Source organism: Mesorhizobium sp. B264B1B (genome assembly GCF_020165765.1).
Taxonomy (GTDB): Bacteria; Pseudomonadota; Alphaproteobacteria; order Rhizobiales; family Rhizobiaceae; genus Mesorhizobium.
In genome coordinates, this window is the sequence record NZ_JAIUIS010000012.1 from 112935 (window position 1) to 169064 (window position 56130).

Sequence of the window (56130 nt, forward strand, 5' to 3'; positions counted from 1 at the left end):
GGCGGCGATCGACCTTGTGGTGCTCGCTCGCGGCAACGCGGTGACCAAGCGTTCTGGCGTGGGGACGGTATCGACCTTTATCGCTCTCGCAGCCGGGGCGTTCGCGATTGGAACCTGGTTCTATGGGGGAATGGCACTCGATCATGCTGAAGCCGCCGGCTTCAGCAGTGACATAGCGGAGATCCACGAGAGCCTGGGAGGTATCACAGCGTTCGCGTTTCTGATCTGGGGCCTAGTGAGGCTCGGCCTTTGGGTGCGGAATCGTGAACTGCGGCTACTGACCATTGCTATTCCTCTGGTCGAAATTGGCGGAGCAATTCTGGTCACGGCGACGGCCTATTATGGTGGACTGCTTGTCTACGAACTTGGCGTGAACGTCGCTAAGACCGCGATCGCTGGTTGACGGGCACGCGCCTGGTTATTTGCAGCCCCAGCTTGGGTCATTTGTCTCGAGGGCAAAATGATTCAAATCAAGGCCCTTCGCTCATGCGGCATCTAAGAAGCCGGGAATGAAATATCTCCGGGGAGCGAGCATGCAAGCCGAAGCCATCATGAGCAAGCCAGTCATCTGCACGGACCCGTCCGCCTCGATCGCCGAGGTGGCCGGGCTGATGCTGTCCAATAAGATCAGCGGCCTGCCTGTTGTTCGCGGCGACGGCACGCTGGTGGGGATTGTCAGCGAGGGCGATTTCCTGCGACGAGGAGAACTGGACACCGAGCAAAAGCGCTCGCGCTGGCTAGAGTTTCTCGTCAGTCCTGGAAAGGCCGCCGACGAATATGTCCACGCCAATGGTCGACGGATCGAGGAGGTGATGTCCAGCGATGTCGTCACGGCGTCTCCCGCCGCGTCGCTCGCCGAGGTCGTCGAACTCATGACGCAACATCACGTCAAACGCATTCCGGTCATCGATGCCGGGAAAGTCGTCGGCATCATCACCCGTTCTGATCTGCTGCGGGCATTGCTCAGCGTCCTTCCGGATGCAGGCCGTTCGGTCATCGATGACGAGCAGATTCGCCACAACGTCGCTGGCGAGCTTGCAAAGCACAAATGGACCGGCAAAGACCTGATCCACGTGATGGTGAACAAGGGCGTGGTGATATTGAGCGGTGTCATCTTCGACGAACGTGAGCGCCAGGCAGCCTTTGTGGCAGCCGAAAACGTTGCCGGCGTAAAGGCTGTCAGGGATGGTCTCTTCTGCGCCGATCCGTTGTCCGTGGTGCTTGTTTCGTAGCGGCGGGACGATCCCGACGAACTTGCCACTGCAAGCCGCGGGTCCACGATCAATCTCGCTCGACAGCGAATTGTCGAGAATGAGAACATCACCAGCCGATTACCATGCCAAACGGGTTTGGATGCTCGCCTGAAGATGTGGCCACCAGCTGAAGAGGTCCGTGCTATCAAGCCCGCCAGGGCGATCCATGGAGTCCGGAGCCTACGCATCCGGTTGCGCTGGACCTCCAAGACGTACGGTCTTTCCAGAGGTTGAGTGACCCTCCATCCAGCTCGAGGCGTCGACGGTTCTAACGTTGACCGGCGGCGTGTTGCAGCCGTGCGATAAGATCACGGTTGCGGCAATAGTCTGGCGGATTATCGGCTTGCTGGTGTTCGTCGAGCCAGGTCGAGCATTCGTCCTGATGCCCACACGAGCGGCATCGGTCCACTGCCCGGTTGGTGACGGCGGCATGATCCGGCACCGATTTCAATTGTTTGTCGACGCCAAGCTTCTGCATCATGCGGCCCATCAGGGCGGTCCTGGCGTCGACTGAAACCAGATAATCGAGAAATGTCATGCTGATCACTCCTGCCTAGCGACCATCATTGTCATGTCGGCGGCCGCAATCATTGATCTCGATCAACAGCAGGCGTCGTTGCTAATCCCTGAGGCTAAACGGGAGGGCTTGGGCTCTGAGCTGAAGCGACAAGGCGGTCGAGAAAACGCCGTTGGCCGACTACCAACTTGTCCCGGGCCAAGGCTAGATCCAGCCATTCACCGCGGTCGACGTCGACAAACAATTGTCCCCGGCCACTGCGTGGTGGCCACTCCATAGCAGACAGATTGCTGCGCATCATCGCGGTGTCGAAATCACCCTCGAGCGCTGGGTTTGCCTTCTCGCTGGCGCTACTCACCCAAATTCAGCAGTGGGCCCTTGAGCTCCCAGCCTGTCTCTTCGGTGAACTCGCGCCGCGCCGTCCCCGCTAGGATTATACTCGCCCTTGCAATCGACCAGGCCCCAAGATCTCGCTTTTGCCAGAATGGGCCGCCTGGATGAACGAGCAGCACCTGCAGCCCCTTGTCCAATCTGCGATAAGGCAAAATGCCGGCGCTCTTTTCACGATGGTTTCAAGCCTCTCCACCCAGCCTATAATGTCGGGTACGCAGAATGAGACTTGGTGGCTCTGCCAATAGGTTGCCCCGGCCTCTTCGGGTGCGACTGCGGCTCCTCCTGGCCGAAGAACCCGCGCTTTGTCGCCTCTGAGGCCCATAGATAGAGCGCGGTGATAGCGACAAGTCCGGCAAGTATAGGCAGCGGCAAGGGCACGAAACCGAACCAGTCTGCGAACGGCAGATACGGAATCATGATCGCGACAAACCCGACGCCCAGTGTCAGCCAGGCGAGCAAGGGGCTCGGACGGCTCGCCCAAAAAGCGCGGTGCGTACGAACGATGAGCACGATTGCAAGCTCGGTCAGCAACGATTCGACAAACCAGGCTGTCTGGAATGCAGCCTCTGTGGCATGGGCGAAGAGCAGCAGGAACGCGAAGGTTGCGAAATCGAACAGCGAACTGACCAGGCCAAAGCTGATCATGAATCGCCTCACGAAACGGATGTCCCAGTGGCGCGGCCTGTGCAGCTGATCTGCGTCAACGTTGTCACTTGCGATGGCGAGTGAGGGCACGTCGGAAAGGAAATTGTTGAGCAGGATCTGCTTTGCCAGAAGTGGCAGGAAAGGCAGGAATAGCGAGGCGACCGCCATACTTATCATGTTGCCGAAATTGGCGCTGGTGGTGATGGAGATATATTTCATGGTGTTGGCGAAGGTCTTGCGGCCGTCGTCGACGCCCCGCACCAGCACTCCGAGATCCTGCTTGAGAAGGATGATATCGGCAGCCTCACGCGCGACATCGCATGCGGTGTCGACGGAGACCCCAATATCGGCCTCATGGAGCGCGGGCGCATCATTGATGCCGTCACCCAGATAGCCAACGACATGGCCCCTGCTCCGCAAGGCCTGGACAATGCGTTCTTTCTGGTTGGGATCGATCTCGACGAAGAGGTCAGTGTCCTGCACGGCTGCAAAGAGCGCGCTCTTGGTCAACTTCGACAGATCCTCCCCGGTCATGATCCGATCGCTACGCAAGCCGACCGCTTGAGCAAGATGGGCTGCAACGTAGCGGTTGTCGCCCGTAATGACGTTCACGGCGATGCCCCGGTGGGCGAGTTCGGCAAGCGTGCTCTTTACGCCTTCCTTGGGCGGGTCTAGGAAAAGCAGAAAGCCGGCGAAGGCGAGATCGACCTCGTCCTTCCTGCCATAGGTAGCGTGGCTTTCAAATCGACGCGTCGCTAGCCCCAGAACGCGATATCCTTCCGCGCTCCAGCGTCGAAACATCTTGTCGATCGCCGCGCGGTGCGTGTCTTCGAGAGGTTCCAGGCCTTTCGCTGTGCCGACGAAGCTGCAGGTTTCGAGGACGTTCTGTACTGCGCCTTTCGTGATCAGAAGATCTTCGCCATCCTTGGTTCGCACAACAACGGATAGGCGCTTGCGAATGAAATCATAAGGGATCTCGTCGACCTTGGTGAAAGCGGCCAATGATGCACCCTTGCCCGGCGCACCGGCGATGGCTTCGTCCAGCGGGTTCTTCAGTCCAGTGTGCAGGGTTGCGTTGAGACGTGCCCAAAGCAGGATGTCGGTTGACGGGTTGCCGTCGACATCAAGCCATCCGTCAAGGTGGATCACGCCTTCCGTCAGCGTGCCGGTCTTGTCGGTGCAAAGCACGTCCATGCTGCCCAGATTCTCGATGGCGTCGAGACGGCGCACGATGACGCCATTGGCAGCCATGGCGCGGGCGCCACGAGCAAGTGTTACACTGATAATGGCCGGGAGCAGTTCAGGTGTGAGGCCGACCGCGAGTGCCAGGGAAAATAACAGCGATTCTATCAGCGGACGATGCAGCATCAGATTGGCAAAAAACACGATGATGACAATCGCCAGCATGATCTCGGTCATCAGATAGCCAAACGATCTGATCCCGCGGGCAAAATCCGTTTCCGGGATTTGTCGCTCCAGTGCCGCTGCGATGGAGGCGAATTCGGTGCGCCGGCCGGTCGCTGCCGCAAGCACGGTCGCCGTGCCGCTGCGCACGGACGTACCGGTAAACACCGCATTGTTGCGTTGGGCGACGGACGCATCAGGATCTGATCGCCCCGCCGCCTTCAGGACGGGGAAGGTTTCGCCAGTCAGCACCGCCTCGCTGACATTGAAATCCCGCGCTTCGAGGATGACGCAGTCGGCAGGTATGAGGTTTCCGGCCGATAGCCGGATGAGGTCGCCCGGCACGATTTCTTCGGCAGAAACGGAGGATTCGACGCCATCTCGCAGCACGGTAGCCTTGCGCGAGATACGCTGTTTAAGTGCCTCTGTCGCCCGCGACGCCCCATACTCCTGGGTGAAGCTGAGAACGCAACTTGCCAGCACGATCGCCCCGATGATTGCGGCCTCCTGACCTGCACCGACGAAGGCCGAAACGCTAGCCGCGAAGATCAGGATCAGGACAAGCGGGCTACGGAACTGGCGAACGAACACGCTAAGCGCCGACGCGCCTGACTTCGAGGCCGGCGTATTCGCGCCGTATTTGATGAGCCGCGAGGCGGCATCCGACCCAGCCAGGCCCGATGTGGGCGAAGTTGCCAGACCTCGCACGAGATCTTCGCTGGTGATCGACCAATACGGACTTGCGGCCGCCGCAACGGAATGTTGGTCCACGCCAGAAGACACGATATTCGCCATCAGTATGACAGGAAGCGGTTGATGCTGCTCTCTTCGATCAGCGTGCGGGTGACGCCACCAAACGCCCATTCGCGCAGGCGGCTATGGCCATAGGCGCCTGAGACGATCATGTCGGCATTGATCGAGCGTGCGAATGTCAACAACTGCTCGCCATCGACTTCACCGGTGATCAGTTCCGTCTGCGCCATGATGCCATGGTGCTCAAGATAGACAGCGACATCGGCGAGACTGTCACGAACATTGTCGTCGCCTTTGGCGGCGGCGATCGTGGCGACGACAACCTCATTGGCCTTGGCCAGAAAAGGCAAGGCATCCGCCACCGCCCGTCGCGCCTCCCTGGTATCCTTCCAGGCAACCAGGACCGTATTAGCGCGGAGGTGTTCGACGTTGTTTCCGATGACCAGGACTGGCCGGCCGATGCCGAGCGCCAGGCTGCCAACATCGGCGGCGCGAAACACGTCGTCTCCCGACGCACCGGTCACGACAAGATCGGCTGCGCGGGCGAAAACGCTGAGGAAGCGGGTCGGGCTGCAGACGGCCTGTCCCCACTCGCTTGTGATCGAAGCCGGGACCAGGCTTTCGAACTCGGCACGCAGTTCGGCAAGCCTCTTTTCGATTTCAGTCCGCTGAATCTGCATGACCTCCCCTTCGTAGACCATGCCTTCACCCGTCGCGACCAAGGGCGGAACATCCGCCGCCGCCAGACCAATGAGATGGGCGCCGAAACGCTCTGCGAGTTCGATACCCACTTTCACAATCGCAGCAGGGGGCGTATCGACGGCGAGATTCGCGATTATGGACTTGTAGGACATTGGACGCGCCTTTCACTCAAGCGTTTCGAATGTGCTATGAATTGCATTCACGGGCGCTGGCTTCCTTGATGCGCGTCAAAGAACCGGCCAATCGCTTTTGCATCTAGACTTCGGCCTCGATCCGTTTTGTCTCTGATCGGAGAAGTGATAGTTAGGCCTTGTTTATGTGTCTCGAGCCTAAGGAACCGCGGGTGATCCAAGACGAAGCATTCAGTTTGACGCCTGGCGGGACGACGCTCGAATCCCTATTGTCGCAAATGTTCGATCGGGCGCCCGGGTTCATGGCTCTGATACGCGAGCCTGACCATGTGTTCGTACTGACCAATGCCGCCTACCAGCAACTCATTGGCGACCGGCAGGTTATTGGAAAATCGGCGCGCGAGGCCTTTCCCGAACTCGAAAGACACGAATTCCTCGAACGGCTCGACCGCGTGTACGTGACTGGCGAGTCCTACAGCGGCAAAGGCGTGAAGGTCGGATTCCGCAACAGCAGCAATGGGCCAATTGAAGAGCGTATCCTGGATGTTGTCTATCAGCCGATCAGGGCCGATGACGGTCGAATTACCGCCATCTTCATTGAAGGCACGGATGTCAGCGACCTCTCATTTGCGAATGCCGCGCTTCTGTTGCGCGAAGATCATCTGCGTTCAATCCTGGCGACCGTGCCTGATGCGATGGTCGTCATTGACGAGCAAGGCAGTATCCAGTCCTTCAGCACGGCCGCCGAAACGCTGTTCGGTTACCAGTCGGGCGAGGTCATCGGACAGAACGTCAAGATGCTGATGCCGGCGCCCTATCGCGAAGAGCACGATGCTTATCTGCTTCGCTACCTGACGACCGGGGAGCGTCGGATCATCGGGCTCGGCCGCACCGTGACCGGGGCACGCAAGGATGGCACGACTTTCCCGATGGAGCTTTCCGTCGGCGAAATGCACCCGGGAACCGGACGCTTCTTTACCGGCTTTTGCCGCGACCTGACTGAACGTCATCGCGCGGAAGCAAGAATTCAGGAACAGCAGCAGGAGCTTCTGCACATGGCGCGGTTTACCGCCCTTGGCGAGATGGCATCGACGCTCGCTCATGAGATCAACCAACCGCTGACAGCCATCACCAATTACCTGAAGGGCAGCCGACGGCTCCTGGAGAAGAGCACGGAAGCAAACGCGCCGATGCTGCGGGATGCCGTGGAAAAGGCCGCCGAGCAGGCCCTGCGGGCAGGCGACGTCATTCGTCATCTGCGCGATTTTGTTGCCAGGGGCGAAAGCGAGCGCCAGGTCGAGCGATTGCCGGCGCTCATCGAGGAAGCCTCGTCGCTCGCCCTGGTTGGTGCGAGGGAGATCAATGTCCAGATCGGCTACAAGCTCGACCCTGCCGCGGAACTGGTCTTGACCGATCGCATCCAAATTCAGCAGGTTCTGCTCAATCTGATGCGCAACGCAGTGGAGGCCATGCAGGAAACGCAGCGCCGTGAATTGAAAATCACAACCGTTGCCCGGGACGATGGCATGGCTGAAGTGAGCGTGATCGATACCGGTCCGGGGCTCGCGCCAGAGGTTTCGGCGCAACTGTTCCAGCCATTTGTGACCACCAAGAAGCAGGGTATGGGTGTCGGTCTCTCCATCTGCCGCACCATCGTTGAATCGCACGGCGGCCACATCTGGGCCGAGGCAATGCCGACGGGCGGCACCGCCTTTCGGTTCACCTTACGCATCGTTGAGAAGGATGAGGTCACAAATGGCCGACAGTGATCTGGTCCACGTCGTCGACGACGATGTTGATGTTCGCAAGTCTCTCGGTTTTCTGCTGGCGACAGCCGACTTTGCCGTACGCCTGTACGAGTCGGCCACTGCTTTTCTCTCAGCGGCGGATGGCCATCTCGACGGCTGCATCGTTACGGACGTGCGCATGCCGGGAATAGACGGCATCGAATTGCTACGGCAACTCAGAACAGGCGGCCACAAGATTCCGGTCATCATCATGACAGGTCACGCCGACGTGGCGCTCGCCGTTCAGGCCATGAAGGAAGGCGCTTCCGATTTCGTCGAAAAGCCGTTTGACGACGAGATGCTGATCCAGGCGATACGCTCTGCACTGGCCAACCGGAACGAGGCGAACGCGGCGCATCCCCAGTCCGCGGATATCCGCGCGCGTCTATCGACCTTGTCTGACCGCGAGCGCCAAGTGCTGGACGGACTCGTTGCCGGTTTACCCAACAAGACGATTGCCTACGATCTGGGGATCAGCCCGCGCACGGTCGAAATCCACCGGGCCAATGTCATGAGCAAAATGGAGGCGAGTAGTCTGTCACACCTGGTGCGTATGGCGTTGATCGTGGAGTCCCGACCCTAGGGAGAGTCCTCGAGAGGATTGCGATTTCTGACCTCGGTCCTTTCCCAATCCCAATCGCGCCAATGGGTCGGCCGGATGTCGAGACGGGCACCACTAGCAGCATTCTTCCAGCCCTCCTTTATCCTTCTGCAGGCAAACACAAGCGCGTGCTCGCCGTCTTCGTCGAAAACGGCCAGTTCTAGATCGCGACCAAAAGGAGCGCTTAGGATTGGTTTCCACATCGCATCAAAATCTTCGCAAACGGTGTGGCGCGCCTTGATCTGCATCACTTTTTGAAATTACCGGCAAAGCGGGCGCGATTGCCTGTGTCGAACCGATGTCGACCACAATTCCTGCGGCAGACGCCATACCGGCCGCAATCACATGCGCGCCGCGGGCAGCCCAATCGATCGCGATTGCAGCATTGATATCTGATCCGACGTCCATGGCGATGGGCACCATTTCCCTGAACTGCTCCATGACCTCGCTCCGGCGATGATCGGCCATCTTAGGCCGGCTGCCGAACCAGAATTTGATCCGCGTCAATCACCGCACAATCGCGGCATCTGCGCCATACGCCGATTGATCGTGATCAAGGACTGCGCCGCCTAGGAGCCTATCGTTCGACGGCAAAACGAGATTTGCCATGCGGTATACCTAGGTCGACGAAGGCGCAGTGGCGGCCAGCATGTTGCCAGAGGGCATCCTGGAGCACTGGTTCATTGCCAGCGGCGACCCGATCAGGGCCGGAGAGCGCATAGCCGAGGTTCGCGTCGAAAGCGCGCTGCACGAGATTGTCGCGCCGGCAGCTGGGCGTGCGACCATTGTCGCATCGGCGAATACCGTCATTAAACCTGGATCGATCCTGGCAATCCTGGTGTCGCAGCCTGCTTAAGCCCTCAGCGCCTCAGATTGCCGTTCAGCAATACACGCAAGGATTTCCAGCAATGGCGACCCGACACGCCGCGCCTGCGACCATTGTGAAGCCAAGGTGTTCTTTTTCAACCGCGAGAACCTCCGACAGTGTGAGACTTGCGACGACGCTTGCGCATCATCCGAGCCACAACAAGGCTGGCTCGGTCGACGGCAAGCGTGCATTGGGAAATCAGGCCTTCTACCACGACATCCTCAGCGCCCTTCGGTCCGCGACCAGGGTCGGCGAAGCACGAGCTGGCCACGCACATCCGCGAGTACAACACCGGCTTAAACAATCGCATTGTCGGCATCGAACCGGCGGATCCTCCTACCGAGGCCCAGATCCTGGCGCATGCGCAGTCGTTTCTTCGTGCCCCTGGCCGGATGTTGCCCTGGCCCTCTCCGGTAGCAGTTTGCTGGCCGGCAATTGGCCGCGAATAGCCGGAGCCGTTCAGACCCGATCGCCTGCCGCATTCGAGACTGGGTCACGGCTGCTGCAGCGTGCTGATATACGTGATGATTGCTTCGATCTGATCGGGGCTCGCAGTCCACTCTGGCATATCCGGATGGCCAGTCGAAATGCCCTCCGCAAGAGCTTCCTCCAGATCGGAGATCGGATAGCGCTTTGACAAGGTGCGAAATGGCGGAGCGTCGGGATGGTTGCTCCTGTCAGTTTTTCCGACGGCGTGACAGCGGGCGCAGTTGACCTCCACCAACGCCTTGCCATGCTCCGTTACGCTATCGGCCAAGGCTGGCTGCACACATCCGAGTAACATCAACGCAAATACGGAAGCCCTGAGACGACTATGTCTGTAAACGGCGTTCATGTTGTCTGACGACCTCCGCATTGCCGTCTACACGACAGTCTTAGCCGCGGCATCCTCGATCGCTATCCTGGCGCCCTTACGCATGTTTCTGGCCGTTTCGGAAGCGAGCCTGGAGGTCAATGCGGCGACCTTGCCGGCTTCGATCACGTATTGCGACGTCGCATTCTGCACGAAAGCAGCGAAGATGTCGAAGGCATCATTGAACTGCGGACCACTGATCAAGTCATCGGCCAGCCTCACGTCCTGCTCACAACGATGCTTCAGAAACGCCAGCGTTTCAACATTGAAGCGCATCATGGCCTTGAAGGCGTGCACCTGAAGGGACGCGGCGGCGAGGAAGAGCTTCTGGCCATTCTCCGCCACCGGCAACAATTGTGTGCCTAATGAGGATGGCTCGGGCTGAGTGTGCATTATCGACTACTCCGTTCTGAATCTCCACAGCACGACGTTGACGCCATTCGTCGTCATGTCCTTGATCAGGATCAACCCTATGGTCTTGCGGGCTGTACGAGCGTGCCGGCACCAGCCGTTTTCCTTGCTTTTACGCCTCCCTCTATTTGATGGCCAAGTCGGTTCAACCGCAGATGGAATGAGCGATGGCTTTTAAGATGATTATGGTGCAACTGGACGTAGACGCGACGCCGCGCCGCGCATCTCGATGGCATGGGATTTGGCTCAACGGCTCGAGGCCGACCTCTGGCTTCTAGCGCCGCCGAGCCGCATTTTGTCCTTCCGACCGGCACTGACGACCAGGCCGCGCCCAAGGCGTTGTGGTGCCAGGTGGAGGAGATAGAAGGTCGCCTCGACTGCCTGAGAGAGGAATTCCTGAGCACCGTCAACGGCAGCAATCTGGCATCTTGGCGCGCAAAGATAGGCAATCCCACGCGCGAACTTGCACTCAATGCGCGTGCTGCCGATTTGATCTTGACCGGCTCGCCGTCGACCGATCTGGTGGTCGACCATAATCGTATGCTGGATGCGGCGAGTCTCATCCTGGCGTCCCGTGGCGACGATGTCGCGGACGTTAGCTCTTTCTGGCACGGCACGGAGTGACAGCGCGATCTGTGGTCTTGGATGCGCGCCTCTCCGAACCGGCGGACATCCTCCTGCAGATCGGACAGGATATTGCGGCCGATCTCATAGTTCTCGGCGGCTACGGTCACAGTCGGCTACTGGAGAGGACCTTTGGCGGCGTGACGCGTTCTGTGCTGCGCAGCGGATCATTGCATCGGTTCATATCGACCTGAGCAGGCGGAGCCTCGGAGTCGTGATTTTGACATGAATCAAGGTCGTCCGTTGCCGCAAAGGGTTACGTCCAACCCTTGCCAAATTCGGTGTAGCCGATGCCCGCAGCGCGACAGCGAGTAAATAAGGAGATTCGGACATGAATTATCAGCGGTTCTTCGAGGACGCGATCGACCAGCTCCATGCGGAACGACGCTACCGCGTCTTTGCCGACCTCGAGCGCATAGCGGGCAAATTTCCGCGTGCCATCTGGCGCGCCAACGGCCGCGCAGAGGAAATCACCGTCTGGTGCTCCAACGACTATCTCGGCATGGGCCAGCACCCGGATGTCATCGCAGCGTTCCAGAACGCGGCGGGCCGGATGGGTTCGGGCGCCGGCGGCACCCGCAACATCTCCGGCACCAGCAATCCGCTGGTCGAACTCGAGCATGAGCTCGCCGACCTGCACGACAAGGAAGCCGCGCTGGTCTTCACCTCCGGTTTTGTCTCCAACGAAGCCTCGATCTCGACCATCGCGCGGCTTTTGCCCAACTGCCTGATCATTTCGGACGAGCTCAACCATGCCTCGATGATCGAAGGCGTGCGGCGCTCGGGCGCGGAAAAGAAGATTTTTCGCCACAACGATGTCGCGCACCTGGAAAGCCTGCTGCAGGCGGCGGGCCGCGAACGCGCCAAGCTGATCGTGTTCGAGAGCGTCTATTCGATGGATGGCGATATCGCGCCGATCCGGGAGATCGTCGACCTCGCCGAGCGCTATAACGCCATGACCTATATCGACGAGGTCCACGCCGTGGGCATGTATGGTCCGCGCGGCGGTGGCATCACCGAGCGGGAAGGCCTCGCCGACCGCATCAACATCATCGAGGGCACGCTGGCCAAGGCTTTCGGCACGCTGGGCGGCTACATCACCGGCACGAGTGCTGTCATCGACGCCGTGCGCTCCTATGCGCCGGGCTTCATCTTCACCACCGCGCTGCCGCCGGCCATCGCCGCCGCTGCCACCACCTCGATCCGTCATCTCAAGCGCTCGCAGGCCGAGCGTGACGCCCAGCAGCAGCAGGCGACGCGGACCAAGCAGATCCTCTCCGCCGCCGGCCTGCCGGTGATGGAATCGGCGACCCATATCGTGCCAGTGCTGGTTGGCGACCCCGAGCTTTGCAAGATGGCAAGCGACCGGCTGCTCGGCGTGCACGGCATCTACATCCAGCCGATCAACTATCCGACCGTGCCGCGCGGCACGGAGCGGCTGCGCATCACGCCGACGCCGTTCCATTCGGATGCGCTGATCGCCGAGCTGCAGGACGCCCTGGTCGAGACCTGGGACGCGCTCGGCATTTCCTATGGTTCAGCAGGACGACCTTCCGTGGCCAAGACCGACCGGATCATTCCCCTGCTGGTGCAGCAGGCTTTTGGCTGAACTGGCGCCCAGCACCTCCGGTTCGTTTGACGCAGAGCCCGAACGATTTGATCCCGCTCAATGCTCAGAGCCTTATTATGCCCCAGAATGGCGCCAAATCTCAGGAGCATCGCCATGGGTCCTTGTCCTCACACGTCCTTCGCTGACTTCACGCATGCCGGCCAGCAGGCGCAACAATGGGTCAAGGAGCTCGCCAAAGACCTCTGCTGGAGCGAACCGAGCGCGTGCCGGCTGCTGAGGGCTGTCCTGCACACGGTGCGGGACTGGCTGTCGCCGGCGGAAATGGCCGATCTCTCGGCGCAACTGCCTGTTTTGGTCCGCGGCATCTATTTCGAAGGTTGGAAGCCGTCGGTGCCTGCGCATGAGCGCACGAAGCGCGACTTCATTATCAGTGTCAGAAACAGTTTCGGCTACGATGAGGAGATCGATTTCGATGTCGCGATCAGTGCCGTGTTCAAGCTTCTCGACCGTCACATTTCGCATGGCGAGATCGTACAGGTCAGAAACTCGATGAAAAAGTCGCTGCGAAACCTGTGGCCGGTGGATTGACCGATGTTCCGTGACCGGGAAGACGCTGGAGCGAAGCTTGGCCTGGAGCTGAGCAGACTTCAACTGCATCGGCCCATCGTACTGGCATTGCCGCGTGGCGGCGTGCCCGTCGCAGTGGAAGTGGCCAAAGCCCTCAACGCTCCTCTTGACCTGCTGATCGTCCGCAAGATCGGCGCCCCGGGCAATCCCGAATTGGCTGTTGCCGCAATCATCGATGGCGACCCTGGGGAGGTCGTGCTGAACCGTGAAATTGTCGAGCCTATGGGCTCGACGACGACGCCTTACGTGTCTTGATTGCAAATGAACGTCCTGAACTCGAACGCCGGCGCGTTGCCTATCGTGGCAAGACCAAACCGATGTCGATCGCAGGAAAGACGGCTATCATCGTCGATGACGGTGTCGCGACCGGTACGACCATGAAAATCGCGATCCGCGCCCTCAAGCGCCGGTCACCGAGGGAAATCGTCGTGGCGGTTCCCGTTTCACCGCAAGTGACGGTCGCCGCGCTGGAGCAGGAAGCGGACCGTGTAGTCTGCCTCAGTAGGCCAGGACAGTTCCAGGCCTTGAGCCATCATTATCGCCAGTTCCCGCAACTCTCTGACAACGACGTTGTCTCCGCTATGGACGAGGCTGCCCAGCTGTACAAAACTGGCCAGTGGCACGTTTCCGGCCTGGTTCAAAGGCCATGAAGAACAGGAGATCGAACTGATGCAGATCCGCACGCTTTCTGCTTTGGAATGTACCAAATTGCTGACGGCCAATCGCGTGGGCCGCCTGGCATGCGCAAAGGATGGACAGCCCTATGTCGTGCCGTTCCACTACGCCTATTCGGACGCCCATCTTTACGCGTTTTCCATGCCGGGCAAAAAGATCGAATGGATGCGGGCCAATCCGCTGGTGTGCGTCCAGGTGGATGAGCATGGACAGGGGCGGGGATGGAGAAGCGTCGTTGTTGACGGCCGATACGAAGAACTGCCTGACCGGATCGGCCACAAGCTTGAGCGGGATCATGCCTGGACGGTCTTGAGCAAGCACTCCGACTGGTGGGAACCCGGCGCACTCAAGCCGCTGGTTCCTCCCACAGCCGACAGTGCGCCGCATGTCTTCTTTCGGATCCTGATCGAACGGGTATCGGGACGGGAAGCGAGCGAGTAGTCATTCCATCAATTTGCGCGAGATGCGAAGGGCTGGCGCAATCTGCACCGGCCCTTTTGGATTGTTATCGCGCCATTAAGACCGGTAGTGACGAGCCCTCAAGCATTGACTTAGTGACCCCGCCGAAGATTCGCTCCCGCAGGCGGGAATGACCATAGGCGCCCATGACCAAGAGCTCGGCCGCGACGTCGCCGGCATGCTGGCGAAGCACGTCGGCAACCGAATGATTCGAACTCGGTAGCCGCTCGACGGTAACCTTCACGCCGTGCCGGGCAAGATAAGCCGCGGCATCTGCACCTGGCTCGTCGCCGTGATGGAACTCATTTTCGATGGGATCGATGATGACAAGGCGCACATCTTCGGCGCCTTTCAGCATATCGAGCGACTCGCGGACGGCGCGCGATGACTCCAGGCGGGCGTCCCATGCAACGAGGATGCGTTTCGGCTTCAGCGTCGGGCGCGAGCCCTCGGGAACAAGCAGGATGGGCTTTCCCGATGAAAACAGCGTGCCCTCGATGACTTTCTCCTTCAGCGCATGGCTTGCCAGCAGATCTGGTCCGAGAAGGGTCAGATCGGCGTAGCGGGCACGCCTTCCGATGACGTCGTCGGCCCATCCCATGTCGGGATAGTCGTCGCTCAGATCGGCCGATACGGCAGTCTGGGAGAGAAAGCCGGCGACGTCTGATTTTCGTTTCTCAAGCCTTCTCAACTCGGCCTGCCGCTCCGCAAGCCAGGCAGGCGAGACGACAGCGGCATACTCGCCCCCAGAGGGCGGCGCGGCCAGCTCGAGAACGAGCACGGAGAGATGGGCACCGACCTGTTCGCACAGTGAGGCGGCCAGCTTTAGATCGGCTTCGCCCTGGTTCGGCCCAGTAACCGTAAGCAGCGTCCTGAAAGTCACGGCGGCAACTCCTGATTTCGATTGAAAGGTCAATCTGGCTTCAGTCATTAGCGCGGGTGCCCGGCGCGCTCATTGCGCTGAATCAAATACCGTGACCGCGGGGCATTTGATCCGCATCAACGTACTGCCAAACCAGGGCTGTAGGTTTTCAGCTAATCAATCGGAAAACGCAGATGAAATTCCTGATCGCGGCGGCTCTGGCAGGATTGGCCTTCAACGCGGCTCGCGCCCAGGAACTTGGCGACGGCAAGGCCGAATACATGAACTCGTGCGCGGTCTGCCATGGTCCGGAAGGCAAGGGGGACGGCCCGTTGGCGACGAGTTGTTGAAGCGGCCGAGCGACCTGACGCGCCTCTCCAGGCGCAATGGCGGCGAATTCCCTTACTGGCGTGTTTATGCCGTGATCGACGGCCGCGCCATGGTGCCGGCGCATGGCGAGCGCGACATGCCGGTGTGGGGCAGCCAATTCCTGCCTGCCGACGTGAAGAAATATGGCCCGAACGCAGGCGAAATCGTCACCAGGGAACGGATCCATGAGTTGGCAGGCTATGTCCAGACATTGCAGCAATGAACGCAGCTCGCGCAAACGAAATACGCAAAACACACGTGGAAGGCCGGCCATGATCGTCGATGAGCAGCAAGCCGCTGCCTCTTTTCTGCTTGATCCTGCTACCCATGGCGCGGTCGGGGCCGTCGAGGCGATCGAGACTCACATTTCCCGTATTTTCCTCGTTGGCCAACGCGCCTACAAGATGAAGCGGGGGGTCAAGCTGCCCTATGTCGATTTCTCGGCGCCGGCCCTCAGGCTTGCCGCTTGCGAGAAAGAGGTGGAACTCAACTCGAAGACCGCGCCCGGCCTCTATTTGGTCGTGCGTCGAATCACCCGCGAAGCCGACGGCAAACTGGCTTTCAATGGCACCGGCCAAATGGTCGATGCTGCGATCGAGATGGTCCGCTTCGACCAGTCGAAGCTCCTCGATCGGATGGCAACCGCCGGAGAATTGACGCCGGCGCTGATGACCGCGGTTGCGCGCATGATCGTCAGCTACCACCGTGCCGCGCCGACGATCCACAATGGCGGCGGCTCATCAAATCTGGCTGGCGTGCTCGACATCAACGAGGCTGGCTTTGCCACCAGCCACGTTTTCGCAAAAGCTGAGGTCACGAGCTTTGCCGAGGCCTTCCGCAACGCCCTCGCCCGGCATTCCGGATTGCTCGACCGCCGGGAAGCCGCAGGCAAGATCCGCGGCTGCCATGGCGACCTGCATTTGCACAACATCTGCCTTTTAGACAGCGAGCCTCGCCTCTTCGACTGTATCGAATTCAACGACCAGATCGCCAGCATCGACGTTTTATACGACCTTGCTTTCCTGTTGATGGATCTTTGGCATCGCGGTTTTCCGCAGCTCGCCAACCTTGTGATGAACCGCTATCTCGATGAAGCCGACGACGAGGATGGGTTCGTGCTGCTGCCCTTTTTCATGGCTGTGCGGGCTGCCGTGCGCGCCCACGTCATCGCAACGCAGGTCGAGGAACGCAGCGCCGACAGCGACAGGCTGGTTGCCGAGGCGAGATCCTATTTCGACCTTGCCCGAACATTTCTCCAGGAAAAACCGGCGCGACTCGTTGCCGTTGGCGGTCTGAGTGGCTCGGGAAAGACGACCGTTGCCGAGGCGCTGGCCGCCCATTTCGGTGCAGCGCCAGGCGCCCGCATTGTCGAAAGCGACCGCGTCCGCAAGGCCATGCATGGTGTACCGCCGGAGACCAGGCTGCCGGACAAAGCCTATCGGCCCGAAGTTTCCGATCGCGTCTACCGCGAAATGGCATGGCGCGCCGGCCTGATCCTTTCGCAGGGCGGCTCGGTCGTGGCCGATGCCGTTTTCGACAGACCCGCCGATCGTGAGCGGATCGAGAAAGCGGCGCGCAGCCGGGCTATCAGATTCTCCGGATTTTGGTTGGAGGCGGCCCCGCTTGTCCTGTGGCAGCGGGTCAGCGAGCGCAAGGGCGGCCCTTCAGATGCCACGATCGAGATACTCTCGCGGCAATTGGAGCGAAATGCCACCCAGTCTGGCTGGCGAAAAATCGACGCTGATCGGATGCTCGCCGACATTGTCTTGGAATTGAGAAGGCACTCAGAGAGCGATGCGTCCGAAACCCTGTGCACAGCGTCCTGATCGGTGCAGCGGGCGATCGGCCTCAACTGAGTTCGAGCGTTACCTCGACAAGGCCGGGTTCGCTAGGATGACGCCTTATCGAGAAGCCAAACTCGCGGCACATGGCCAACATCCTCGTGTTCTCGGCGAGCATTATCCCTTCGATTCGTCCGATCCCATCGGCCCTCGCATAATCGACGATCTGGCTGAGCAATTCCCAGCCAAGACCATTACCCTGGAGATCTGTACGCACCAGCAAGGCGTATTCGGCGACGGTGTGGTCGGGATCGCAAGATATCCGGCTGATACCGGCCAGCGCGCCGGAGCTCGTATTCAGCGCAACGAAAGCCATGTTGCGACCGTAGTCTAGCTGGGTGAGCCGCTTCAGCATCTGGTCGGAGAAGCTTTTGCGGGGCGACAGAAAACGCAGGCGCAGATCATCGGGCGAAATCCTGGCAAGGAATTCGGGATAGAGCGAGATGTCGGCCGGCTTGATCGGACGGATATTGTAGTCGATGTCGCCCGCCGAAAACACCTTTTCCCAACCCGACGGATAGGGCCTTATGGCAAGTGCCGGGTTCGGCCCCGCCTCTTCCACCCGTTCCGGCTCGATCTCGATGCGGGCGTCGAGTGCAATCACACCCTCGGCGTCGGCCAGCAGCGGATTGATATCCACCGCAACGAGGCACGGAAAGTCGACGATCATCTGCGATAGGCCGTTGAGTGAAGCAATGATCGATTGCCGATCGGCCGGCTTGCGATCACGAAACCCGGCAAGAACGCGGCCGATCCGGGTTTGGTCGATTAGGTCACCGGCAAGAATGTCGTCGAGCGGCGGCAACGCGATCGCCGTGTCGTTCATCACTTCGACCGCGACGCCCCCGGCTCCAAAGAGGATGACTGGCCCGAAGATCGGGTCGCGGCTTATCCCGAGGATGAGTTCCTGCGCCTGTTTTCGCGCCACCATTGGCTGAACGGCATAGCCTTCAATGTCGGCTTGCGGTGCGTGCTTGCGCACGCGCGCCTCGATTGCGCGTGCCGCCTCCCCGGCGGCAACGGGGTCGGCGATGCCAAGCACCACCCCACCAATGTCCGACTTGTGCGTGATCGCCTTGGACAGGAGTTTGACGACGGCCTGCTCGGATGTCTTGAGGAACCGGCTGGCTGCCAGTTGCGCTTCGGCAGGAGATCTGGCGACGATCGTCTCGGGGACAGGGATGCCGTAGGCCGAGATTGCCGCCTTGGCTTCGGACTCGGTCAGCATACGCCGCCCTTCCCTGGCGACGGCCCTGAATATTGCAAGCGCGGCTTCCCGGTCGCTCGCGATGTCGCTGCGGCTCGACGGCGTGCGCATCAATGCCCGCTGGGCACGCGACCATTCGCTGAGATAAGAAACCGCCGTTGCGGCGTCCGCCGGCGTCTCGAAGCTGGCAAGACCAGCATCCTGAAGAACACGTCGCCCCTCGCGCGCCGTGTGTTCGCCGAGCCAGCAGGTCAGGACAGGTTTGCCGCTGATCTTGCCGCCCTGCGCGAGCACCGCCACGGCGCTTGCCGCGGCAAGCGGCGAGCCGAGCCCAGTCGGGCAGTTCATGACCAGGACGACGTCGGTGCCGGCATCGGCCATGATCGCCTCGATCGCGGCGGCATAGCGTTCTGGCGGGGCGTCCCCGATAATGTCGACCGGATTGGCGTGGGACCATGTACTCGGCAGGACGGCATCCAGACGAGTGATCGTTTCCGGCGATAGCTCGGCCAGGTGCCCGTTGCCTTCGACGAGTTGATCGACGGCAAGCACGCCGGCGCCGCCACCATTGGTGACTATGCCGACGCGGGCTCGTTCCAGCGGAACGAAACGGGCGGTCGTTTCAACCGCATCGAACAACTCGGTGAGACCTTTGACGCGCAGTATGCCAGCACGCAGCAATGCCGCATCGACGACGCGATCGGCGCCCGATAGCGCGCCGGTATGGGTCGCGGCTGCTTTGGCTGATTGCTCGTGCCGGCCCGACTTTATCGCAATCACCGGCTTTATGCGTGCCGCCGCACGCGCGGCCGAGATGAACTTGCGCGGATTGGGGATGGTTTCGAGATACATTACGATGGCGCGCGTGTGCATGTCGCCCGCCAGCATGTCGAGACAATCTCCCACGTCGACATCCGCCATGTCGCCCAGAGAGACGATCTGGGCGAAGCCGACATTGTTGTCCGCCGCCCAGTCTATCAGCGACGTCGCGATGGCGCCGGATTGCGACAGCAGCGCGATGCTGCCGGGTTTGGCGGCCATGTGCGCAAATCCAGCATTGAGCTTCAATGGCGGGATCATCAGCCCGACCGTGTTCGGCCCAATGATGCGGAAAACGGTGGGCTTGGCCGCATCGAGCATCGCCTGACGCAGGCCGTTTTCGTGCGTGAGCCCGGCGGTGATGACGATCGCCGCCCGCGTGCCCTTCTCTGCAAGGTCGCGCACTATGGCCGGAACTGTTCGGGGCGGCGTGACGATGACACCAAGGTCTGGAACGCCTGGAAGATCGGCCGCCTTGGCATAGGATTGCCGACCAGCCACTTGCGAATATTTCGGGTTGACCGGCCAGATCTCGCCCTCGAAGCCGCCGCTGACCATATTGTCGAAGACGACGCGGCCGACGGAGCCTTCGCGCACCGATGCGCCGAATACGGCGACCGACCTCGGGGCGAACGCATGTTCAAGATTTCGGATCGTCACCGGTGGGTCTCCCGTTCGCGGCGATAGTCGCCAATCGATCCTGCCCCTTCATTGCGCTGGATCAAAGCCTCGTCCGGTTCTCGCGATTAGCTGTTGCAAGAGGGTTCGAAGCGGTCGCTTGCGACGTAGCAGCCACTGCTGCGGTCAAGGATTGGAGAGTTAAGATGAGTTACTATTTCAGCAAGATCGTCGCCATGCCGTTCACAGCGGCAATCGACCACGTGAGCGACAAGCTCGCAAGCAAGGGGTTTGGCGTTCTGACCTCGATCAATGTTCAGCAGACCATGAAGGCCAAGCTTGGTGAAGATTTCAGGCCCTATGTGATCCTGGGCGCGTGCAATCCGCATTTCGCCTGGCGAGCCCTTCAGGCCGAAGACAAGATCGGAACCATGCTGCCCTGCAATGTCATCGTCACCGAGGTCGAACCAGGAAAGGTAGAAGTCGCGGCGGTGGATCCGGTCGCTTCAATGGGGGCCATCGCCAATCGCGAGCTTGCGCAGGTCGCGAACGTTGTGCGTCGCGTGCTCGAGGAGATGGTCCGCGAGCTCTAGCGCCAAAGGGGCCATCAAGGTTGAGGGACATCGGATGAGCGAGTCTGCTCTACGACGCGCATTGCTGGTCATCGCTATCCTGGGTCTCGCCGTCGGAGCCGGAGCCTGGCGAACGGGGCTCGGTCCCATCGAAGCCCACACGATCTGGACGGTGTCGACCTTGCCCGTGGTGGCGGCTCTCGCAATCTCCATTCTGCGCGATTTCTGGATCGGCCGCTTCGGCGTTGATGCGATTGCGCTGGTCTCGATGTCCGCCGCGCTGCTGCTCGGACAACCGCTTGCGGCAGTGGTGGTCGCTATCATGTATGCCGGTGGTACAGTCCTTGAGGATTTCGCTCGTGGCCGCGCGGAACGGAACCTCAAGGCGTTGACCGACCGATCGCCGCGTGTGGCCCATCGGACGACAACCCGAGGGACAGAGACAGTCCCCGTCGAAGATGTTGCTGTCGGGGACGAGCTTCTGGTCCGGGCCGGCGAATTGCTTCCCGTCGATGGTATATTGCTTGATCCTTCGGCCTCCCTCAACGAGTCCGCGGTGACCGGCGAGCCGCTGCCCGAGCGGCGGATAGCGGGCGACACGCTGCGCAGCGGCACCATCAATGCCGGCGAGACATTCAGCATGCAGGCTTCCGCCTTGGCAGACCAGAGCACCTATGCCGCGATCGTACGCATGGTCGCTGCAGCGCAGACGGCGAAATCCCCCTTCATTCGCATGGCCGACCGTTTCGCCCTGTTCCTGCTGCCTGCCACTCTGGTGGTTTCCGGCGCCGCCTGGTACATCTCCGGTGATCCAATCCGGGCGCTGGCCGTGCTGGTAGTCGCCACACCTTGCCCGCTCATCCTGGCTGCCCCTGTTGCCTTCATCGGCGGCGTCTCGCGTGCCGCGCGTGCAGGCATCCTGATGAAAGGCAGCGCGGCTCTGGAAGCGCTTGCGCAAGTCCGAACCGCGATCTTCGACAAGACGGGGACCTTGACCATCGGCGGCGCCGAGCTCATCGACATCGAAGCCGCACCCGGCTGTGAAGCGAACCAATCGCTGCAGCTGCTGGCATCCCTGGAACAGGCATCGCACCATGTGCTCGCCGACTCGATCATCCGGGCGGCGCGCGGCAGGCAGCTGATGCTTTCGCATCCGCATGATGTCAGCGAGCATCGCGGTGCAGGCCTCAACGGCCGGGTCGACACCATGTCGGTCGCGGCTGGATCGCGGGCTTTCGTGCTCGCCGACGAGCCGCTGCCCGGCTGGGCGAAAAGCGGCGAAGAAAAATACCGGGACGAGCCGGTGCTTAGGGTTTTTGTCGCCGTCGCTGGAGAGCTTGCTGGGATTTTCACCTTGGGCGATGCGTTGCGTCCTGATGCACGCGACGCGCTCGCCAATCTGCGCTCGGCTGGCATCACGCGCATGGTCATGCTTACAGGTGATGACAGTGCGGCAGCAAAGCGTGTTTCCTCCAGGCTTGATCTGGATGTCATCATCGCCGATGCCGTCCCTGCGGACAAGGTCACCACCGTCGAGGCCGAGAAAGCAACAGCGCCCACAATGATGGTTGGCGATGGCATCAACGATGCACCTGCCCTTGCCGCCGCAACGGTCGGTATCGCCATGGGCGCCCGTGGTGCGACCGCCTCCTCCGAGGCGGCCGACGTCATCGTGCTGACCGACAGGCTGCAGCCGGTTGCGGACGCGGTTCGGATTGCACGGCGAACGCGATCGATCGCCTTGCAGAGCATCATCGCCGGGCTGGCGTTGTCCGGGCTGGCAATGATCGCGGCGGCCATGGGGCAGATCACGCCGGTTGCCGGAGCGCTGCTTCAGGAGGGGATTGACGTCGCGGTTATCCTGAACGCCTTGCGCACGCTTGGCGATGGGCATCTGTGGCGCGCATAGTGGTTGAGAACAAAATCGGTGAATGGCGATGGCACAGCAAAATCTGGTGGTTTGCAGCAAATGCGGTGGGGTCAACCGCCTGCCGCCAGCCCGCAATGCCAGTGAGGCGAAATGCGGAAAGTGCGGGACCGCGCTGTTTTCGGGTCACCCGGAAGATGTCGACGCCGCGCGTTTCGATCATCAGATCGCGCGCAGCAGTCTGCCCGTTGTCGTCGACGTCTGGGCACCCTGGTGCGGCCCCTGCAAGATGATGGCGCCAGCCTATGAAGCGGCGGCAAGTGAACTGGAGCCGCATGTTCGTCTGATCAAACTCAACTCCGACAATGAGCAGGCTGTCGCGGCCAGGCTCGGCATCCGTGGCATTCCGACCATGATCCTGTTCCATGGCGGGCGCGAGATCGCGCGCACATCCGGCGCAATGACGGCAGGCCAAATCGTCAGGTGGGTTCGTGACCGCCTGCCGCCAACGGTCACCGCCTGAAGTCGTCGCGCCAATGGATCCGATCATCGCCCGGCTTGGGCTGGCGCTCGCAATAGGTCTTCTTGTCGGCTTGGAGCGTGGTTGGCAGGAGCGGGACGCGCCCGATCGCAGTCGCACAGCTGGCATCCGGACATTCGGCATATCTGGCCTGCTGGGTGGCGTGCTCGCTGCACTCGCCAACGCACTCGGCGCTGTATCCGTGCTGGTCGGCGGGTTCATCGCCTTTGCGACAATCTTTGCCTGGTACAAGGCACGCGAGGCTGCCCATGACGAGGACTTCAGCGTCACCAGCGTGATCGCGGGCCTGGGGGTGTTTGCCCTTGGCGCGCTTTCCGTCGCCGGCGATTATCGTGCTGCAGCCGCCGGTGGCGCGGCATTGGCGGTAATCCTGGCCAGCCGCGAGGTCCTGCACGGTCTTTTGAAGCGACTGACCTGGGTCGAACTGCGTTCGGCGCTGGTCCTTGCGGTGATGACGGCGATCGTCTTGCCCTTGCTGCCAAACCGCACGATCGACCCGTGGGCCGGTTTCAATCCCTGGGAAGTCTGGTTCCTGACGGTGCTGATGGCCTCGATTTCGTTCGCCGGATACGTGGCTGTTCGCATTCTGGGAAATACACGCGGTCTGCTGGTCAGTTCGCTCACCGGTGCAATCGTCTCTTCCACAGCAGTGACCTTGGCGCTTGCCCGCAATGCCGCGTCGGCAAGCAATCCGCTGCCGCTCGCCGGGGCGGCGTCCCTGGCAGCAATGGTTTCGGTGCTCCGCGTCTGCGCCGTGGTTCTGATCGTCGAGCCAAGTGTGCTCGCATCGGTCGTGATTCCGGCGATTACCGCAGCGCTTGCCTTCGCTGTCTGCGGCGCATTGCTGCTGGCTCGTGACAGCGGGAACGGTAAAGGCAGCGCGATCGCGCGCAATCCATTCGAACTGGGCCCCTTGCTGCTCTTCGCCTTGCTCTTTGCCATCGTCGCGACCGCAAGTGCCGGGCTGGCCGTTCAATTCGGTGGGCGCGGTCTGCTGGCGAGTTCGGCGCTGGCCGGCGCATTCGATGTCGATGTCTCGGTGCTTGGCGCGCTGCGCCTGGTCAAGCATTCCGTGTCCGTCGAGACCGTGGGCCAGGCCGTGCTCGCGGCGCTCGCAGCAAACGCGATCGGTCGCCTGTCGCTCGCAGTATTTGCTGGTCCGATCACGTTCTGGTTGCCACTGGCCGTCACAACACTGATAGCCGCGGCCATGGGTATCTGCGCCCTGTTGTTGCTCGGTCCTGGATAGAAGTGCTGTGCTCGCGCTTTTTTTGATACGGATCAAGAGCTAGGTCCCGCCACCGCTCTATGAAACTCCGTAGAAGGAGTTCGCCATGACCAGTGTGAAGGACCTCACCCCGAAATTCCGCAACGTCCGGCTGCTGCTCGCCCGTGAGAAAGGTCATCCGGAAGGCGACCGCGAAGAGGGCTATGACGTGCTCGCTCCGTTGACCGGCGAAGGCCGGATCGATGCGCAAGAGTGGAAATCGCACAAGGCCTCGTGCCGCGTTCGCCGATTTCGCACTGGCGAGGAGGATCTGGTCGGTCGGCTGAGGCGCAAGCCCGGCGGACATTGGTTCTTCGACTATGCCGACGGCGACCGCGACGACGAGATCGGCTTTCGTCTCGGCGACGAACGGTTCGTGACCGGCGAGTATGTGTCGATCGAGCGCAACGGCGCCATGCACACGTACCAGGTGGCGAGGGTCGAGCGGCCCTGACGCGGCGACGCAAGGCTCCCCTGGAGTAGACCATGTCGCGACGCATCTTGATTGTGGTCGGCCATCCCGATCCGTCCCCGGACCGGCTCTGCCGCGGTCTCGCCAGGGCCTATGGCGAGGGCGCGGAGAAGGCGGGGCACGCCGTCCGCCGGGTCGACCTGGCGGCGATCGATTTCCCGATGCTGCGGACAATGCAGGAGTTCGAGCACGGTTCAATTCCCGATGAACTGAAGGACGCAGCCGAAGCGATCGTCTGGGCGGAGCACATTGTCTTTGTTTTTCCGCTGTGGCTTGGGACCATGCCGGCCATGCTCAAGGCATTTCTGGAACAGGTCATGCGGCCGGGGACGGCCTTTGCCTATCCGGACAAGGGCGGCAGCTTTACCAAGACACTGCTTCGCGGCCGCTCCGCGCGCGTTGTGGTGACGATGGGTATGCCTTCCGTTCTTTACCGGCTATGGTTCCTGGGACACGGCATCGCCGGCATGAAGCGAAGCATCCTGCATTTTGTCGGTATCAGTCCGGTGCGCGAGACGTTGTTCGGCATGGTCGCCGGCGCCAGCGATGCGACCCGCGCGAAGTGGATCAGCCAGATCCGAAATCTTGGCGAGCGGGCCAGATAATCCTCAACCGCCAATCACGGTACCAGGACGGCGGCGCCGCTCAATCTGCCTTGCCTCAGATCGTCCAGTGCCTGATTGGCCTGTTCCAGTGAGTAGACCTTGGTGTGGGTGCGTGCCTGCGCACGCTTGGCAATGGGGAAAAACTCTTCGGCATCGCGGCGCGTCAGGTTTGCCACCGACACCAGTTCGCGCTCTTCCCAGAGCAACTCGTAGGCCATCGCCTGAATGTCACTCATAGGGATGCCGCCGCAAACCACCCGGCCGCCCTTGCGGACGGCACCAAGCGCGATCGGCACCAAGTCACCCACAGGAGCAAAGATGATCGCGGCATCGAGTTGCCCGGGCGGAAGTTGATCCGAACCGCCCGCCCAGGTCGCTCCAAGCGAGCGCGCGAAATCCTGTGCTTGCTCGTCACCGGGCCGGGTGACAGCGAAAATCTCACGGCCTTGCCAGATCGCGATCTGAGCGACGATGTGCGCGGCGGCGCCGAAGCCGTAAATCCCGAGCCGCTTGCCGTCGCCGGCCTTCTTCAGGCATCGCCAGCCGATCAGGCCGGCGCAAAGCAAGGGTGCCAGCGATACGGGGTCGGCATCCCGGTCCAGATCGAAGGCGAATTGCGCGTCGGCAATGACATGGCTGGCAAAGCCGCCATCGCGCGTGTAGCCCGTGAAATCTGGCTGATCGCAAAGATTTTCATGTCCTGTGGCGCAGTAGGGACAACGCCCGCAAGTATGCCCAAGCCATGGCACACCGACTCTCTGCCCGATCCTGGAAGGCGCCACCCCCTTGCCCACGGCATCGACGATGCCGACGATTTCGTGACCGGGAACGAGCGGCAATTTTGGGTGATGCAGATCGCCATCTATGACGTGAGATCGGTCCGACAGATAGCGCATGCCTCGACCTTCAACCTGATCTCACCCATCCCCGGTAAGGGGTCGAATCTTCGACCAGTTTCAAGGGAGTGCCTATGCTTTCGAGCACCATTGCTCTTATGACGCGCTCCATGTTGCCCCGCAAACAAACGAAGCCGATTACGATCAACTCCTCCGCTATTCCCGGCACCAGGCGATGGGATGCGATCCGGGCAACCTTTCGAAAACGGCGACAAGTCGCAGGCTCCTAGCGCTGCTCTGTTTTGGGGGTTCATGGACCGACGGTGAACTCGGTCCACATGCCGGCGCCAAAATGACCTGGCACGTTGCAGATAAGCAGGTATTTTCCAGCCTTCAGGTCGACGGTCAATGTGCCCGATTTGCCGGGATCGAGCTCCGAAACCTCGCCCTTGTCGCCCGCCTTGTCTTCGTCGACCCGGTTCTCGGCCTCAACATAGGGAAGCGGCTTGCCGGGATCGGCAAGGTACATCACGATCATTTCGTGAACGGTGTCCTTGGAGTCATTCTTCACTTTGAATGTGACCTCCCCGGCCTTCACGGCTCCGGGGGACGCCTTGATGCCCATGGTGGCCTTCGAGAGATCGCGTCCTGGCGTTGCATAAGCAAGAGCCATCGGCATCTCCGTACTCGCGCCCTTGTCCGAAAGCGAGACCTGAACAAGCTCGGCAGTCCGCGCAACGCCCGCACTGCTTGCCATCAGCATTGCGGCCGCAAGCCCGAGCGCCACTCTCCTCGATATGGTTTCCACGGTATTCCTCTTTCAGGACGGCAGCAGAAGCGCTCTACATCCTGGCGGTCATCATGCTCGCAGCACACCCGCGGTCGTTGCGCCAGATCAAACCGACCGATGCGAGCCCGATCTGCGGCCCGACCAAACTGTCAGCCAGTTGTCAGGTTGAAGTGGTTATTTCGGAACCAATGACGGCGAAAAGGCCGTCTGACAGACCGATCGAAATCCACCCGCAGGCGCAAAATCGGCGCCCAACTCCCGAATGGAGCCATCATGTATCGCACACTCGTCCTCGCCGCTCTCGCTGGCATGATTGCAGGACCGGCGCTCGCCGCCGGCGACAGCTGCAGCACCGCCCCGAAATCACAGTTCAAGCCCAAGGCAACGCTCGAGGCGCAATTGACCGGCCAAGGCCTCACCGTGCGCCAGATCAAGGTCGAGAAGGGTTGCTACGAAGTCTACGCGGTCGACAAGGCCGGCAAGAAAGTCAACCTGGCCTACAATGCCGAAACCCTTGAAAAGCTCGACAATGCCGAAGCCGGCGAAAACTGATCTGCGTGTTTCAGCCACTGCGGACGTGCAGCCATCTTCGCAGATGGTGCGCGTCTGGGACCTGGTCGTACGGAGTTTCCACTGGGCGCTGGTGCTCAGCTTCGTAACGGCCTGGTTCACCTCCCATTCCTCCGAGGTCTTGCACCATTTGGCAGGTTACGCCGCCGCCGCCCTGGTCGTGATGCGGCTCCTGTGGGGCGTTGTGGGCACGCCCTATGCGCGGTTCACTCAATTCGTGCGAGACCCGGCGACGGTGCTGCGCTATCTCTCTGCAATACCGAGCGGTCGCGAAGCCCGCTACATCGGCCACAACCCGGCCGGCGGCGCAATGGTGGTCGCGCTGATGGCTGCGATGGGGTCAACCGCACTGACCGGCTGGCTGATGACTACGGACGCCTATTTCGGCGTGTCGCGGGTTGAAACGGCGCACAGCCTGAGCGCGCACGGCTTACTTGTGCTGGTCCTCTTCCATATAGGCGGCGTCGCGCTGGCAAGCTTTCGCCATCGCGAAAACCTGGTACGGGCCATGATCACCGGGCGAAAACGCAAAGCCGAGTCGGCGGACATCGCCTGACGACCTGCCAATGGGCCAAATTCGATTTGCGCCCCGGCCGATATCGGGGGCGCGTGTCGGTCGCTCCTTGTTCAACATGGCCCTGGAAGCGCGCGATGCGACATGGGCGGAGCGGATAATATAAGAGCAGGCATTGGTGCGGCGACCCAGAAACCGGAACACCAACGCCACTCTTTTTATTCAGCAACCGCTTATTGACCCGCATCAAAGCTGCCGGTCCTGCCTTCCTGTTTATTGCCTCCCATCAGAGCTTTCAAAAGTGGGGAGAGCATCATGACTACGGCTGATTTCAACATCCCGGTTCCGCAAGTCGGTACCTTGGCGCCTGCGAAACTTCGATTGGGGTCGTTGACCGCCTTGGTCATCGGCTCGATGGTCGGGTCCGGCGTCTTCAGCCTGCCGCAGAACATGGCGGCAGGCGCTGGTCCCCTCGCAATTCTGATTGGCTGGGGTATCACCGCGTTCGGCATGCTGGCGCTGGTCTTCGTCTATCAATCGCTTGCGACCCGCAAGCCCGAGCTCGACGCCGGTCCCTATGCTTACGCCAAGGCCGGCTTTGGTCCCTTCATCGGCTTTAACAGCGCCTGGGGCTACTGGATCAGTGCCTGGGTCGGCAACGTCTCCTATGCTGTGATCGTGTTCAGCGCCCTGTCCTATTTCTTTCCGGCCTTCGGTGACGGAAACACCTGGCAGGCGGTGCTCGGCGCATCGGTCCTGCTGTGGCTGATCCACATCCTGGTTCTCGCCGGCATCCGGCAGGCCGCGGTCGTCAACCTCATAGTCACCGCGGCAAAGATCGCTCCGATCGTCCTGTTCGTTGGCGTTGTTGCCGTTGCCTTCAAGCTTCAGGTCTGGTCCCTCGACTTTACCGGTCTCGGCAACGCCAGTCTCGGCTCGATCACCGCACAGGTGAAGAGCACGATGCTGGTGACGTTGTGGGTGTTTATCGGCATCGAGGGCGCCAGCGTCTTTTCTGGCCGTGCGGAGCGCCGCAAGGACATCGCCACCGCGACGGTTCTTGGCTTCTTCACATGCCTCGCGCTCTACGCCCTGGTGTCGCTGCTGTCACTCGGCGTCCTCAGTCAACCCGAACTCGCCGGCCTGAAGAACCCCTCCATGGCCGGTGTGCTAGAAGCCGTTGTCGGCCCGTGGGGCGCTAGCCTCATCAACATCGCGCTCGTGGTGTCGGTGGTCGGCGCCTTCCTGAGCTGGACGCTGCTTGCGGCTGAAATTCCGCATGTCGCCGCCAAGGACGGCACAATGCCGAAGTTCTTCGGCTGGGAGAGCGAACGCGGTGTGCCATCGACCTCGCTGCTGATCACCAACCTGCTCGTCCAGGCATTCCTGGTGATCACGCTCTTCGCCCAAAGCACCTATCAAGCGCTGTTCTACATCGCGTCGGCCGCGATCCTGGTTCCCTACATTTTTTCCGGAGCTTACGCAGCCAAGCTCGCGCTGACCGACGAGAGTTACGGGAATGGCGAGCAGCGCGTCGGGGCTCTTTTTGCCGGATTGCTGGCCACGGTCTACGGACTGTGGCTCGTCTATGCGGCGGGACCCGCCTACCTGTTCATGTGCGCGATCCTCTATGCGCCCGGCATCATCTTCTACATCTGGGCGCGCCGCGAAACCAACCAGCGTGTGTTCCACCCTGCCGAAGCAGCGCTCGCCGCAGCTCTCGTCGCCGTCGCCATCCTCGCCGTTTACGAGATGTGGACCGGCGCCGTCAGCCCGCTTTGAAGGGATCGGTTCGATGACAAGCCTGGGTGTTCACTCCGAAGTCGGCCGTCTGCGCGAGGTTATGGTCCATCGTCCGGACCTCAGCCTGCGCAGGCTGACGCCGGAGAACTGCAAGGCGCTGCTTTTCGATGACGTGCTATGGGTCAAGCGCGCCCGCCAGGAGCACGATGTCTTCGTCGATGCATTGCGTGAACGCGGCGTCGTGGTCCATTCCTTCGGAGAGCTCCTGGCTGAGACGATGAGCCTGGCCAAGGCCCGCGAGTGGCTTCTCGACCGCAGGGTCCACCCCGGGGTCGTCGGTCTCGACATGGTCAATGAGCTGCGCGGATGGCTCGATGATATGCCGTCGGCGCAGCTTTCGTCCTTCCTCGTCGGCGGGGTTGCCAGGGCGGAGCTTCCTTTCGAACCCAAAGGTCTGACCGGGAGGACGCTCGCCCCCCAAGATTTCGTGCTGCCGCCGCTTCCGAACCAGCTGTTCACCCGCGACAGTTCCTGCTGGATCTACGGCTCAGTCTCGGTCAATTCCATGTACTGGGCTGCGAGGCGCCCTGAAGCCGCCAACGTCGAGGCCGTCTACCGCTTCCATCCTCGCTTTCGCGACAGCGGCATACCTTTCGTGTCGCCGGACCTAGGCACAGGCACGAGCCTCGAAGGCGGCGACGTTATGCCGATCGGTGGCGGGACTGTTCTCGTCGGCATGGGGGAGCGCACCACGCCGCAAGCCGTTGGCGACCTGGCCCGCAAGCTGTTCGCAGCCGGTGAGGCAACACGCGTGATTGCCGCCTTGATGCCACGCGACCGCAGTTTCATGCATCTCGACACCGTCTTCACCTTCTGCGATCGCGATCTTGTGACCTTGTATCCACCGGTGGTCGACCGCTTGCGCTCCTTCTCGCTGCGGCCGGGCGATGGCGAGGCGGCGGTCGAGGTCACGGATGAGGCAAAACCATTCACGGCTGTCATTGCCGAAGCGCTTGGGCTGAAAACGCTCCGAATCATCGCCACCGGTGGCGACCGCTACGAGGCCGAACGCGAACAATGGGATGATGGCAACAATGTCGTTGCGGTCGAACCCGGCGTGGTGGTCGGTTATGACCGCAACGTCTACACCAACACGCTTCTGCGCCGCGCGGGCATCGAAGTGATCACCGTCGAGGGGGCTGAACTCAGCCGCGGCCGCGGCGGTGGCCATTGCATGACCTGTCCGGTGGTCCGCGACGCAATCTGACGTGAAAGGAATTCTGGATGTCGACCAATCTTCACGGCCGCTCCGTCCTGACGCTGGACGATCTCACCGCCGATGAAATCCGCTTTCTTCTTAAGCTTGCCGCGGACCTCAAGGCGGCCAAACTCGCCGGGCATGAGATCCCGCGTCTGGTCAGGAAAAACATCGCACTGATCTTCGAGAAGGACTCGACTCGCACGCGCACAGGGTTCGAAGTCGCGGCCTACGACCAGGGCGCACACGTGACTTACTTTGGTCCCAGCGGCAGCCATATTGGCCACAAGGAATCGATGAAGGACACGGCGCGCGTGCTCGGTCGCATGTACGATGCGATCGAATATCGCGGCTTTGGCCAGCACCAGGCGGAATTGCTTGCCGCGCATGCCGGCGTGCCCGTCTACAACGGCCTCACCAACGAGGCGCATCCAACACAGATCCTCGCCGACCTCATGACCATGCGCGAATACACGCACAAGCATCTTTCGGACATGACCGTCACCTTCGTCGGCGAAGGGCGCGACAACGTCGCGCTGTCGCTGGCACTAGGCGCAGCCAAGGTCGGTATCGACATGCGCATCGCCTCGCCAAGGGAGCTCTGGCCGGATGAGGTATTTTGCGGCCATGTCGGAGAGCTCGCAGCACAAAGCGGCGGCCGCTTCCGGCTCGACGAGAATGTGACGGGTTGCGTCCAGGATGCCGATTTCATTTACACCGACGTGTGGATGTCAATGGGCGAGGACAAATCCGGCTGGGCCGAGCGTATTCGTCTTTTGACACCCTACCGCGTGACCGGCGAGGTAATGGCTGCCGCCGGCAACCCCCACGTCAAATTCATGCATTGCCTGCCGGCGTTCCATGACACGGATACCGAGATCGGTGCCTTCGTTGCGAAGGAATATGGCATCGATTGCATGGAGGTCACCCACCAGGTGTTCGAGTCTGCTGCCTCCATCGTTTTTGATCAGGCCGAAAATCGCATGCATACAATCAAGGCGCTCCTCGTCGCCACGATCGGTAACTGAGATGCTGATCGTCGTTGCACTTGGCGGAAACGCGCTACTGCGACGCGGCGAACCGATGACGGCCGAAAACCAGCGCGCCAACATCGTGCGCGCTGCCGCTGTGTTGGCGAAGCTGGTCAACACAGGGCACTCGATTGTCGTCACGCACGGCAACGGTCCGCAGGTGGGACTGTTGGCCCTGCAGGCAGCGACAACTGCGGACGGTCGCACATTTCCACTCGACGTGCTTGGCGCCGAGAGCGCGGGGATGATCGGCTACGTCATTGAGCAGGAGCTCTGCAACCTCCTTAAGGAGAGGCTTTTTGCGACGCTGCTGACGCAGGTGAGGGTCGATCCGCAGGATCCGGCCTTCGCTCATCCAACGAAGCCTATCGGCCCTGTCTACGATGAGACAACCGCACGCAGGCTTGCCAGCGAGCGCGATTGGCAGATCGCGCCAGATGGCGACAAGTGGCGCCGCGTCGTGCCTTCGCCCAGGCCCCTGGCAATCCTGGAAGCATCGGTAATCGCGTTCCTGGTCGAGCGCGGCGTGATCGTCATCTGCACCGGTGGCGGCGGTGTTCCTGTGATAGCAAGGGAGGACGGCAGTCTTTGCGGTGTGGAGGCAGTCATCGATAAGGACCTGGCAAGCGCACTTCTCGCCCGACAGCTGAGAGCCGACATGCTGCTCATGCTGACCGATGTCGACGCCGTTTATGAAGGCTACGGCACGCCGGGCGCTCGCGCGCTTCGTCAAGTGCGGTCAACGGAAATATCAGGGCGGAATTTTGCAGTGGGATCGATGGGGCCAAAGATCGAAGCTGCGGTCGAATTCGCGCAAGCGACTGGCAATCCTTCAGCGATAGGCCAACTCAAGGACGCCGTTGAAATCGTCAAAGGCGAGCGAGGCACCCTGTTCGCCCCCTGAGCCGTCCGGCCTTCAAGGCCTTCGAGCATTTTTCCAGCCGGGTTGCTCGCTGAGATCCCAGTACCTCTAAAATTCATCGTCATGCGCATCGCTTGATCGCCGTCAAGGCAAGCCGCGTCGCACGTTAGGTTGCTCCTGGAAACGCGAACGGGGCGCCGGCGGATGAGCTACAAATCCATTCGCTTGAACGTGGACATTGACGGTCCGATCGAGCCCATTGCCAGGGTAGGTATCGACCTCGCCCGGTTGATAGGCTTTTTGCGCGGCCGAAGCTCCGCTGCCGGTGACAATGGCTCCGGAAGGCGCCGAGCTGGCCGCGCAGTTTGTGGGAGCAGTCGATGGCGAGCGCAGTGCCGAGCACCGCGCCCGCATCTGCGCCGGCAAGATCATAGGCGAGAAGCCCGAGCGCGACAGTGGCGAGGCCGGTGCCGATGAGCGCGATGACCTGCGCCATGAACAGATGCCGATAGGTGCGATCGGCGAGAACTTCCAGCATGATTATCTTCTCGGGATGCTTGGGCGGCGTAAGGTGCCACGCCAGTAGTAGGATCAGTGTTTGTGGCCTTCCGGCTCAACCATCTTGAACGGCAGGACCTGTTGCTTGCCCTTTGAGGTCAGGATCAGCCTCGCCTCGAACTCGTGCGGCTCGGCGGGGGCGACGCTGCTTTCACGACGGTGGTGATTGCCGGCGACAGGCCCGAGCGAAAGCGTCTCGGGATCTTCGGACCGGTCGATGATCACGGTCGCCCCTAGATCGTCGGCATGGCTGTCGATGGTGAGACGGAAGCGCTCGCCAGCGGGCGTATCGACGATTTCGAGCGTTCCCGTTGCCAGGTCGCTGACGACCTTGAAAGGCTCCGGCGCATGATCGGCGTGGGCCGAACCGCCCGCCACGGATCCGACTTCGCCTTCCAGACGGATGTTCGCCTCCGAGAGCGCCGGCAGGTGGTCGAACAGCTCCCCTCTCAAAGCCTCCGCGATGCCGACCACATCCTTTGCGCTCGCTGTCTCGGCCACCTTGATGGCGATATCGGCGTGCAGCCTGTGGCCTATCCAGCGCGCCCGCACCTGGGCGACCCGTTGGATGCCCCCCACATGTTCAGCCGCATGATGGATTTCCTCGACGATGCCCGGCTCGACGCCATCCAGCATGCGTGTCAGCACCGCCTTTGAGGACTGCCAGACGATGGCGAGGATAGCCACAGTGATCAAAAGGCCGATGATCGGGTCCGCGAGCGGGAAGCCTAGCCAGACGCCGGCCGCGCCAAGCACCACCGCAAGGCTGGTGAAGCCATCGGTGCGGGCGTGATAGCCGTCGGCGATCAGGGCCGCGCTGTTTATCTCGCGGCCGACGCGGATGCGGAATACCGCGACAGCCTCATTGCCCAGGAAACCGACGAGGCCGGCGGCGGCAACCCAGCCGAGGAAGCTGATGGCTTGGGGATGGATCAACCTGTCGATCGCCTCATAGCCGGCGACGATGGCACTGAAGAGGATAATCAGGACGATGATGATGCCGGCCAGGTCCTCGACCCGGCCAAGGCCGTAGGTGAAGGTCCGTCGAAACCCCTCTCCCAACAAATGTCGTCCACTGTTGTCCACCCGCCATTTCGCCAGTTGCTGCCATTCGTGTCGACCGCAGCCTTGCCGTTCCGACATAAGGCTATCGAGCATATCGGAGATCACGCTCCGCTAAGCGGCGATCAGCAGGAAAGCGATCGTGACCAGACCGGCCTTCGAAGTCCAAAATCCGCCTGCCTCGGCCTTCGGTTCTGGTTCGGACCCGGTCGGGGGATCGAACATGCGGTGCACGTTGTTGGTGTTCATGGGGTGGGTTCCTTATTTGTCAGCGATTGTCGTTGCGGGAGCTTTCGAGCCCATAGACGATGAGGCTGACGGCCCAGACCAGTCGCGGGCGAAGAGTGGCCACCTAAAGTCGGAGCCGATTGTGAAGTTGACCGCCGACATCAAGCCGATGGACGACGCTCCTCCGATCAGAACGCCGGCCACCGCGATCGCATGGCGCGCGCGTAACGCGGTGATTGCCAGCGCAACCAGGAGAACGCCGGGGGCGAGGGCGTAGCCGCCGAGCATCCGGAAACCTGGGTGAGCCACACGGAGGTCGAACGGATCCTGCAAACGCTCTACGGCATCTTGCGAACCCGAGGCCAGAACGGCCAAGACAAGGTGACGGCGGCGGCGTCAAAACGCCTCCTAAACCGGCGGATTTGTACCCAACCATCTCGTAGGCAAGGTTAGCGCGGCTTGGTGAAACCCGCAGGGTCAGCACCAATGGCGCGGTCAGGCTTTTAACCACCCTCTCCAGAAATGCTTCAGGAACTCAAGGCAGACCAGCACTGCGGCTCCTGCCGCCAGCGTCATCGAGAGGTCGTCAAGGTGCAGCGGTCCGAACTGGAAGAGACCACTGGCGAATGGCCAGAGAAGTGTCCCGCCCAGCGCTGCAGCAACCACCACGACGACAAGAGCAAGCGATCGATTGGGCCGGAACAACGCAATCAGCAGCGAGTCGCCGAACGTACGGTTGACGAAGATCAGGCCGACGATCGAGAGGACCAGCGAAAAAAACGTCAAGGCGCGAATTTCGTTCTCCGGCATTCCCCAGTGGAAGGCAAAAAGGAAGATGCTTGCGACAAGTGCGAACGCCAGCAGGCCCTGCACAACGCTCCAGGCTATGAGCGAGCGCGAAAAGAGCGATGCTTGCGGATCTCGTGGAGGGCGATTCATGACGTCATCTTCCTCGGTCTCGGCTTCAAAGACCAAGGAACACACCGGATCGATCACCATTTCCAGAAAGGCTATGTGCATCGGTCCGAACAGAATGGGCAGGCCAAACAGCAGAGGAAGAAGGGCCAGCCCAGCGATCGGCACATGCACGGCAAGAATGAAGCCCATGGCCTTGCGCAAATTGTCGTAGATGCGGCGGCCCAGCCGTATGGCTTTGACGATCGACCCGAAGTCGTCGTCGAGAAGGACAATGGATGAAGCCTCGCGCGCGACGTCGGTGCCGCGACCTCCCATGGCAATGCCGATGTTGGCCGCTTTCAGCGAGGGGGCGTCGTTGACGCCGTCTCCTGTCATGCCGACGATCTCGCCATTGGCCTTCAACGCTCTGACGATCGCCAGTTTCTGCTCGGGCGTGATCCGCGCGAACACTGTGGCGGTCTTGACGCGCGCGCAAAGTGCCGCATCGTCCATTGTCTTGAGCGTTTCACCGGTCACGACGTCGTTGAAATCGAGCCCAGCCTGACTGGCTATTGCTCTGGCGGTCGCCGGATAATCCCCCGTGATCATGACCACTCTGATTCCAGCGGACCGGCAGTTGTTCACGGCATCCGGAACCTCCGGGCGGAGGGGGTCAGCCAGCCCGACGAGGCCCATGAACTCGAAATCGAAGCCTGTCTGCCTTTCTGGCAGTTCACCAGCACAATGACTGGCTCGGGCCACCCCGAGGACGCGCAGTCCTTCGGTCGCCATGGCGTCCACGGAAGCCTTGATCGAAGCGAAGCGCTCCGCGCTCAGACGACAGAGTGCCGCTATGGCCTCCGGCGAGCCCTTGGCGGCGACCAGACAGTCGCTGCCGTCAGCCGGTGATCGCCAAGCATTCGACATGGCCAGCAGCTCGGGACGCAACCCATAGGCGCGGACAAGTTTCCGATCAACACTGTCCAGATCCTTGCGACTGGGTGATCGCTCCTGCGAAAGGGTGTGAAATGCCTTTTCCATCGGATCAAAAGGAATTTCGGCGCTGGCGAGCACACCAAGCTCGACCAGCTCGCCAAAGGCCGCCGGCATCCCGGCATTCATGTTGTCCGGTAACCGGAACCGTTTGCCGTCAGGCGTTCTCAGCTCCGCGATTGTCATGCGGTTTTCGGTCAACGTTCCGGTCTTGTCGGTGCAGAGAACTGTCGCCGAGCCAAGCGTTTCGATCGCCGCCGCACGACGGGTGAGCACGCGCGCCTGCGAGATGCGCCAGGCGCCCATGGCCATGAAGATGGTCAACACCATCGGGAATTCCTCGGGCAGCATCGACATGCCCAGCGCGATGCCAGCAAGGACCGCGTCGAGCCACCCACCCCGCAAAACGCCATAAAGCACGACCGCCAGAACGCTGACCGCACCACCGACCAGTGCGAAGATGCCGACAAGACGTTTCGTCTGTCGCTGCAAGCGGGGTGCTTCGGTCTCCATAATGCTGAGCGATTGGCCGATCGCACCGATTTGGCTCAGCGGCCCGGTTGCCAGAACTTCGCCAATGCCCGAACCGCGCACCACGAGTGATCCGGAAAATGCGAAAGGCAGGTCGTCGCCGCCTGGGCGGCGTTCGGCTGGCGGGTCGCCATCCTTGGCTGCAAACTTGCGCACCGGAACCGACTCACCGGTCAGCAGCGATTCATCGGTCTGGAGATCCAGGCTTTGGATCAGCAAGACGTCGGCCGGCACCCGATCGCCCTCGCCCAGCACCACCAGATCGCCGCGCACGACCTCGCGCCCTGCAATGCGCCTACGTTCACCGTCGCGTATCACCAGGGCACGCGGGCTTGTCAGGTCGCGCAACGCCTCCAGAACGCGTTCTGTCCGCGCTTCCTGTACGATGGTTATCCCCACCGACAAGGTGGCAAAAGCAGCCAGGATCAACGCCTCATGCAGATCCCCAAGCAGCAGGTAAACGGCACCTCCGCCCAACAGAAGGGCCAGCATCGGTTCGCGCACGACTTCGAAGGCAATCCGCAGCGGCGTCCGCCGGTTCGATCTGGGCAGTTCGTTGAAACCATCGAGGGCGAGCCTGGCTTGTGCCTCGACCTCGCTGAGACCAGACAAAGCGATAGTGGGTCGGGTGGATTGGGACATTTGGGTGTTTCCCTCGTTCCCAACATCTTTAATCAGGTGAATAGAGCGGGCCTTGACCTACCGCAAAGGCTATCGTTCAAATGCCGAACGGACACCCGGTTCTGGATGGCCATTCGCCGATGCAACGGGCCAGCCTGAACGGATTAGGTGGTTTCCCTTAGGGACATAACCGAATTTCGCGATCTGCGGATTCGCGCGATTGCTGTGTTACGGATCAACCGGGAACACAGCCATGTACGCTCAACAGATCGCCAAGATTGAACTGCCAACGCAGCCGAGCCCTTTCGCTCTCCTCGATGGGGCTATGGCGCAACCGGTCAGCTTCTTCCCGGCTGGCACGGAGATCTACGCCCAAGGCGAAAAGGCAGGACCCCTTTACCAGGTCGAATTCGGCGCGGTGCGTGTCTACCGGCTGCTCGCCGACGGCCGCCGGCAGATCAGCGCCTTCCACATGGCCGGAGAGACTTTCGGCTTCGAGGCCGAGGCCACCCATCATTTCTTCGCCGAGGCCATCAACGCGACCGGTATCCGCGTTGTCCGGATCGCTGCGGCCGCGGACATGTCCCGCCAGTTGCTGCCGCTTGCGCTCAAGGGCTTGATCAGAGCTCAGGAACATCTGCTGGTCCTTGGCCGCCAGAACGCCATCGAACGGGTCGCAGCGTTCCTAGTCGACATGACGGAACGGCAGGGCGGCTTGCGCCAGGTCGACTTGCCGATGTCGCGACTGGATATTGGCGACTATCTCGGCCTCACCATCGAGACGGTGTCGCGGGTCTTCACCCGACTGAAGGACAAAGGCGTCATTCGCCTGCTCGGTTTGCGCAGCATCGAAATCCTCAAGCAGGACGTGCTTTTGGACATGGGTGAATAACCCACCCTCGCCGCTGCGACGACGCCAGACAACACCCAAGGATTTGAGACGATGAACAAGACGCTCACCACCCACACGGGATTCTGTTTCCAAGTGCGCGGCGCGCGCCCCGAGGACGAGCCGGCACTGGCTGAGTTTTTCACCCATGTGACCCCTGAAGATCTGCGCTTCCGCTTTCTCGGCGCCGTGCGGGAAGTTTCGCACGAACGGCTGGTGGCAATGACGCGGTCCGATGATGCGCACATCCATAATTTTCTTGCATTCGCACCAGACGGAATGCTGATCGCGGTGGCGACACTGGCCAGCGATCCGGCCGACCGGCGTGGCGAGGTCGCTGTCTGCATTCGCGATGACCGCAAGCAACTGGGCGTCAGCTGGGAATTGCTCGCCCACATTGCGCGCTACGCGGATGAGCTCGGTCTCGAAACCATCGAGTCGATCGAACACCGGGAAAACCGTGCGGCAATCGAGCTTGAGCGCGAGATGGGCTTCACCGTCACGACGGATCCGGATGACGCAACCCTCGTGCTGGTGCAACGCAAGCGAGGGGCCAAGTTGCCGAAGTAGCTGGGCACGCGGTTCCAGCGGCAGACAGACCGCTCAGAATGCCAGCGTCTCGCGGGCAACGGCCTGTTCCTCACCGGCCGGAATGACGAGAATGTCGACGCGCGAATTTGGCGCGCTGACACTCTCCGCACCTTTCTGGTTCAAATGCTCATCGAGCTCGACGCCAAGCCACGCAGCTGCTTCGCAGATCCTGTGCCGGATCAGTGGCGCGTGTTCGCCGATGCCAGCGGTGAACACCAGCGTGTCGAGCCCGCCAAGCGCGGCGGCAAGCGAGCCGATTTCACGTCCGACACGATAAACAAATAGGTCGACGGCTTGAACGGCCGAAGGCTCTTTTGCGCCCAGCAGAACCTGCATGTCTCCAGAAATGCCGGAGACGCCCAGCAGGCCCGAACGTTCGTAGAGAAGGCTGGCCAGGTCTTCGCTCGACAGCCTCCTCTCCTGCAGCAAATACAGGATGACGCCCGGGTCCAGCACGCCGCAGCGGGTGCTCATGACGAGGCCGTCAAGCGTCGAGAACCCCATCGTCGTGGCGACACTGCGTCCAGCCTTCATCGCGCAGAGGCTGGCGCCGCTGCCGAGATGGGCGACGATCACCCGACCGCCGGCGGCCGCACCGTAGCGCTCGCGCAGCTTCGCAGCGATATGGCTGTAGGACAGGCCGTGAAAACCATAGGAAACGATGCCCGCCTCGGTCATCGCGCGCGGCAGCCCGTAGATCTTGACAAGTGCTGGCCGGCTCGCATGAAACGCAGTGTCGAAGCATCCGACCTGACGCGCCCGCGGGAGGAGCTCTGCAGCCCGGGCAACGATCTCGAGATTGATCCTTTGATGGATGGGCGCCAGCGGCTCCAGCAGCTGTAGTGCCTCGAGCGCGTCCGTGTCGAGCAGCGTCGCTTGGGTGAAGTCGCGCCCGCCATGGACGATCCTATGCCCGACCCTGTTGATGCGGCCAAGAAGGTTGCGATCGGCGAGCAGCGCAGCGACCGTTGAGAAGGCTTTGGCAACATCGATCGATTTTTCGCCCAGGCTGATGTCGATCTCGGGGGATCCGGCCGCGGCCGCGACGTGCAGGCGCGGATGCCGTGCGAGCGACGAAATACTGCCGCGCAGCAGCTCGGAAAGCTCGGCGCTTGCCTCGAACACCGCGAATTTCAAGCTCGATGACCCGCTGTTCAGGACAAGGAACGCATCACTCATGAAGCCGTCCGCATTCTCGGCCCGGTGGTGCGCCGAAACCCGCTCGTCGGCTTATTGGGCAAGTCTGGCGCCGCATCCATGCCCTGCTCCCATTTCCAGCCAAGGATCTCCGGCATATCCTGACCATGAGCACGGATATAGGCCCGATGCTCAATCAGTTTGCCTTCCATCTCCTGCACCTGCCCGATATTGGCGCCCTTGCCCTTTGGCAGCCGCTCAAGGACGCTCTGGACGAGATGGTATCGATCCAGGCCATTGAGCACCGTCATGTCGAATGGCGTTGTCGTCGTGCCTTCCTCATTGTAGCCGCGCACATGGATGTTGTCGTGATTGGTGCGCCGGTAAGTCAGGCGATGGATGGTCCAGGGATAGCCGTGATAGGCGAAGATCACCGGCTTTTCCGAGGTAAACAGGGCGTCGAATTCACGGTCCGACAACCCATGGGGGTGATGCTCCTTGGGTTGCAGGGTCATCAGGTCGACGACATTCACCACCCTGATCTTGAGTTCGGGAATGGCATACCTGAGGATCTGCACGGCCGCCAGCGTTTCGAGCGTCGGGACGTCGCCGGCGCAAGCCATCACGACGTCAGGATCCTCGCCATTGTCGGTCGAAGCCCAGTCCCAGATGCCGATACCCGTCCCGCAATGAACGATGGCCTTGTCCATTGAAAGCCACTGCCACGATGGCGGCTTGCCGGCGACGATCACGTTGATGCGGTTCCATGTCTGCAGCACGTGATCGGTCACGCACAGCAAGGTGTTGGCATCCGGCGGCAGGTAGACCCGCACAATATCGGCTTTCTTGTTGAGAGCGACATCGATGAAGCCTGGATCCTGATGGCTGAAGCCATTGTGCTCCTGGTGCCAGACATGGCTCGACAGCAGATAGTTCAGCGACGCCACCGGCCGACGCCACGGAATGTCGCGGCAGGCATCCAGCCATTTGGCATGCTGATTGAACATGGAATCGACAATGTGAATGAACGCCTCGTAGCAGGAAAACAAGCCGTGCCGCCCGGTGAGCAGGTAGCCTTCGAGCCAACCCTGGCATGTGTGTTCCGAGAGAATCTCCAGGACCCTGCCGTCGCGGCCAAGATGAACGTCTTCGGGCAGGATCGTTTCCATCCAGGCGCGCTCGGTGACCTCGAACACGTCCTGAAGCCGGTTCGAGGCCGTCTCATCGGGACCGACGATGCGGAAGTTCTGCGCCGCCTCGTTCAGCTCCATGACGGCGCGCAGGAACTTGCCCATCGCCCGTGTCGATTCGGTCTTCACCGCGCCCGGTCGTTCGATCGCAACCGCGTGGTCGTGCACTAGGGGCAGGACGAGGGACTTGCGCAGCAGGCCGCCATTGGCATGCGGGTTGGCACCCATGCGCCATGTGCCCTCAGGGGCGGAAGCGCGGATCGCTTCAATAGGGGCGCCGGCTGCATCGAACAGTTCTTCGGGCCGGTAGCTTCTCAGCCAGTCCTCGAGCAGCTTGAGATGCGCCGGGTTTTCCGCAAGGCCCGACAAGGGAACCTGGTGCGAGCGCCAGAAGCTCTCGGTCTTCAGTCCATCGACCTCCTTCGGTCCGGTCCAGCCTTTGGGGCTGCGCAGCACGATCATCGGCCATCTTGGTCGCGAAGTCCCTGTTGCGGAACCGCTCCGCGCGGTCTGCTGGATCGCACGGATCCGGTCGAACGCATCGTCGAGCACGCTCGCCATGCGCTCATGCATCAGCGCCGGCTCGTGCCCCTCGACGAACAGCGGTTCATAGCCATAGCCGACGAACAGCGAGCGCAATTCGTCTTCTGGGATACGGGCCAGAATGGTCGGATTGGCGATTTTGTAGCCGTTCAGATGCAGGATCGGCAGAACCGCTCCATCGCGCTCAGGATTCAGAAACTTGTTGGAATGCCATGCGGTGGCCATCGGCCCGGTCTCGGCCTCTCCGTCGCCGACGACGCAGGCGACCACGAGATCGGGATTGTCGAAGGCCGCGCCATAGGCATGAGAAAGCGCGTAGCCCAGTTCGCCGCCCTCATGGATCGAGCCCGGCACGTCGGGCGCCGCGTGGCTCGGTATGCCGCCCGGAAAGGAGAACTGGCGGAAAAGTTTGCGCATCCCCTGCTCATCCATCGATATGTCGGGATTGAGCTCACTGTAGCTGCCCTCAAGATAGCTGTTCGCCACCATTGCCGGTCCGCCGTGACCAGGTCCGCAGACATAGATCACATTCGCGTCACTGAGCCTGATCATGCGATTGAGGTGGGCGTAGATGAAACTCAGCCCCGGCGACGTTCCCCAATGGCCGAGCAGGCGTGGCTTGACGTGCTCCAGCCGCAACGGTTCGCGCAGCAGTGGATTGTCGAGCAGGTAGATCTGGCCGATCGTGAGATAGTTGGCGGCACGCCAATAGGCATGGATGTCGTACGCCTCGCGGTTGGACAGGACACCACTGGAGGCTGGATTTGTCGTGTGCTCGGTCATGTCTGGCTCCGTTGTTGGCGACAGTCTTGAGTCTTGCGATTTCGACTTGCGCCTGTGTTTCGTCGAGCTGCAGCGAAGGAACACAAACGCGTCGGCGTTTCAGTGCATCTCTTCGCAGGATTTAAGCATCATTGCCGTCGAGCGCGCGGCGCATGCGCCTGATGACCGCCGCACGTCCCCGCTCGTCGGCCGCAGCGCCGACCGCTTCGTTGATGTCGAGGAGAAGTCTGGAAAGGTCGTTGTGCCAGTCGAGGCGGGCAACGCTTTCTGGTCTCAGACGGCGGGGCTGGTTGAGTTCGACCGGCAGACTGCCACTGAACGTCAATTGGAAGGCATCATCCAGCCGCGGCGTGATGATCCTGCCGTCAGGCATAATCGATTGCAGCCGCTCGCTGAAGCCACGCAGCCCTTCCTCCTCGCCATGGGTGAGGAACACCGCCTGCCTTACCGGACCTCTGGACGCGACCCACGCAACCAGTTCGGCTGCGTCGGCATGACCGGAATAGAGGTCGAACAGGCTGACATGCGCCTTGACCTCGACCTCCTCGCCCTGGATGCGCACGCGCCGAGCGCCGTCGAGCAGGATCCTGCCTAGAGAGCCCTGGGCCTGGTAGCCGGCGATCATCACCGTGGCATTCCGGCGCCAGAGATTGGCCTTGAGGTGATGGCGGATCCGGCCCGCGTCGCACATGCCGCTGGCAGCGATCACCACGAAGAAGCCGGTCAGGCGATTGATCGCCTTGCTCTGTTCCACCGTCTCGGTAAAGCGTAACTCCTTCGAGTTGAGGGCCTGCCGTAGCGCGTCACCCTGTTCGATCTCGTCGGCATGCCGCTCAAAAATCGCGCTGGCGCGTGTCGCCAGCGGCGAGTCGACAAAGACCGGCGCGGAGGGCACGGCACCGGTCCGCATGAGCAGATGGAGATCGACCAGCAGTTCCTGCGTTCGCTCCACGGCGAAGGACGGAATGATGAGAGGTCCGCCGGTCTCGGCGGCGCCACGCACGATGTCACCCAGCTGCGATCGCCGCTGCTCGGGCGATACATCCGGGCGCTCGCGGTCGCCATAGGTCGATTCGCAGATCAGGTAGTCGACCCCAGCCGGACCTTCCGGGCCGGTCTGCAGCAACTTGTGTCCAGGCCCGATATCGCCTGAAAACAGAATGCGCATGGGTCTCTTCTGGTGATCCAGATCGATCTCAAGTTCGACCGAGGCAGAGCCGAGCAGGTGACCAGCGTTCCAGAAGCGGGCCCGAAGGCCTTCGGCGACGGTTGTCCATTCGCCATATTCCAGGGCCCGGAACAAGGTCATGCAGGCGGCCGCATCTGAAAGAGTGTAGATCGGCTCGACCAGCGGCCGACCGCGCCGCGCGTTGCGTCTGTTCAGCTGTTCGACTTCCATTTCCTGGATATGCGCCGCGTCGGGCAGCATCACTGAGCAGAGATCGATGGTGGCGCGGGTCGAATGGATGGGACCGGAAAAGCCCTGCTTGACCAGCTTCGCCAACAGCCCACTATGGTCGATATGCGCATGCGTCAGGATGACAGCGTCGATCGTCTCCGGCGGGAACGGAAACTGGCCATAATTAAGTTCCCGTTCCGACTTCGATCCCTGGAAAAGGCCGCAATCGACGAGAACCCGCCAGCGGGAGGTTTCGATCTCGTAGCATGAGCCGGTGACGCCGTGGGCCGCGCCGTGAAAGCGCAGGATAGGATCCGTGCCGCGAGCGCCTTGCATGTCGCCACGCCCTAGTGGGAGAGCAGGACAGGCAGGCGCAGATCGGCAAGCACCCCGTCCGTAGCGCCACCGAGCACGAAATCCCTGACACGAGAATGGCCATATCCGCCCATGACCAGAAGCTTGCCGCCGATTTTGAGGGCATGCTCCTGCAGTGCAGTCGCGACCGAACGGTCCTGTGCCTGGATCGAGACCGCCTCGGCCATCAGACCACGCGCCCTCAAGCCCGAAGCAAGGCGCTCGCCAATGCCTTGCCCCGGAAGCGGCTTCTCGTCGGTGACGGTCACAACCGTAACCATTGAGGCACGTTCGAGAAACGCCCGCGCGTCTGCAACAGCCCTTGCGGCCACTCGGCTGCCATCCCAGGCGATAACGACATGTTCAAAGGGTTCCACCTTCGTGGAATCGGGAAGAAGAACGGTCGGCCTACCGGAGCCGAAGACTGTCGCCTCGGCCAGCGTCCGTGCCGTCTGGTTGGCGGGCGCCCAGCCGACAAGGCAGGTGTCGAAATAGCGGGAGTGCTCTGCGGCAACATCTCCCATCAGGGCCAGTGGCGCTGCGATCTCCTGGGCGGACAGGATCACCGCACCTGATGAGGCCTCATTGGCAACCGCCTCAAGCAGAGCTTTGCCGTGCTTGCGGCTTGTCGCCTCAGCTTCCGCTATCTTGTAGGGGAGGTCGAGGAGGTAGGTTGAGAGCGCATTTGAAACGTCGGGAATATCGACATTGATGGCGACGGCATGAAGCGCCGCTCCGATCTGCTTGGCGACGGCAACAGCGTTTACGGCCACTGCCCCAGCATTTGCGTCCGGATACGTCGCCAGACAAAGAACTGCCATTAGCTTCATCGGTTTTCGCCTCCATTGATGCCGGCCCGGATGGCCAACTTGCGTGGTATTGGTAGTCGCGGTGGGCGAGCCCGGCTTTGATCCACCGCAAATGCGTGACCACTGGACGAGATCCGCGTCGGCGCCCACGCCGACATCGTGTCGCCCGCCGTCGCTGCGCTGGCTCAATTGCATGGGCGAAAACCTGTCGCTATTTTGGAGCGAATGTTGTCTCTTGTCAGACGTCAATGCCCAAGCGGAAGACGACGCAACGATGGCACCGGCGGTCACCGCGATCCATGTCATTTCGGGGCTTCCGGACCTTTGACCGACTGACGTCGAGGACGCCTCCCGACGGGCTCGCCTCGCGACCCTCCCGTTCACGGTCCAGCATCAGCGCCACATCGTGGATTGTCTTGAACTGAAACGGCGCACGAAGCTGCGGCACCACCAGTAGACGGTCTGCCAGGGCGGGAAATCCTTCGGCAGCATGCGCCAGCCGCCACCCGGTCGGGCCATGTAGCGGATCGCGTTCAAGACTCGCGCAGGTCCCTCGCCACGCGCCGCCCGGTCATGGACGCGCCCGGCAGGAACGGTTGTATCCGCGACCATTCCTCATCCGTCAGATCGGACGGATAACGCTTGGTCTTCTTCTCGACGTCGGCCATCCGGCCACGCGTCGCTCGGGTCCACATCCCAAGCTTGAATTACGTGCGATCGCACCGTTCAAGGCGTTTTCAATCGGTCTCTGAGCGCGCTCGAACAAGCCCCGCCAATCCGCCGACCGCACTGCAGCATCGGGCGGCAATCAATCTGGTTCGGCTGTGATTCTTGGCGAGAACACGATGTCAATCGGAGATGACCAATCTGGATTAATCACTGAGTGGCTGACATTGCCATAAAATACGACAAAAAGGCGTGTGCCCGTTCCGAACCTTCGGGCCGGCCGCCACCTATGGTTCTGCACAAAACGGGAGGGCGGCTACTCCTAGCACAAGGGCTGCGTCTCTGCGTGGATACTCGTTGCCTCGACCCGAACAAGATCCGGCCTTCGCACCCTTGTCGCCGAAGACATACGGCCACTTTCGGAAACCCGAAACTTCATGGAGTGTTTCAATGACGCGAATACTGTTTGCCGGCCAGAAACCTGAAACCGTCGACTTCTCGGACCCGTCCTTGCCGCCCGGCTTCAATGCCGAAAAAATCAACGCTGGGATCGCTTTGGGCGTGGCGAAAATCGAGGAACGGGGCTGGCAGGGTGACACCTGCATGATTACGCCCGATGCCGCACTCAAAGGAGCGCTGAGCAATGCGACGTACGATTGCGTGGTGATCGGTGGCGGCCTAGGCTGCCGCCCAAGGGGCTACCCTTGTTCGAAACCGTTGTGAACATCATCCACAAGGCGGCGCCTAACGCCGCCTCAACACCAGACCCGAGGACACTGCGGAAGCCGCTGCCCGTCAGCTCCCCACGAGTTGACACCTCCCACGCAGTTTTGCAGTCGTGCTACAGCATTACAAAGTTTTAACCTTGGCGGCAGAGGTGGCCCTCAACCTTTCCGCTCCCGCTTGGCTCTAGCAAAGCCCCGATCGGTCGCGATAAATCGCTCAAGCATGGGCACAATCAGGCGAAGAGGATCAGTGGAAGGCTGACCCCCGTCGCGGCCAAGGATCTCAGCATATCTGGACAGATCGCGGTGCAGCGGCGCTGGCAGTTCCACTGTGACCTTAACCGGCTTGTCGTCTGCAATCGGACCGAGTTTCAGATTGGCCATTTTCAGCCTCCGTAGGGTTCGAGCACGAGATCGCGCGTAACGACGACACGCACATTGACGCCAGGCCGTATCGTCAGTGTGGGTGCGATGTTGAGTTGGCGCTGGACGATCTGCTGGCCCATCTGGCTGAGGCTGTCGGAGGCGCCGCTGCGCAAGGCGCGCACGATGTCACCTTCCTGGCCGGACGAGCCGGCCTCCGCGCCAACGCTGAGAATGGTGGTGAGTGCGGCCGCCTTGAACAGCTCGGCCCAATGGTAGTCGACGCCGTCCTCAAGGCCGGCATAGCCTTGGGCGTCAGTGCCAGGCTGGCGTTCAAGAACAATGGAGCGTCCGTTGGGAAAGACCAGCCTGTTCCAGACAAGCAGCACGCGCCGCTGGCCGAAGCCGACGCCATTGTCGTACTGGCCAATGACACGCGTGCCTTGCGGGATCAGCAGCGAGCGACCCGTCGGACTGTCATAGACATTTTCGATCACCTGGGCGGTGATCTGACCGGGCAGATCGGAACGGATACCGGTGATGAGGGCCGCCGGGATGACGGCCCCTGCTTGGAGCACATAGGGCGACGCCGGCGGCGTGACGCGATCCGGCGCCACGGTGCGCCGATCAGCGGCCGCATTCAGAAAGCCGAGCTGGCGGTCTTGCGTGGTCGACTGGCCGATCTGACCGGCAAGGTCGGGGCCGCCAAGGTTCGGCGGGGAAGTTCCTGCGGGCGGGGTTTCGGCCAATGCCGCGATTGACTGCCCCGTCTGGAAGAAAACACGCGACGTTCGGGCCGCCTCCTCTTCGGCCCGCCGGCGCTGTTCGGCTTCATCAACCATCGGCGTTGCGATCGTAGGCGGCACGACGGGCTGTCCCTTGTTCTGGGCATCAAGCATCGGCCGGCCAAGATCGCCAGGCAGCGGCGGTCCAAGAACAGGGCCAGTATAGTCGCGCGGCAGGCTGGCCAGTCCCTCGGCGGGCTGCCTGTTGGACGTCGAGTAGAGCTCGTCGCCATGCCTGCCGGTTTCACTCGTCCGAAGCGCGTAGATCAGCGCGCCGCCGACGCCAAGCGATGCACATAAGCCGATGCCGGCAAGCACCTTGCGCGACAAGCGCGTGACGCGCGGCGGATCGGCGCGAAGCTGCATGGGGGCAGCCGGGATTTCGTTCTCGCTCATGATTGTTCCCCTCCCCTTTGACGAAATGCGTTCTTTGCACTCGGCGCCGCATTGGTGCCTGACATCCACAGACCTCTCCTCGTGGCATCGGTGCGGACGATCCTGACGGTCTGTTGCCGCTTGCCACTGCCAAGCCGCAATTCCGCGGCGCCAAAGAGACGGTCGACGATCAGGGTGTTCTGGTAGACGCGGCTGTTGGCAATCTCGGCCTCGCCGTCCGGGCCTATGACGAAGATGGGCGGCATCTCGCCTTGCACGATCCCGCGTGGAAACTCGACCATAACAGCGCGGTAGAACCAATCCGGCAAAATCAATTCGACGCCGAGCGGGTGGCCGTTTCGATCGAAGCGCTCCTGCCACTCGTTGATCCACGAGAAGCGATGGCGCCGGCCTTCGGCGCGTTGGCGAATGGAGGTGACGACGCTTGTCGACTGCAGGCGATCGAGCGCCGCCTTGAGGCGCAGATAGTCTCGCTTCGAGACACCGCGGCCGACGAAGGTGAGCATTTCGTATGGCGTCGCGGCCATCAGGCGCGAAGTGCGCAATCCGGCGTCCCGCGCATTGACGATCTGGCTTGCGGCCCAGATCAGGATATCGGCATCCCAGATCGTCGCCATGCCGTGGTCGGGCATCGCTTCGACACGGATAGCCACATCGCCGGCGCGAAAGTCGATGGGCGCGATGCGCCTGGATTTGGCGAGGGAAAAGAAGGGATAGGCCATGAGGTCCTGCGCATCGCGTGGCGCGACAACACCGGGCAGCGCGTGGAACAGATCAAGCTGTCCGCGTTCCGATGGTTGGCGTGGTCGTGCCGACATAGGGGAGATCAGCCGTGTCAGCGCCTTTCGCGCCCGGCATAGGCGATCAGGCGGGCGGCTTGAGGCTTGGCGGGCAGCACCGAGCCTTGCGGATCGGATGTCGACGTCATCGCGCCGCGCTGCACCCAGGCCTGGAGGTCGTCGACGGCGTAGACGACGCGGCCGCCGAGTTTTCGATAGGCAGGCCCGGTGCCGTAGGTGCGGTGTTTCTCCAGCGTACGCGCCGAAAGACTGAGGAAATGCGCAGCTTCCGAAGTGCGCAGGTAGCGCGGCGGCAATGGCGCGGCGTCGGCATTCATCGGGTGTCTCCTTGCGGCCGTCGAGATTGAACGGCGATCGATGGCCAGGATGGAAGAGTGTGGAGACGGTGATCAGGTGCGCAATTGAGGGGCGCTATTTCGCACCGCCAAGAGGCCTTCAGGCAGTGGCGCCGGCGCGCAGCCATTGAGAACAGCCGCGCTCGACCATCTCCACGGCGTCGCGCATCAGACGACAGGAAGCCGGTAATGGCAGCCGGCGGCGCGGAAAGCTTCCGCGGCACCGGCAGAAGGCGCCTCGCCCGACACCGGGCGAGGCGTCTGCCAGTTCACTCGCCGTTGCGGCGGTTGGGGCGGGACCAGATGAGGCTATGGCCCTCGCCTTCCTCGTCGGCGAAGAGGTTGGCGTAGATCGGGGCGGTGAAGCTCGGATCGTCGAGCTTGAGCCCGAGATAGTCGCGGCCCTCGTTGGAGCGCTTGGACCAGGCGGCGCCGATTTCGGCCTTGCCGACCACCACGCGGTGGCTTGCAGCGTTCTCGCCGCTGGCCCGGGTGTCGGGGACGATGCGCACGCCCTTGGCCTGGACGCTGAGGGTGATGATCTCGCCGGTGAACTCGTTCGCATTGGTCTTCTTGAAAGTGCCGATGGTAGCCATTTTCAGTCTCCGTTTCTTCGTTTCCGAGCCCGCACCATGCGGCCTCGATAGCGATCACAGGGCCGGAGGCGACCGCCGCCGCATCGCTTGCGACCGCAGCAAAAGCGGAGGATGGCGGAGGCGCGCGTTTCTTGGTTCCGCGAGGAATGGGCTTTGCCCAGGGGAAGAAACGCGCAACGCGCCCTTGCGGCATAGGCGGTCGAGGCTTCAGCCGTCCTTCGGCCAGATCAGCCGGCTCGAGAGGTCGTTGGTGCGCTCTGCGAAATGAAGGAGGGAGGCAATCGCGGCATCGGTAGCTCGGCGACGAAGCGGATTGGTTGGCCAGGAGGTCCGCCCACAATGTTGACCCGCATCAAAGGCTTGCCCCGTTGTGCCAAGCGCACGCGACGGCACACTGCGAATGTCCTGTTTGGGCCGAAGAACGAACCCGCTGCGCGGGATGGGCGCGCTGGGATGAGGTAGAGATCACGAACCGGACGTCGCGCTCGCATTTGAGGGTGGTTCGGCAGCGGCAGAGCATCACAGGCTTCTTCAACAAGGAGCCTGACCATGCCCTGTCCTGTTCTTGATGCACCTATCAGTCCAGTTCGTCAGCGGCTGATCGACGACATGAATATGCGGCGTTTCTCACAGGAGACGCAGCGCAACTATCTCCGCGACATCGGACGCCTGGCGACGTTCCTCGGCCGGTCGCCGGATACAGCGACCACTGACGACCTGCGCCGATTCCAGATCGAGCAGCAGGACGACGGCGTTCCCGTGCCGACGATGAACAGCATCGTGTCGGCGCTGCGCTTCTTCTTCACACATACGGTCGATCGCCCCGATCTGGCGCGCAAGCTCGTTCGTCTGGCGCACCCGCGCAAGCTGCCGGTGGTGCTGAGCCGCGACGAGGTCGCCCGGCTACTCAACGCCACCACCTGCCTCAAGCACCAGGCCGCGCTGTCGGTCGCTTATGGCGCGGGCCTGCGCGTGGCGGCGGTGGCGACGCTGAAGGTTGCTGACATCGACAGCCAGCGCATGCTGTTGCGCGTCGAGCGCGGCAAGGACGGGCGATACCGCAACGCCATGCTGTCGCAAGACCTGCTCTTGTTGCTGCGCCAGTGGTGGAAGGGCGGACGCCAGCAGGGGGGTGATGCATCGCGACGGCTGGCTGTTTCCTGGGCAGCATGCGATGAAGCCCATCAGCACGCGGCAGCTCTATCGCGTGGTCGTCGAGGCAGCGCAGGCGGCCGACATCGCCAAGCGGGTCGGGCCGCACATGCTGCGTCACAGCTTCGCCACCCACCTGCTGGAGGACGGCACCGACATTCCGGATCATCCAGGTCTTGCTCGGGCGCGCCAAGCTAAATAGCACCGCCTTCTACACCAAGGTTGCAACCCTCACGGTGCGCACCGTCACGAGCCCGCTCGACAAGCTTGGCCTCTTCAAGCTGGAAGAGATCTCGCCCGACGGCTGAGCGTGCGCGCCTCGATTGAGGTTGCCGACATCTTCCGCACTGCCGGGCCCGCCTACCGGGCCGTCCATGCAGGGCATCTGACACTGCAGCAACTCAAGGTCATGTCGGCGATCGAGCACTGCCGCACCGCCGCCCTTGGCGGTCACGTGGAGGCCTGCGAGGACTGCGGCCAGTGGCGCATCGCCTACAACTCCTGCCGCAACCGGCACTGTCCGAAGTGCCAGGGTGCCGCGGCGCGGACATGGCTTGCCGAGCGCGAGGCCGACCTGCTGCCGGTCGGCTACTTCCACGTCGTGTTCACGCTGCCGGCCGAGGTCGCCGACATCGCCTTCCACAACAAGGCGGCGGTCGACGACCTGCTGTTCAAGGCGGCATCGGAGACGATGCTGACGATCGCTGCGGATCCGAAGCATCTCGGCGCGCGCATCGGCATCACCGCCGTCCTTCAAACTTGGGGCTCGGAAATGTCGCACCATCCGCATGTGCACATGATCGTGCCGGGCGGCGGCATCGCGCCAGACGGAAGCCGGTGGATATCGTCGCGCCCGGCCTTCCTGCTGCCGGTGCGCGTGCTCGGCAAGCTGTTCCGCCGCCTGTTCCTCTCTCGGTTGGTTGCGCTGCACGATGCCGGCCGGCTCACCTTCTTCGGATCGATGGCGCACTTCACCGACCGGCGAGCATTCCTGCGGCACCTGGCGCCGGTCCGGAAGAAGCGCTGGGTGGTTTATGCCAAGGCGCCCTTCGCCGGGCCTCAAGCCGTACTTGCCTATCTGTCCCGCTACACCCACCGCTTTGCGATCTCGAACCGCCGCCTCATCCGATTCGATGAGGCCGAGGTCACGTTCCGCTACAAGGACTATCGTCGCGACGGCACAGACCGGCAGCAGATCATGACGCTCGCCACCGACGAGTTCATCCGCCGATTCCTGCTCCACATCCTGCCGCGTGGCTTCCACCGCATCCGGCACTACGACCTGCTCGCCGGCGGCTCCCACAAAGCCAGCCTCGCACTCGCGCGCAAACTGTTGAGCGTCGCGCCGCTGCCCGAAGACGGCACTCCGGAAGAACCGACTGACTTCCGCCCGCCATGCCCGTGCTGCGGCGGACGGATGATCATCATCGACGTGTTCGAACGTGGAGGCAGCCGCGCGGGCCGCCGGACGCGTCGGCGACGAACCGGGAGAGCGTCCCATGACGCGGCATGGCGAAGTCCAGCCTTCAGCCACAGGCGCTCAGCCTCCGGCGACGAACCCACGCGCGTCCATGGAGATCATCGGCCTCGACAGGGCTAAGTCCGACCGCACGCCGAGCCGAGGAGGCCGCACGGCCGGAAGACAAGGCGGTCCGTGCATCAATCCCGCCGCTTCTCGCCGGCGGTCGCGCTATCCCCGACACCAGCCAAAAATCGAAATCCCCATAACCCCTCGCCTGTGGCTCGAGGGTTCCTTCTTCGGAGACTTTCGTACGCCTGCCGGCGCCCGAAACTCTTCACGGAATCGGACGGCTGGCTTCTAGGCTCAGATCATCAGAAGCGGACTTAACAGGAGGTCTGTGCGCCTCAGCTGAACTGATCCGAACGCGAACAGCGAAATCGAGAAATTGAAGAGAATAGGTCCGCTCGCCGGGAGCAGCCTTTACGTCTAGGGCTGTCGAAATCCCACGCGCGCCCTGTAGATTCTCCCAAGGTAAGCCAACCGCGCGGGTTTAAGCTCCTCTCGCTTCAATCCCGATGACGTAGCGCGTCGAGCCAATATCTTAATATCATAATTACAGCACTGGACCATTCCTCGGGGGCCTTCAGTAGCGCGGCTTCCCGATCAGCCCACCAGCTGTCTGTCTCACGCTCCAGCAAGATACGGACAAAGCGATGTCCTTCTGGTCGGTGCTTCTGACCTTGATCTTCAGCACCGAACCCGCCCGCAATGCGGCTACTGTTCCTTCATCGAGGGTGAGCGGCACGATGCAGCCGGCCGGCAAGCAGGTTGAGAAGCGCAGCGCCTCAAGGGGCTGGCTGTCATCGATCTGCAATGCGGCGCCGGCGTCGAGCATAAGCCCAAACGGAAGCACGACATTGCCCGCGAGCGTGGCGTCGCTGTTTCGCCTAAGCTCAACAGCCAGGACCCGCTGGCCGTTCTGCTGCGTCTGTTGCTGGGAGACACCGCACGTTACCGTTGATGTGCTGCTTTGACAGGTCAGGCTCCAGTCTTGATAGCTTTCCTGGAGCGAAGTCGCGCCGCCTGGCAGCTTTGAAGTCACATCTTGAGACAAAGCCGCGGTGCCCATCACCATCAAGCCGAGCGTCGCCGCTGCACTGGCCAGCGGGAATTTCCACATGCGCAATTCGATCACCTTTCTTGCGGGTGAGATTTATGCTCAGGAACTCCTGCAGCTTTCGCGCGGACTGCCTGGAAAGGCCGCCCTTGAACTGCTCCGGTCGGCTGGTTCGTGAGGCATAGGCGTAAAGCACGTGAATGCCCATGATTGCGATCAGCTGCTCGATATGGACGTGGCTGACGCCCTCCTTCTTCGTAAGCTCCGCCTTGAGCAGTTTGGCGATGCGCAACGCATTAAAGTCCCGCGTGCCAAGGGGCGGAGGCATCAACTCCGTCTCCACCGGGCCGAATTGCTGCCTGGCCAGTTCCTTCAGGCTGTCGTCCGGGTAGACGATAATTGCGCTCTCCCGCGCCTTCGACAGCCGCAAGCGAGCTTCAAGATGTGCCGGCTTGACGATGATGCTCCCTGCCGCCGCGTCGTAGCGCTCAGCCTTGGCTCCCCCGAGGGAGGCACACACGCCTGGTGCGGCCTCGAGACCGACATAGACAACGTGATCACTTGCCTCGAAGGTGTGTAGACCAGGTGCCATGACGGAACAAGACGCCCTGCCCCGCTGAGTCGCTATCGTCCGCTCATCGGTTGTCGAAGAAACAGATTGCAAGTCCAGTTCGGGTGGATCGAAGCCGGCATCCAGATCGTGCTCAGAAGAAGTCATATCAGTCGGCCTGTGTCACAGCGCGAGGCAGGAAGACATTCACGTTTCAATTAGTGAATCCTAATTTAGAAGACGAACACTCCCATTCACCTTAGTGAGCGCCGTCAGACGTCCCTGGAATGTAAACTATCCCCCGAATGAACCGGTTCCCGATCATTCGCTTTTGATTCAACTCAACAATGGAACAAGGGTCGTGTGCCACACCCGCAGCGGTTGTGGACCAGAGTTGAGCGGCTTGTCATTGACCAGACCCCAACCGCAAAAAAGTGAGCTCGAAGGGTTGCCATGCACTCACGGGGGCGCATATCGGGTCGCGGGGATGCACTGCGGTTCGCTGGGTGCGCGGGCCACAACCTTGATGATGGTGACGGAACATTGAAAAATCCCGAACTTCGCCCAATCGATCTTCCACAGAGCAGCAGCGGCCTCGGAGCCTTGTGACCAGACTATTCGGAGTGCATGGGAATGCGGGGCCGAGGCTGGATTCGGGAACTGCGGCTTGCTGACGCTCAACAGCTCAGAAAGCAAATCGCCCAGTTCGAAATGGAACTACTTACGGAAAGAGAGTCATTCAAACTAAGAAGGCTCGCGGAGCTCGGCTATCACATCCATTCCCGCAAGTTGCGACTTCAACGCCTGGAGCGCTGCATCTCTGCGCTGAAGTGACTGATCTCTAGGAACCGCCGGCGACCGCCGAGTGGTCCGCTCGCGAAAAATAAGCTTTGGGGAGCACGATCCTGCATTCCATGCGCAGCGATCGGAGGCGGCGAGGTTGTAATACGAGTGTCCCATTCCGTTTCTCCTTCGGCCATGATTGGCCACCGGAGAAACGCGGGTACCCCTCGGGGCGTGATCCTGGCTAACCGCAATCTGATCGGTCCCGACATCGTGATCGCGGCGACGGCTATAGTACGGGCCTCGAATCGATGGTGGGCAAGCTTGGCGTTCTGGACGGCAGGGCGTTCCGCTTTTTAACGGCGGCGATCATGATCCGACGCGGCCGGGTCTGTGGTTCACGGGAATGCAGCCAAATGTCCGCGGCTGCTTCGCCGACGCCAGGATTCAGGCGCGCCATCGCAAAGGCCATTGTCAAATCATCGCGGCGCGAAGCGCGCCAGCAGCGGCAAGCAACGCCACAACAACCCACGACGGCATCCGCCATACGACCAGAAGCAGGAACCCGGTTACAGCCAGAGCAAAATCCCCTGGCGTGACGACTGCGCTCTTCCATACCGGATCGTAGAGAGCCATCCCAAGGATGCCGACCACAGCCGCATTCGCACCGCGCATCGCAGCCTGGGCGCCTGGACGCGAGCGCAGGGCGTCCCAAAACGGCAACATGCCGTAAACAAGCAGCGTACCGGGCAGGAAGATGGCGATAAGCGCGATCGCCGCGCCGGCCAGGCCGTTTGGAACGGGGCTTGCCACGCTCCCCAGATAGGCAGCGAACGTGAAGAGCGGCCCCGGCACTGCCTGCGCCAGTCCATAGCCCTGCAGGAAGGCTTCGTTCGTC

At 61.7% G+C, this 56130-nt stretch carries 54 protein-coding genes and 7 pseudogenes (2 of these 61 running past the window's edge); 32 read left to right on the forward strand and 29 right to left on the reverse strand.

Features of this window, described 5'->3' with window-relative positions:
• Positions 1-403: the 3' portion of a DUF2231 domain-containing protein gene (locus LB547_RS23250; RefSeq protein ID WP_140522893.1), read on the forward strand. It extends 65 nt beyond the left edge of the window; only the last 403 of its 468 coding nucleotides appear in the window; its start codon lies beyond the left edge, outside the window; the stop codon is at positions 401-403.
• A 130-nt stretch (positions 404-533) separates the two neighbouring features.
• Positions 534-1232, forward strand: coding sequence for a CBS domain-containing protein (locus LB547_RS23255; RefSeq protein WP_140522895.1), 699 nt, complete (start codon positions 534-536; stop codon positions 1230-1232).
• Positions 1233-1521: 289 nt separating this feature from the next.
• Here LB547_RS23255 and LB547_RS23260 read toward each other — a convergent pair whose 3' ends face one another.
• The 4 genes and pseudogenes from LB547_RS23260 to LB547_RS23275 form a co-directional block, all read right to left on the reverse strand.
• The gene (locus LB547_RS23260) at positions 1522-1791 is read right to left on the reverse strand and encodes a DUF6455 family protein (RefSeq protein ID WP_140522897.1); all 270 of its coding nucleotides are present in this window, start codon (positions 1789-1791) and stop codon (positions 1522-1524) included.
• Between the two features lie 94 nt (positions 1792-1885).
• Positions 1886-2318 (reverse strand): annotated as a pseudogene (locus LB547_RS23265) (NUDIX hydrolase).
• Positions 2319-2361: 43 nt separating this feature from the next.
• Positions 2362-5007, reverse strand: a complete 2646-nt coding sequence (gene mgtA / locus LB547_RS23270; RefSeq protein ID WP_224656229.1) for a magnesium-translocating P-type ATPase — start codon at positions 5005-5007, stop codon at positions 2362-2364.
• Positions 5007-5819, reverse strand: a complete 813-nt coding sequence (locus tag LB547_RS23275; protein WP_140522901.1) for a universal stress protein — start codon at positions 5817-5819, stop codon at positions 5007-5009. Before LB547_RS23275 ends, mgtA begins: the two co-directional genes overlap by 1 nt.
• A gap of 191 nt (positions 5820-6010) precedes the next feature.
• Here LB547_RS23275 and LB547_RS23280 point away from each other — a divergent pair, with 191 nt between their 5' ends.
• Together LB547_RS23280 and fixJ are read left to right on the forward strand one after the other, a co-directional pair.
• A complete protein-coding gene (locus tag LB547_RS23280; protein WP_140522903.1) occupies positions 6011-7567 on the forward strand; it encodes a PAS domain-containing sensor histidine kinase in 1557 nt (518 codons plus the stop codon).
• Positions 7554-8168, forward strand: a complete 615-nt coding sequence (gene fixJ / locus LB547_RS23285) for a response regulator FixJ (protein ID WP_140522905.1) — start codon at positions 7554-7556, stop codon at positions 8166-8168. The genes LB547_RS23280 and fixJ overlap by 14 nt, the downstream gene beginning before the upstream one ends.
• Before the next feature lie 225 nt (positions 8169-8393).
• Here the strand turns inward: fixJ and LB547_RS23295 are convergent, their stop codons facing one another.
• On the reverse strand, positions 8394-8627 hold the full coding sequence (locus LB547_RS23295; protein ID WP_140527996.1) for a hypothetical protein: 234 nt from the start codon (positions 8625-8627) through the stop codon (positions 8394-8396).
• Positions 8628-8823: 196 nt separating this feature from the next.
• On the opposite strand from LB547_RS23295, the gene LB547_RS23300 reads away from it, so the two are divergent.
• Positions 8824-9042 (forward strand): biotin/lipoyl-containing protein, encoded by a 219-nt coding sequence (locus tag LB547_RS23300; RefSeq protein ID WP_224656228.1) that lies wholly within the window; start codon positions 8824-8826, stop codon positions 9040-9042.
• A gap of 505 nt (positions 9043-9547) precedes the next feature.
• Here LB547_RS23300 and LB547_RS23305 read toward each other — a convergent pair.
• Together LB547_RS23305 and LB547_RS23310 are read right to left on the reverse strand one after the other, a co-directional pair.
• Complete coding sequence (locus LB547_RS23305; RefSeq protein WP_140523410.1) at positions 9548-9838, reverse strand: c-type cytochrome; 291 nt, start codon at positions 9836-9838, stop codon at positions 9548-9550.
• A 78-nt stretch (positions 9839-9916) separates the two neighbouring features.
• Entirely contained in the window at positions 9917-10300 is a 384-nt protein-coding gene (locus LB547_RS23310) for a phasin family protein (RefSeq protein ID WP_140522910.1), read from the reverse strand.
• A 369-nt stretch (positions 10301-10669) separates the two neighbouring features.
• Here LB547_RS23310 and LB547_RS23315 point away from each other — a divergent pair, with 369 nt between their 5' ends.
• The 7 genes from LB547_RS23315 (at position 10670) to LB547_RS23345 (ending at position 14255) form a co-directional block, all read left to right on the forward strand.
• Positions 10670-10942 (forward strand): hypothetical protein, encoded by a 273-nt coding sequence (locus LB547_RS23315; protein WP_140763530.1) that lies wholly within the window; start codon positions 10670-10672, stop codon positions 10940-10942.
• 11 nt (positions 10943-10953) lie between these two features.
• Positions 10954-11136, forward strand: coding sequence for a universal stress protein (locus LB547_RS23320; protein ID WP_224684587.1), 183 nt, complete (start codon positions 10954-10956; stop codon positions 11134-11136).
• A 137-nt stretch (positions 11137-11273) separates the two neighbouring features.
• Entirely contained in the window at positions 11274-12551 is a 1278-nt protein-coding gene (gene hemA, locus LB547_RS23325; protein WP_140522914.1) for a 5-aminolevulinate synthase, read from the forward strand.
• A gap of 114 nt (positions 12552-12665) precedes the next feature.
• The gene (locus LB547_RS23330) at positions 12666-13100 is read left to right on the forward strand and encodes a DUF2267 domain-containing protein (RefSeq protein WP_140522916.1); all 435 of its coding nucleotides are present in this window, start codon (positions 12666-12668) and stop codon (positions 13098-13100) included.
• 3 nt (positions 13101-13103) lie between these two features.
• Complete coding sequence (locus LB547_RS23335; RefSeq protein ID WP_224656349.1) at positions 13104-13394, forward strand: phosphoribosyltransferase family protein; 291 nt, start codon at positions 13104-13106, stop codon at positions 13392-13394.
• The gene (locus LB547_RS23340) at positions 13391-13789 is read left to right on the forward strand and encodes a phosphoribosyltransferase (protein ID WP_224656350.1); all 399 of its coding nucleotides are present in this window, start codon (positions 13391-13393) and stop codon (positions 13787-13789) included. The genes LB547_RS23335 and LB547_RS23340 overlap by 4 nt, the downstream gene beginning before the upstream one ends.
• 19 nt (positions 13790-13808) lie before the next feature.
• Positions 13809-14255, forward strand: a complete 447-nt coding sequence (locus LB547_RS23345) for a pyridoxamine 5'-phosphate oxidase family protein (protein WP_140522918.1) — start codon at positions 13809-13811, stop codon at positions 14253-14255.
• Between the two features lie 64 nt (positions 14256-14319).
• Here LB547_RS23345 and LB547_RS23350 read toward each other — a convergent pair whose 3' ends face one another.
• Positions 14320-15156 carry a universal stress protein gene (locus LB547_RS23350; protein WP_140522920.1) on the reverse strand — a complete coding sequence of 279 codons (837 nt, stop codon included), beginning with the start codon at positions 15154-15156 and terminating at the stop codon, positions 14320-14322.
• A 173-nt stretch (positions 15157-15329) separates the two neighbouring features.
• Here LB547_RS23350 and LB547_RS32525 point away from each other — a divergent pair, with 173 nt between their 5' ends.
• From LB547_RS32525 to LB547_RS23360, 3 genes are read left to right on the forward strand one after another with little or no spacing between them, the layout of a single operon-like run.
• On the forward strand, positions 15330-15485 hold the full coding sequence (locus LB547_RS32525) for a c-type cytochrome (protein ID WP_318013166.1): 156 nt from the start codon (positions 15330-15332) through the stop codon (positions 15483-15485).
• Entirely contained in the window at positions 15482-15727 is a 246-nt protein-coding gene (locus LB547_RS32530) for a hypothetical protein (RefSeq protein WP_318013167.1), read from the forward strand. The genes LB547_RS32525 and LB547_RS32530 overlap by 4 nt, the downstream gene beginning before the upstream one ends.
• A 49-nt stretch (positions 15728-15776) precedes the next feature.
• Complete coding sequence (locus tag LB547_RS23360) at positions 15777-17330, forward strand: AAA family ATPase (RefSeq protein WP_140522921.1); 1554 nt, start codon at positions 15777-15779, stop codon at positions 17328-17330.
• A 22-nt stretch (positions 17331-17352) separates the two neighbouring features.
• On the opposite strand, the gene LB547_RS23365 is transcribed toward LB547_RS23360, so the two are convergent.
• On the reverse strand, positions 17353-20031 hold the full coding sequence (locus LB547_RS23365) for a bifunctional acetate--CoA ligase family protein/GNAT family N-acetyltransferase (protein ID WP_140522923.1): 2679 nt from the start codon (positions 20029-20031) through the stop codon (positions 17353-17355).
• Positions 20032-20195: 164 nt separating this feature from the next.
• Here LB547_RS23365 and LB547_RS23370 point away from each other — a divergent pair, with 164 nt between their 5' ends.
• The 6 genes from LB547_RS23370 (at position 20196) to LB547_RS23395 (ending at position 25313) form a co-directional block, all read left to right on the forward strand.
• Positions 20196-20582: a DUF302 domain-containing protein gene (locus LB547_RS23370; RefSeq protein WP_140523416.1), complete on the forward strand. Its 387-nt coding sequence runs from the start codon at positions 20196-20198 to the stop codon at positions 20580-20582.
• Between the two features lie 34 nt (positions 20583-20616).
• Positions 20617-22470: a heavy metal translocating P-type ATPase gene (locus LB547_RS23375; RefSeq protein ID WP_140522925.1), complete on the forward strand. Its 1854-nt coding sequence runs from the start codon at positions 20617-20619 to the stop codon at positions 22468-22470.
• A gap of 28 nt (positions 22471-22498) precedes the next feature.
• Entirely contained in the window at positions 22499-22951 is a 453-nt protein-coding gene (trxC, locus tag LB547_RS23380) for a thioredoxin TrxC (RefSeq protein WP_140522927.1), read from the forward strand.
• A gap of 13 nt (positions 22952-22964) precedes the next feature.
• The gene (locus tag LB547_RS23385; protein WP_140522929.1) at positions 22965-24218 is read left to right on the forward strand and encodes an MgtC/SapB family protein; all 1254 of its coding nucleotides are present in this window, start codon (positions 22965-22967) and stop codon (positions 24216-24218) included.
• A gap of 85 nt (positions 24219-24303) precedes the next feature.
• Complete coding sequence (locus LB547_RS23390) at positions 24304-24690, forward strand: hypothetical protein (RefSeq protein WP_140522931.1); 387 nt, start codon at positions 24304-24306, stop codon at positions 24688-24690.
• A gap of 32 nt (positions 24691-24722) precedes the next feature.
• Positions 24723-25313 carry an NAD(P)H-dependent oxidoreductase gene (locus LB547_RS23395; RefSeq protein WP_140522933.1) on the forward strand — a complete coding sequence of 197 codons (591 nt, stop codon included), beginning with the start codon at positions 24723-24725 and terminating at the stop codon, positions 25311-25313.
• Between the two features lie 14 nt (positions 25314-25327).
• On the opposite strand, the pseudogene LB547_RS23400 reads toward LB547_RS23395, so the two are convergent.
• Together LB547_RS23400 and LB547_RS23405 are read right to left on the reverse strand one after the other, a co-directional pair.
• A pseudogene (locus tag LB547_RS23400) lies at positions 25328-26309 on the reverse strand (zinc-dependent alcohol dehydrogenase family protein).
• Between the two features lie 150 nt (positions 26310-26459).
• Positions 26460-26936 carry a plastocyanin/azurin family copper-binding protein gene (locus LB547_RS23405; protein WP_224656351.1) on the reverse strand — a complete coding sequence of 159 codons (477 nt, stop codon included), beginning with the start codon at positions 26934-26936 and terminating at the stop codon, positions 26460-26462.
• Between the two features lie 276 nt (positions 26937-27212).
• On the opposite strand from LB547_RS23405, the gene LB547_RS23410 reads away from it, so the two are divergent.
• The 6 genes from LB547_RS23410 to arcC all read left to right on the forward strand — a co-directional run bounded on the left by LB547_RS23410 (position 27213) and on the right by arcC (position 32959).
• On the forward strand, positions 27213-27491 hold the full coding sequence (locus LB547_RS23410; RefSeq protein WP_140522935.1) for a PepSY domain-containing protein: 279 nt from the start codon (positions 27213-27215) through the stop codon (positions 27489-27491).
• On the forward strand, positions 27469-28065 hold the full coding sequence (locus tag LB547_RS23415) for a cytochrome b/b6 domain-containing protein (RefSeq protein WP_318013168.1): 597 nt from the start codon (positions 27469-27471) through the stop codon (positions 28063-28065). Before LB547_RS23410 ends, LB547_RS23415 begins: the two co-directional genes overlap by 23 nt.
• Before the next feature lie 273 nt (positions 28066-28338).
• Positions 28339-29805 (forward strand): arginine-ornithine antiporter, encoded by a 1467-nt coding sequence (arcD, locus tag LB547_RS23420; RefSeq protein ID WP_140522937.1) that lies wholly within the window; start codon positions 28339-28341, stop codon positions 29803-29805.
• 13 nt (positions 29806-29818) lie between these two features.
• A complete protein-coding gene (locus tag LB547_RS23425; RefSeq protein ID WP_140522939.1) occupies positions 29819-31033 on the forward strand; it encodes an arginine deiminase in 1215 nt (404 codons plus the stop codon).
• A 17-nt stretch (positions 31034-31050) separates the two neighbouring features.
• Positions 31051-32052, forward strand: coding sequence for an ornithine carbamoyltransferase (gene argF / locus LB547_RS23430; RefSeq protein WP_140522941.1), 1002 nt, complete (start codon positions 31051-31053; stop codon positions 32050-32052).
• Between the two features lies 1 nt (position 32053).
• Positions 32054-32959, forward strand: a complete 906-nt coding sequence (gene arcC, locus LB547_RS23435; protein WP_140522943.1) for a carbamate kinase — start codon at positions 32054-32056, stop codon at positions 32957-32959.
• A gap of 328 nt (positions 32960-33287) precedes the next feature.
• Here arcC and LB547_RS23440 read toward each other — a convergent pair.
• The 4 genes and pseudogenes from LB547_RS23440 to LB547_RS23450 form a co-directional block, all read right to left on the reverse strand.
• Positions 33288-33455, reverse strand: a pseudogene (locus LB547_RS23440) (MFS transporter); the annotation flags it as partial.
• Between the two features lie 53 nt (positions 33456-33508).
• Positions 33509-34633, reverse strand: a complete 1125-nt coding sequence (locus tag LB547_RS23445; protein WP_224680307.1) for a cation diffusion facilitator family transporter — start codon at positions 34631-34633, stop codon at positions 33509-33511.
• Between the two features lie 18 nt (positions 34634-34651).
• Complete coding sequence (locus tag LB547_RS32385; protein WP_263483449.1) at positions 34652-34786, reverse strand: hypothetical protein; 135 nt, start codon at positions 34784-34786, stop codon at positions 34652-34654.
• Between the two features lie 474 nt (positions 34787-35260).
• Complete coding sequence (locus LB547_RS23450) at positions 35261-37828, reverse strand: cation-translocating P-type ATPase (RefSeq protein ID WP_140522945.1); 2568 nt, start codon at positions 37826-37828, stop codon at positions 35261-35263.
• Positions 37829-38060: 232 nt separating this feature from the next.
• Between LB547_RS23450 and LB547_RS23455 the strand changes: the two genes are divergently transcribed.
• Entirely contained in the window at positions 38061-38699 is a 639-nt protein-coding gene (locus LB547_RS23455; RefSeq protein WP_140522947.1) for a helix-turn-helix domain-containing protein, read from the forward strand.
• A gap of 51 nt (positions 38700-38750) precedes the next feature.
• On the forward strand, positions 38751-39266 hold the full coding sequence (locus LB547_RS23460) for a GNAT family N-acetyltransferase (protein ID WP_140522950.1): 516 nt from the start codon (positions 38751-38753) through the stop codon (positions 39264-39266).
• Positions 39267-39299: 33 nt separating this feature from the next.
• On the opposite strand, the gene LB547_RS23465 is transcribed toward LB547_RS23460, so the two are convergent.
• The 5 genes and pseudogenes from LB547_RS23465 to LB547_RS23485 form a co-directional block, all read right to left on the reverse strand.
• Positions 39300-40466, reverse strand: coding sequence for an acetate/propionate family kinase (locus LB547_RS23465; RefSeq protein WP_140522952.1), 1167 nt, complete (start codon positions 40464-40466; stop codon positions 39300-39302).
• Positions 40463-42940 (reverse strand): phosphoketolase, encoded by a 2478-nt coding sequence (locus tag LB547_RS23470; RefSeq protein ID WP_140522954.1) that lies wholly within the window; start codon positions 42938-42940, stop codon positions 40463-40465. The genes LB547_RS23465 and LB547_RS23470 overlap by 4 nt, the downstream gene beginning before the upstream one ends.
• Positions 42941-43061: 121 nt before the next feature.
• Positions 43062-44675, reverse strand: coding sequence for an MBL fold metallo-hydrolase (locus tag LB547_RS23475; protein WP_140555415.1), 1614 nt, complete (start codon positions 44673-44675; stop codon positions 43062-43064).
• An 11-nt stretch (positions 44676-44686) separates the two neighbouring features.
• Entirely contained in the window at positions 44687-45808 is a 1122-nt protein-coding gene (locus tag LB547_RS23480) for a universal stress protein (RefSeq protein WP_224656362.1), read from the reverse strand.
• A gap of 5 nt (positions 45809-45813) precedes the next feature.
• Positions 45814-46197, reverse strand: a pseudogene (locus tag LB547_RS23485) (transposase); the annotation flags it as partial.
• A gap of 421 nt (positions 46198-46618) precedes the next feature.
• Here LB547_RS23485 and LB547_RS23490 point away from each other — a divergent pair.
• On the forward strand, positions 46619-46891 hold the full coding sequence (locus tag LB547_RS23490; protein WP_224656363.1) for a hypothetical protein: 273 nt from the start codon (positions 46619-46621) through the stop codon (positions 46889-46891).
• A gap of 161 nt (positions 46892-47052) precedes the next feature.
• Here LB547_RS23490 and LB547_RS23495 read toward each other — a convergent pair whose 3' ends face one another.
• The 6 genes and pseudogenes from LB547_RS23495 to LB547_RS23515 form a co-directional block, all read right to left on the reverse strand.
• A complete protein-coding gene (locus LB547_RS23495; protein ID WP_140522958.1) occupies positions 47053-47277 on the reverse strand; it encodes a DUF2274 domain-containing protein in 225 nt (74 codons plus the stop codon).
• 2 nt (positions 47278-47279) lie between these two features.
• Positions 47280-48437, reverse strand: a complete 1158-nt coding sequence (locus tag LB547_RS23500; protein WP_140522960.1) for a TrbI/VirB10 family protein — start codon at positions 48435-48437, stop codon at positions 47280-47282.
• Positions 48434-48718: a TrbG/VirB9 family P-type conjugative transfer protein gene (locus tag LB547_RS32390; RefSeq protein ID WP_318013609.1), complete on the reverse strand. Its 285-nt coding sequence runs from the start codon at positions 48716-48718 to the stop codon at positions 48434-48436. Before LB547_RS32390 ends, LB547_RS23500 begins: the two co-directional genes overlap by 4 nt.
• Positions 48716-49255: pseudogene (locus tag LB547_RS23505) on the reverse strand (replication initiator protein A); the annotation flags it as partial. The gene LB547_RS32390 and the pseudogene LB547_RS23505, both read right to left, overlap by 3 nt.
• 17 nt (positions 49256-49272) lie before the next feature.
• The gene (locus LB547_RS23510; RefSeq protein ID WP_140523012.1) at positions 49273-49554 is read right to left on the reverse strand and encodes a helix-turn-helix transcriptional regulator; all 282 of its coding nucleotides are present in this window, start codon (positions 49552-49554) and stop codon (positions 49273-49275) included.
• 287 nt (positions 49555-49841) lie between these two features.
• Positions 49842-50168, reverse strand: coding sequence for a DUF736 domain-containing protein (locus LB547_RS23515; RefSeq protein WP_140523014.1), 327 nt, complete (start codon positions 50166-50168; stop codon positions 49842-49844).
• A 549-nt stretch (positions 50169-50717) separates the two neighbouring features.
• Between LB547_RS23515 and LB547_RS23520 the strand changes: the two are divergent.
• Together LB547_RS23520 and LB547_RS23525 are read left to right on the forward strand one after the other, a co-directional pair.
• A pseudogene (locus LB547_RS23520) lies at positions 50718-51628 on the forward strand (site-specific integrase).
• A gap of 2 nt (positions 51629-51630) precedes the next feature.
• Positions 51631-52823: pseudogene (locus LB547_RS23525) on the forward strand (IS91 family transposase).
• 602 nt (positions 52824-53425) lie between these two features.
• On the opposite strand, the gene LB547_RS23530 reads toward LB547_RS23525, so the two are convergent.
• The 3 genes from LB547_RS23530 to chrA all read right to left on the reverse strand — a co-directional run.
• Complete coding sequence (locus LB547_RS23530) at positions 53426-53824, reverse strand: invasion associated locus B family protein (protein WP_224656334.1); 399 nt, start codon at positions 53822-53824, stop codon at positions 53426-53428.
• The gene (locus LB547_RS23535; RefSeq protein ID WP_224656336.1) at positions 53736-54617 is read right to left on the reverse strand and encodes a hypothetical protein; all 882 of its coding nucleotides are present in this window, start codon (positions 54615-54617) and stop codon (positions 53736-53738) included. The genes LB547_RS23530 and LB547_RS23535 overlap by 89 nt, the downstream gene beginning before the upstream one ends.
• Positions 54618-55706: 1089 nt before the next feature.
• On the reverse strand, positions 55707-56130 hold the final stretch of the coding sequence (chrA, locus tag LB547_RS23540) for a chromate efflux transporter (RefSeq protein ID WP_140555420.1). The gene runs 803 nt beyond the window's last position; the window shows 424 of its 1227 coding nt (coding positions 804-1227); the start codon falls outside the window, past its right edge; it ends in the stop codon at positions 55707-55709.

What these genes read in the sequence shown, in the direction of transcription:
- mgtA (WP_224656229.1), bottom strand. Translation starts at nt 5,007, where the DNA reads ATGGCGAATATCGTGTCTTCTGGCGTGGACCAACATTCCGTTGCGGCG.
- arcD (WP_140522937.1), top strand. Translation starts at nt 28,339, where the DNA reads ATGACTACGGCTGATTTCAACATCCCGGTTCCGCAAGTCGGTACCTTG.
- LB547_RS23385 (WP_140522929.1), top strand. Translation starts at nt 22,965, where the DNA reads ATGGATCCGATCATCGCCCGGCTTGGGCTGGCGCTCGCAATAGGTCTT.
- LB547_RS23515 (WP_140523014.1), bottom strand. Translation starts at nt 50,168, where the DNA reads ATGGCTACCATCGGCACTTTCAAGAAGACCAATGCGAACGAGTTCACC.
- LB547_RS23465 (WP_140522952.1), bottom strand. Translation starts at nt 40,466, where the DNA reads ATGAGTGATGCGTTCCTTGTCCTGAACAGCGGGTCATCGAGCTTGAAA.
- LB547_RS23335 (WP_224656349.1), top strand. Translation starts at nt 13,104, where the DNA reads ATGTTCCGTGACCGGGAAGACGCTGGAGCGAAGCTTGGCCTGGAGCTG.
- trxC (WP_140522927.1), top strand. Translation starts at nt 22,499, where the DNA reads ATGGCACAGCAAAATCTGGTGGTTTGCAGCAAATGCGGTGGGGTCAAC.
- LB547_RS32390 (WP_318013609.1), bottom strand. Translation starts at nt 48,718, where the DNA reads ATGGTCGAGTTTCCACGCGGGATCGTGCAAGGCGAGATGCCGCCCATC.
- LB547_RS23330 (WP_140522916.1), top strand. Translation starts at nt 12,666, where the DNA reads ATGGGTCCTTGTCCTCACACGTCCTTCGCTGACTTCACGCATGCCGGC.
- LB547_RS23510 (WP_140523012.1), bottom strand. Translation starts at nt 49,554, where the DNA reads ATGAATGCCGACGCCGCGCCATTGCCGCCGCGCTACCTGCGCACTTCG.
- LB547_RS23495 (WP_140522958.1), bottom strand. Translation starts at nt 47,277, where the DNA reads ATGGCCAATCTGAAACTCGGTCCGATTGCAGACGACAAGCCGGTTAAG.
- arcC (WP_140522943.1), top strand. Translation starts at nt 32,054, where the DNA reads ATGCTGATCGTCGTTGCACTTGGCGGAAACGCGCTACTGCGACGCGGC.
- LB547_RS23370 (WP_140523416.1), top strand. Translation starts at nt 20,196, where the DNA reads ATGAGTTACTATTTCAGCAAGATCGTCGCCATGCCGTTCACAGCGGCA.
- LB547_RS23305 (WP_140523410.1), bottom strand. Translation starts at nt 9,838, where the DNA reads ATGTTACTCGGATGTGTGCAGCCAGCCTTGGCCGATAGCGTAACGGAG.
- LB547_RS23410 (WP_140522935.1), top strand. Translation starts at nt 27,213, where the DNA reads ATGTATCGCACACTCGTCCTCGCCGCTCTCGCTGGCATGATTGCAGGA.
- LB547_RS23375 (WP_140522925.1), top strand. Translation starts at nt 20,617, where the DNA reads ATGAGCGAGTCTGCTCTACGACGCGCATTGCTGGTCATCGCTATCCTG.
- fixJ (WP_140522905.1), top strand. Translation starts at nt 7,554, where the DNA reads ATGGCCGACAGTGATCTGGTCCACGTCGTCGACGACGATGTTGATGTT.
- LB547_RS23535 (WP_224656336.1), bottom strand. Translation starts at nt 54,617, where the DNA reads ATGACTTCTTCTGAGCACGATCTGGATGCCGGCTTCGATCCACCCGAA.
- LB547_RS23455 (WP_140522947.1), top strand. Translation starts at nt 38,061, where the DNA reads ATGTACGCTCAACAGATCGCCAAGATTGAACTGCCAACGCAGCCGAGC.
- hemA (WP_140522914.1), top strand. Translation starts at nt 11,274, where the DNA reads ATGAATTATCAGCGGTTCTTCGAGGACGCGATCGACCAGCTCCATGCG.
- LB547_RS23295 (WP_140527996.1), bottom strand. Translation starts at nt 8,627, where the DNA reads ATGGAGCAGTTCAGGGAAATGGTGCCCATCGCCATGGACGTCGGATCA.
- LB547_RS23425 (WP_140522939.1), top strand. Translation starts at nt 29,819, where the DNA reads ATGACAAGCCTGGGTGTTCACTCCGAAGTCGGCCGTCTGCGCGAGGTT.
- argF (WP_140522941.1), top strand. Translation starts at nt 31,051, where the DNA reads ATGTCGACCAATCTTCACGGCCGCTCCGTCCTGACGCTGGACGATCTC.
- LB547_RS32525 (WP_318013166.1), top strand. Translation starts at nt 15,330, where the DNA reads ATGAAATTCCTGATCGCGGCGGCTCTGGCAGGATTGGCCTTCAACGCG.
- LB547_RS23490 (WP_224656363.1), top strand. Translation starts at nt 46,619, where the DNA reads ATGACGCGAATACTGTTTGCCGGCCAGAAACCTGAAACCGTCGACTTC.
- LB547_RS23445 (WP_224680307.1), bottom strand. Translation starts at nt 34,633, where the DNA reads ATGCTCGATAGCCTTATGTCGGAACGGCAAGGCTGCGGTCGACACGAA.
- LB547_RS23470 (WP_140522954.1), bottom strand. Translation starts at nt 42,940, where the DNA reads ATGACCGAGCACACGACAAATCCAGCCTCCAGTGGTGTCCTGTCCAAC.
- LB547_RS23360 (WP_140522921.1), top strand. Translation starts at nt 15,777, where the DNA reads ATGATCGTCGATGAGCAGCAAGCCGCTGCCTCTTTTCTGCTTGATCCT.
- LB547_RS23255 (WP_140522895.1), top strand. Translation starts at nt 534, where the DNA reads ATGCAAGCCGAAGCCATCATGAGCAAGCCAGTCATCTGCACGGACCCG.
- LB547_RS23500 (WP_140522960.1), bottom strand. Translation starts at nt 48,437, where the DNA reads ATGAGCGAGAACGAAATCCCGGCTGCCCCCATGCAGCTTCGCGCCGAT.
- LB547_RS23345 (WP_140522918.1), top strand. Translation starts at nt 13,809, where the DNA reads ATGCAGATCCGCACGCTTTCTGCTTTGGAATGTACCAAATTGCTGACG.
- LB547_RS23395 (WP_140522933.1), top strand. Translation starts at nt 24,723, where the DNA reads ATGTCGCGACGCATCTTGATTGTGGTCGGCCATCCCGATCCGTCCCCG.
- LB547_RS23390 (WP_140522931.1), top strand. Translation starts at nt 24,304, where the DNA reads ATGACCAGTGTGAAGGACCTCACCCCGAAATTCCGCAACGTCCGGCTG.
- LB547_RS23310 (WP_140522910.1), bottom strand. Translation starts at nt 10,300, where the DNA reads ATGCACACTCAGCCCGAGCCATCCTCATTAGGCACACAATTGTTGCCG.
- LB547_RS23275 (WP_140522901.1), bottom strand. Translation starts at nt 5,819, where the DNA reads ATGTCCTACAAGTCCATAATCGCGAATCTCGCCGTCGATACGCCCCCT.
- LB547_RS23460 (WP_140522950.1), top strand. Translation starts at nt 38,751, where the DNA reads ATGAACAAGACGCTCACCACCCACACGGGATTCTGTTTCCAAGTGCGC.
- LB547_RS23415 (WP_318013168.1), top strand. Translation starts at nt 27,469, where the DNA reads ATGCCGAAGCCGGCGAAAACTGATCTGCGTGTTTCAGCCACTGCGGAC.
- LB547_RS23260 (WP_140522897.1), bottom strand. Translation starts at nt 1,791, where the DNA reads ATGACATTTCTCGATTATCTGGTTTCAGTCGACGCCAGGACCGCCCTG.
- LB547_RS23450 (WP_140522945.1), bottom strand. Translation starts at nt 37,828, where the DNA reads ATGTCCCAATCCACCCGACCCACTATCGCTTTGTCTGGTCTCAGCGAG.
- LB547_RS23475 (WP_140555415.1), bottom strand. Translation starts at nt 44,675, where the DNA reads ATGCAAGGCGCTCGCGGCACGGATCCTATCCTGCGCTTTCACGGCGCG.
- LB547_RS23480 (WP_224656362.1), bottom strand. Translation starts at nt 45,808, where the DNA reads ATGACATGGATCGCGGTGACCGCCGGTGCCATCGTTGCGTCGTCTTCC.
- LB547_RS32385 (WP_263483449.1), bottom strand. Translation starts at nt 34,786, where the DNA reads ATGAACACCAACAACGTGCACCGCATGTTCGATCCCCCGACCGGGTCC.